Source organism: Mesorhizobium mediterraneum, from assembly GCF_002284565.1.
In the GTDB taxonomy this organism is placed as follows: Bacteria; Pseudomonadota; Alphaproteobacteria; order Rhizobiales; family Rhizobiaceae; genus Mesorhizobium; species Mesorhizobium mediterraneum.
On record NZ_NPKI01000041.1, the window covers coordinates 1 to 54,288 of the forward strand.

Sequence of the window (54,288 nt, forward strand, 5' to 3'; positions counted from 1 at the left end):
TGGAAGAGAAGCTGCGCTTCGCCATCCGTGAAGGCGGCCGCACCGTCGGTGCCGGCATCGTCGTCACCATCAAAGAGTAATTTGGACTTAAACCGATCTGTCGCGGGCGCTGCCCGCGCCGCGCCAGAACAAGGAAGTGACGCATGAACGGACAGAATATCCGCATCCGCCTGAAGGCGTTTGATCACCGGGTGCTTGACGCCTCGACGCGGGAAATCGTGTCGACGGCCAAGCGCACCGGCGCCAACGTCCGCGGCCCCATTCCGCTGCCGACGCGGATCGAAAAGTTCACGGTCAACCGGTCGCCTCACGTCGACAAGAAGAGCCGCGAGCAGTTCGAGATGCGCACGCACAAGCGTCTGCTCGATATCGTTGACCCGACCCCGCAGACGGTCGACGCTTTGATGAAGCTCGATCTTGCCGCCGGTGTCGACGTCGAGATCAAGCTCTAAGGAACCAGAGGGGCGGGGCGACCCGGAACTCTGAAGGAACAAGAGGCGTGGAGGGGCGACAGCCCCGACAGGGAACTCTAAAGGAATTGAACCGATGCGTTCAGGTGTGATTGCAAAGAAGGTGGGAATGACCCGCATCTACAACGATGCCGGGGAACATGTTCCCGTCACTGTTCTCCAGATGGAGAACTGCCAGGTCGTGGCGCAGCGCACGCAGGAGAAGAACGGCTATACCGCCGTCCAGCTCGGCGTTGGCCTTGCCAAGGTGAAGAACACGTCGAAGGCGATGCGCGGCCATTTCGCGACCGCTTCCGTCGAGCCGAAGGCCAAGGTTGCCGAATTCCGTGTCTCCGCCGACAACATGATCGATGTCGGCGCCGAGATCACCGTCGATCATTTCGTCGCCGGCCAGAAGGTCGATGTGACGGGAACCACGATCGGCAAGGGTTTCCAGGGCGTTATCAAGCGGCACCACATGGGCGGTGGCCGCGCGACCCACGGCAACTCGGTCTCGCACCGTACGCACGGCTCGACCGGCCAGCGCCAGGATCCGGGCAAGGTGTTCAAGGGCAAGCATATGGCCGGCCACATGGGTGACACCCGCGTCACAACGCAGAATGTCGAGGTCGTCTCGACCGATGCCGATCGCGGTCTGATCCTGATCCGCGGCGCGGTTCCCGGTTCGAAGGGTGCCTGGATCCTGGTCCGCGACGCGGCCAAGGTTGCGCTGCCGGCCAATGCGCCGAAGCCCGCCGCAATCCGCGCCATTGCGACCAATGATGGCGCCAAGAACGATGCCCCGGCCACAGTAGATGCCCCGGCCACAGAGGGAGCGGAATAATGGACCTCAAGATCACAACGCTTGGCGGCAAGGACGCCGGCAAGGTGAAACTCTCCGAGGAGATTTTCGGCCTTGATCCGCGCGAGGACATCCTGCAGCGCGTCGTGCGCTGGCAGCTTGCCAAGAAGCAGCAGGGCACGCACAAGACCAAGGGTCGCGCCGAGATCGCTCGGACCGGCGCCAAGATGTACAAGCAGAAGGGTACGGGCCGCGCCCGCCACCATTCGGCACGCGCTCCGCAGTTCCGCGGCGGCGGCAAGGCCCACGGTCCGGTCGTCCGCAGCCACGAGCACGATTTGCCGAAGAAGGTGCGTGCGCTGGGCCTCAAGCATGCTCTGTCGGCCAAGGCCAAGAGCGCATCGCTCATCATCATCGACGAGCTGATGTTGACCGAGGCCAAGACCAAGGCGCTGATCGCGAATTTCGCGACGCTGGGCCTGTCCAACGCCCTGCTGATCGGCGGCGCCGAGCTCGATAAGAACTTCAAGCTGGCGGCGACGAACATCCCGAACATCGACGTGCTGCCTATCCAGGGCATCAACGTCTACGACATTCTGCGCCGCGGCACGCTGGTCCTTTCGAAGGCCGCCGTCGAGGCTCTCGAGGAGCGCTTCAAATGACCGACCTTCGTCATTACGACGTGATCGTCTCGCCGGCGATCACCGAAAAGTCGACCATGGCTTCCGAGCAGAATCAGGTCGTCTTCAACGTCGCCAAGAAGGCGTCGAAGCCGGAAATCAAGGCCGCCGTCGAAGCGCTGTTCGGCGTCAAGGTGATGGCCGTGAACACGCTTGTCCGCAAGGGCAAGATCAAGCGCTTCCGCGGCACGATCGGCCGCCAGAGCGACGTCAAGAAGGCGATTGTGACGCTGGCCGACGGCCAGTCGATCGACGTCGCGACGGGTCTCTGAGCAAGACCGCGAGGACAGAAACATGGCACTGAAAAAATTCAACCCGATAACGCCGAGCACCCGCCAGCTGGTCATCGTCGATCGCTCGGGCCTCTATAAGGGTAAGCCCGTCAAGGGCCTGACCGAAGGCCTGACCAAGTCGGGCGGCCGCAACAATTACGGCCGCATCACGGCTCGCTTCATCGGCGGCGGTCACAAGCGTACGTACCGCATCATCGACTTCAAGCGCCGCAAGTTCGACGTTGTCGGCACGGTCGAGCGTATCGAATACGATCCGAACCGCAGCGCCTTCATCGCGCTGATCAAGTATGACGATGGCGAGCTGTCCTACATCATCGCTCCGCAGCGCCTTGCTGCCGGCGACAAGATCGTGGCCGGCGAAGCGGTCGACGTGAAGCCGGGCAATGCGATGCCGCTGGCCTCGATGCCGGTCGGCACGATCGTCCACAACATCGAGCTGAAGCCGGGCAAGGGCGCCCAGGTTGCCCGTTCGGCTGGCGGTTATGCTCAGCTCGTCGGCCGTGACCAGGGCATGGCGATCCTGCGCCTGAACTCAGGCGAGCAGCGTGTCGTCCACGGCTCGTGCATGGCCACTGTCGGCGCCGTGTCCAACCCGGACCACGGCAACATCAATGACGGCAAGGCAGGCCGCACGGTGTGGCGGGGAAAACGTCCGCACAATCGCGGCGTGACCATGAACCCGGTCGACCATCCGCATGGCGGCGGCGAAGGCCGCACCTCGGGTGGCCGCCATCCGGTTTCGCCTTGGGGCAAGCCGACCAAGGGCAAGAAGACGCGGTCCAATAAGGCGACCGACAAGTTCATCCTGCGCTCGCGCCATCAGCGCAAGAGCTAAGAAGAGGTAACGCCAAGTGACTCGTTCGATTTGGAAAGGCCCCTTCATCGACGGCTACCTTCTCAAGAAGGTGGACAAGGTTCGTGAAGGTGGTCGCAATGAGGTGATCAAGATGTGGAGCCGTCGCTCCACCATCCTGCCGCAGTTCGTCGGCTTCACCTTCGGTGTCTACAACGGCCAGAAGCACGTTCCCGTTTCGGTGAACGAGGACATGGTCGGCCACAAGTTCGGTGAATTCGCTCCGACCCGGACCTATTACGGTCACGGCGCGGATAAGAAGGCGAAGAGGAAATAATCATGGGCAAGGCCAAAGCTCCGCGCAGGCTTGCTGATAACGAAGCGCGCGCCGTGTTGCGCACGATCCGTATCAGCCCGCAGAAGCTGAACCTGGTTGCCGCGCTGATCCGCGGCAAGAAGGTCGCGACAGCGCTTTCCGATCTCGAATTCTCGGCCAAGCGGATTTCCGGCACGGTCAAGAAGACGCTGGAATCGGCGATCGCCAACGCGGAAAACAACCACGACCTCGACGTCGATGCGCTGATCGTGGCGGAAGCCTATGTCGGCAAGTCGATCGTCATGAAGCGGTTCCATGCCCGTGGCCGTGGTCGCGCCAGCCGTATCGAGAAGCCGTTCTCGCACCTCACGATCGTCGTTCGTGAAGTCGAAGAAAAAGGGGAGGCCGCATAATGGGCCAGAAAGTCAATCCGATCGGTCTGCGTCTCGGCATCAACCGCACCTGGGATTCGCGCTGGTTCGCGAACACCGGCGAGTATGGCAAGCTGCTGCATGAGGACATCAAGATCCGCAAATATCTTGAGAAGGAACTCAAGCAGGCTGCGATTTCGAAGGTCGTGATCGAGCGTCCGCACAAGAAGTGCCGCGTCACCATCCATGCGGCGCGCCCGGGCCTGATCATCGGCAAGAAGGGCGCCGACATCGAGAAGCTTCGCAAGAAGCTGATGGAGATGACGAAGTCCGAGACGCATTTGAACATCGTCGAAGTGCGCAAGCCCGAGATTGACGCGACGCTGGTCGCCCAGTCGATCGCCCAGCAACTCGAGCGCCGCATCGCGTTCCGCCGCGCCATGAAGCGCGCCGTGCAGTCTGCGATGCGCCTCGGTGCCGAAGGCATCCGCATCAACTGCGCCGGCCGTCTCGGCGGCGCCGAGATCGCGCGCATGGAATGGTACCGCGAAGGTCGCGTGCCGCTGCATACGCTGCGCGCCGATGTCGACTACGGCACGGCCGAAGCGCACACCGCTTACGGCATCTGCGGCGTTAAGGTCTGGGTGTTCAAGGGCGAAATCCTCGAGCACGACCCGATGGCTTCGGAGCGCCGTGCGACCGAGGGCGATCATGCGCATGGCGGTGGTGGTGAGCGCGAACGCGGTCGCCGTCGCGAAAACGCCTGAGACAGTTGAGAATTTGGAGTTAGAACGATGCTGCAGCCAAAGCGCACAAAGTTCCGCAAGCAGTTCAAGGGTCGTATCCACGGTGCCGCCAAGGGTGGCACCAATCTGGATTTCGGCGGTTTCGGGCTGAAGGCGCTTGAGCCGAACCGCGTCACCGCGCGTGAGATCGAGGCGGCCCGCCGCGCGATCACCCGCGAAATGAAGCGCGCCGGCCGCGTCTGGATCCGTATCTTCCCGGACGTGCCGGTGACGTCGAAGCCGACCGAAGTCCGCATGGGCAAGGGCAAGGGCGCGGTCGATTACTGGGCGGCGCGCGTCAAGCCAGGCCGCATCATGTTCGAGATCGACGGCGTCAATGAGGAAACCGCCCGTGAGGCGCTGCGTCTCGGCGCGGCCAAGCTCTCGGTCAGGACGCGCTTCGTACAGCGCATCGCAGAATAAGGACGGGCTGATCATGAAAGCCGAAGACATCCGGACCAAGACCCAGGACCAGCTGACCGACGATCTGGCCAGCCTGAAGAAGGAGCAGTTCAACCTGCGCTTCCAGAAGGCCACCGGCCAGCTCGAGAAGACCGCGCGCGTGAGGCAGGTCCGTAAGGACATTGCGCGTATCAAGACCATCGCTGCGGAAAAGTCCGCGGCTAAGAAGGCTTAAGGACGAAAACCATGCCAAAGCGCATTCTGCAGGGCACCGTCGTCAGCGACAAAAACGAGAAGACGGTTGTCGTCAAGGTCGAACGGCGCTTCACGCATCCCGTGATGAAGAAGACCGTGCGCATGACCAAGAAGTACAAGGCGCACGACGAGAACAACGCCCACAAAGTCGGCGATCAGGTGTTCATCCAGGAATCGAAGCCGATTTCCAAGGACAAGCGCTGGACCGTAGTGTCTTCGGACCAGGCGTAAACAACGAATTTTGGACAGACCGGGGAGGGGCTTTGAGCCCGTCCCGTTAGAAGAGAAGAAGGCGGCCAGTCATGATTCAGATGCAAACAAACCTCGACGTCGCGGATAATTCCGGCGCCCGTCGTGTCATGTGCATCAAGGTGCTGGGCGGCTCGAAGCGGAAATACGCTTCTGTGGGCGACATCATCGTGGTGTCGATCAAGGAAGCCATCCCGCGCGGCCGCGTCAAGAAGGGCGATGTGATGAAGGCGGTCGTGGTTCGCACGGCCAAGGACATCCGCCGCCCGGACGGCAGCGTGATCCGTTTCGACAAGAACGCGGCCGTTCTCGTCGACAACAAGAAAGAGCCGATCGGCACGCGTATCTTCGGACCGGTTCCGCGCGAACTCCGCGCCAAGAACCACATGAAGATCATCTCGCTCGCGCCTGAAGTGCTGTAAGGAGCCGGACCAATGCAGAAGATTAGAAAAGGCGACAAGGTCGTCGTGCTGGCCGGCAAGGACAAGGGCCGTTCGGGCGAAGTCCTCTCGGTACAGCCGAAGGAAGACACCGCGCTGGTGCGCGGCGTCAACATGATCCGTCGTCACCAGAAGCAGTCCCAGTCCCAAGAGGGCGGGATCATCACCAAGGAAGCGCCGATCCAGCTGTCGAACATCGCGCTGGCCGACCCCAAGGATGGCAAGCCGACCCGCGTCGGTTTCATCTTCCAGAAGGACGGCAAGAAGGTGCGCGTCGCCAAGCGCTCGGGAGAAGTCATCAATGGCTAAGTCTCAAACCAAGCAGGCGACTGCTCAGAACACGCCGCGCCTCAAGCAGGTCTACAACGAGACCATTCGCAAGGCGCTGCAGGAGCAGTTCGGCTACGAGAACGAGATGCAGGTTCCGCGCATCGACAAGATCGTGCTGAACATGGGCGTCGGCGAAGCCACCGGCGATTCGAAGAAGCCTTCGATCGCTGCGGAAGACCTTGCGATGATCGCCGGCCAGAAGGCCGTCGTCACCCACGCCCGCAATTCGATCGCCGGCTTCAAGGTCCGCGAAAAGATGCCGATCGGCGCCAAGGTCACGCTGCGCAAGGAACGCATGTACGAGTTCCTCGACCGCCTCGTGAACATCGCGCTGCCGCGCGTCCGCGACTTCCGCGGGCTCAATCCGAAGAGCTTCGATGGCCGTGGCAACTATGCCATGGGCATCAAGGAACACATCGTGTTCCCGGAGATCAACTACGACAAGGTTGATCAGATCTGGGGCATGGACGTCATCGTTTGTACGACTGCGAAGACGGACGACGAAGCCAGGGCATTGCTCAAGGCCTTCAACTTCCCCTTCCGCCAGTAACGGCAGCGAGAAAAGGAAAAATCTGAAATGGCAAAGACCAGCTCAGTCGAGAAGAACAACAGGCGCCGCAAGCTTGTGGACCAGTACGCTGCCAAGCGTAAGGCCCTCAAGGCGATCATCATGGATCAGTCCAAGCCGATGGAAGAGCGCTTCCGCGCTCAGCTGAAGCTTGCGGCACTGCCGCGCAACTCGGCCAAGATCCGCATCCGCAACCGCTGCGAAGTCACCGGACGTCCGCGTGCCTACTATCGCAAGCTCAAAGTATCGCGCATCGCGCTTCGGGATCTCGGCAATAACGGCCAGATCCCGGGCCTGGTCAAGTCGAGCTGGTAAGGAGGACATAACATGTCATTGAGCGATCCTCTCGGCGATATGCTGACCCGCATCCGCAACGCCTATGGCCGCAAGAAGTCGAGCGTTTCGACGCCGGCTTCGCGCCTGCGTACCCGCGTCCTCGACGTGCTGAAGGCGGAAGGCTATATCCGCGACTACAGCCAGACCGACTTCGACAACGGCAAGTCCGAAATCGAGATCGAGCTGAAGTATTTCGACGGTGCGCCGGTCGTGCGCGAAATCGCCCGCGTCTCGAAGCCGGGCCGTCGCGTCTACGTTTCGGCGAAGTCGATCCCGCACGTCGCCAACGGCCTCGGCATCGCCATCCTTTCGACGCCGAAGGGCGTGATGGCCGACCACGAAGCGCGTGAACAGAATGTCGGCGGGGAAATCCTCTGCCAGATCTTCTGATCTGGCAGCGAGATCCCGAAAAGTGGTTACCGGTTTTCGGGCAAGATCTCGCTCGAAAACAGAGACCTGAAACAAGAGAAGTGACGAGGACAACAAAATGTCTCGTATTGGAAAGAAACCCGTTTCGCTGCCGCAGGGCGTGACCGCGACCGTTGACGGCCAGACCGTCACGGCGAAGGGCCCCAAGGGTGAGCTGAAGTTCGTGGTGAACGACGAAGTGCTGGTCAAGATGGAAGGCAGCGAGATCGCTGTTCAGCCGCGCGACCAGACCAAGACCGCCCGCTCCAAATGGGGCATGTCGCGCACGCAGATCGTCAACATCCTGCAGGGCGTCAAGGACGGTTTTGAAAAGAAGCTCGAGATCACCGGCGTCGGCTATCGCGCCGCCATGCAGGGCAAGAACCTGCAGCTGGCGCTCGGCTTCAGCCATGACGTCGTCTACGAAACGCCGCAGGACATCACGATCACCGTGCCGAAGCCGACGGAAATCACCGTGACCGGCATCGACAAGCAGAAGGTCGGCCAGGTTGCTGCCGAGATCCGCGAATATCGCGGTCCCGAGCCGTACAAGGGCAAGGGCGTTCGTTACGCTGGCGAGAAGATCGTCCGCAAGGAAGGCAAGAAGAAGTAATTTCAACGCCGCGGGGAGCGGTCGCGGGAGGCTTGTCCTACCGCACAGGGTTGCCCCCGTTTTTTGAAGGCAAGGAACTGATATCATGGGCTCGAAAGAATCCACCCAACGCCGCGCTCAGCGCGTCCGCCGCCAGATCAAGAAGGTCGCAGGCGAGCGTCCGCGCCTGTCGGTCCACCGCACGTCGAAGAACATCTACGTGCAGGTCATCGACGACGCCAAGGGCCACACCATCGCTGCCGCCTCGACGCTGGAGAAGGACCTCAAGGGTTCGCTCAAGACCGGTGCCGACACTGCCGCCGCTGTCGCAATCGGCAAGTTGATTGCCGAGCGCGCTTCGAAGGCCGGCGTCAAGGAAGTTGTCTTCGACCGCGGACCGTACATCTATCACGGCCGCGTCAAGGCACTGGCCGAGGCTGCCCGTGAAGGCGGCTTGAGCTTCTAAAAAGTTTCGCCCCCGGCAACCCCACAGAGGGAACCGGATATCATCATCAACCGTGCTTCCGGAAAAAAACAAGGAACAGGATATGGCACAGGAACGTAGGGATGGCGGCCGCGGCCGTGATCGCGAAGAGCGCGACGACGGCATGGTGGACAAGCTCGTCCACATCAACCGCGTCGCCAAGGTCGTCAAGGGCGGCCGGCGCTTCGGCTTTGCAGCACTCGTCGTCGTCGGCGACCAGAAGGGCCGCGTCGGCTTCGGTCATGGCAAGGCGCGCGAAGTGCCTGAGGCGATCCGCAAGGCGACCGAATCGGCCAAGCGCGACATGATCTTCGTGCCGCTGCGCTCGGGCCGTACGCTGCACCACGACGTCGAGGGACGTTGGGGAGCCGGACGCGTTCTGCTGCGCGCTGCCAAGCAGGGTACCGGCATCATCGCCGGCGGCCCGATGCGCGCCGTCTTCGAGACGCTCGGCATGCATGACGTGGTTGCCAAGTCGATGGGTTCGTCGAACCCGTACAACATGGTTCGGGCCACCTTCGACGCGCTGAAGAGCCAGATGCATCCCAAGGATGTGGCTGCTGCGCGCGGCATCAAGTATTCGACCCTTCAGGCCCGCCGCGGCACCGCCGTTGCGGCCGAAGAATAGTCGATCTGACCAGGGATTTTGACCATGGCCAAGAAAGCAACCAAGACCATCACCGTCGAGCAGATCGGTTCGCCGATCCGCCGGCCGAAGGAGCAGCGCGCGACGCTGGTCGGCCTCGGCCTCAACAAGATGCACAAGCAGCGCACGTTGGAGGACACCCCCTCCGTGCGCGGCATGATCGCTGCCGTCCAGCATCTCGTCCGCGTCGTGGACGAGGGCTGAGCCAGAGCGCAGGAGAACTCAGATGAAACTCAACGATCTGCGTGACAAGGACGGCGCGACGCATTCCAAGAAGCGTCTCGGCCGCGGCATCGGTTCCGGCTCGGGCAAGACCGCCGGTCGCGGCGTCAAGGGCCAGAAGGCGCGCTCCGGCGTCGCCATCAACGGCTTCGAGGGCGGCCAGATGCCGCTCTACCGGCGTCTGCCGAAGCGTGGCTTCAACAACATCTTCGCCAAGAGCTTTACTGTCGTGTCGCTGGCCCGCATCCAGGCCGCGCTCGACGCCAAGAAGCTCGACGCCAAGACGACTGTGACGGCCGAAGCGCTGGTCGCTGCCGGCGTCATTCGCCGCGTCAAGGACGGCGTGCGCATCCTCTCCGACGGCGACATCAAGTCGAAGCTCGCCTTCGACGTGGCCGGCGCCTCCAAGGCTGCCATCGAGAAGATCGAAAAGGCCGGCGGTTCGGTGAAGCTGCCGGAAAAGGCAGCGGCCGAGTAACGTCGATTTGAAGCGCGATCGGCAAGAGTGGGAATACGTTTCGCTTTTGATTGCGCTTTGATCCGACCAATATGGCGGCCGCGTCAACGCGGCCGCTTGCATGTTTGCAGTCCGGAGCTTATCTCGTGAGCTTCGGTGACACGCGCCGCCTGAGTTGCGGGCCATCGAGCGTGACCAAGCGGAGAATCAGGCATGGCTTCGGCTGCTGAACAACTAGCCTCGAATCTGAATTTCTCGGCCTTCGCCAAGGCGGAGGATCTGAAGAAGCGCATCTGGTTCACCATCGGTGCGCTGCTCGTCTACCGCCTCGGCACCTATATCCCGCTGCCCGGCATCAATCCCGACGCTTTTGCCCAGGCCTTCTCGTCGCAGAGCAAGGGCGTGCTCGGCATGTTCAACATGTTCGCCGGCGGCGCCGTGGAGCGCATGGCGATCTTTGCCCTCGGCATCATGCCCTACATCTCCGCTTCCATCATCATGCAGCTGATGACCTCTGTCATCCCGTCTCTGGAAGCGCTGAAGAAGGAAGGCGAGCAGGGCCGCAAGGTCATCAACCAGTACACGCGCTACGGCACCGTGCTTTTGGCGCTGGTCCAGGCCTATGGCATTTCAGTCGGACTGGAAGGCGGCAACGGCATCGTCAGCGATCCGGGTATGTTCTTCCGCGTCTCGACGGTCATCACGCTGGTTGGCGGCACCATGTTCCTGATGTGGCTCGGCGAGCAGATCACTGCCCGCGGCATCGGCAACGGCATTTCGCTGATCATCTTTTCCGGCATCGTCGCCGGCCTGCCGCAAGCCATCTCCGGCACGCTGGAACTTGGCCGCACCGGCGCGCTGTCGACTGGCCTGATCCTGGCGATCATCGTTCTCGCCGTCGTCGTCATCGCGCTGATCGTGTTCTTCGAGCGCGCCCAGCGGCGCTTGCTGATCCAGTATCCGAAGCGCCAGGTCGGCAACCGCATGTTCCAGGGCGACACCTCGCACCTGCCGCTCAAGCTCAACACGGCCGGCGTCATTCCGCCGATCTTCGCCTCTTCGCTGCTGTTGCTGCCGGCGACGGTCGCAGGCTTCTCGCAGACCACCAACATGCCAGCCTGGGCCAGCACCGTCCTGGCGGCGCTTGGCCATGGCCAGCCGCTCTACATGGCGTTCTATGCCGCGATGATCGTGTTTTTCGCCTTCTTCTACACGGCTATCGTCTTCAACCCGAAGGACACCGCCGACCAGCTCAAGAAGCATTCGGGTTTCATTCCGGGCTACCGTCCGGGCGAGCGCACGGCCGATTACATCGACTATGTTCTCACCCGCATCACCGTCGTCGGCGCCATCTATCTGGTGCTGGTGTGTCTGTTGCCCGAGTTCCTGATTTCAGCGACTGGCGTACCATTCTACCTCGGTGGCACATCGCTTCTGATCGTGGTCAGTGTAACGCTCGATACGGTGGCGCAGATTCAGGGTCACCTGATCGCGCACCAGTATGAAGGCCTGATCAAGAAGTCGAAGCTGCGCGGGGGGAAGAAGGCCAGATGAGGTTGATATTGCTTGGGCCGCCAGGGGCGGGCAAGGGGACACAAGCACAAAGACTGGTAGAAAAATACGGCATACCCCAACTTTCCACGGGCGATATGCTGCGCGCTGCTGTCCAGGCCGGCACCGATGTCGGCAAACGCGCCAAGGCGGTGATGGACGCGGGCGAACTGGTCTCCGACGCCATCGTCAACGCCATCGTGGCCGAGCGCATCGATCAGGCCGATTGCGCCGGGGGATTCATCCTTGACGGATACCCGCGGACCTTGGTGCAAGCGGACGCGGTTGAATCGATGCTCTCGGATCGCGGCCTCACGCTCGACGCTGTCATCGAACTCGTCGTCGACGACAAGGCACTGGTTGGTCGAATCGGCAAGCGCGCCGAAGAGGCCAAGGCCGCGGGTCTGCCGGTACGCAAAGACGACAATCCGGCGGTGTTCGAAGAGCGCCTGAGGGAGTACTACAAGAAAACGTCGCCGCTGATCGGCTACTACTATGCCAAGGGCAAGCTGAGAGGTGTCGACGGAATGGCCGACATCGATGCGGTGACGCAACAGATCGAAGTAGTGCTCGCGGCTGCGATCCAAGGGACGGCAAACGGAAAATAAACGATTACGCTTGACTGAAGCGGCTCGCTGGGGTATGGCGGCCCGTCTTCCTATCAGGCATGAGGCTTGCTTGCCCGCAAGGGCAAGGCAGCCGCTTTGAACTGGAAACTCCCGCATGGGCCGGCCTCCACCGGACGCGGGGCAACTTTGATAGCGCCGGCTTGTCCGGCCCACATGGAGAAGAGAAGAACATGGCTCGTATAGCCGGCGTTAACATTCCGACCAACAAGCGCGTCGTCATCGCGCTTCAGTACATTCACGGCATTGGCAAGAACTTCGCCCAGGAGATCGTCGACAAGGTCGGCATCCCGGCCGAGCGCCGCGTCAACCAGCTGACCGACGCGGAAGTGCTGCAGATCCGCGAGACGATCGACCGCGACTATCAGGTCGAGGGCGACCTGCGCCGCGAAGTGTCGATGAACATCAAGCGGCTCATGGACCTCGGCTGCTACCGCGGCCTGCGTCATCGCCGCTCGCTCCCGGTTCGCGGCCAGCGCACGCACACCAATGCGCGCACCCGCAAGGGCCCGGCCAAGTCGATCGCCGGCAAGAAGAAGTAATTTAGGGGAATAAGGGAGTAGGGCAGTAGGGCGGTATGTAAAGCGGCGCGGTTCGTTCGCGGCCAGACATACTCCCCTATGGCCCTATTCCCCTACTCCCTTAGCAAGGTGGAGCCGCTGGCATTACGGCGGTGTAGAGATCAACTGAAAGGACCATCATGGCCAAGGAAGCCACACGTGTTCGCCGTCGCGAACGCAAGAATATCTCGTCGGGCGTTGCCCACGTCAACTCGACCTTCAACAACACGATGATCACCATCACCGACGCGCAGGGCAATTCGATTGCCTGGTCGTCGGCGGGAGCCCAGGGCTTCAAGGGGTCTCGCAAGTCGACGCCGTTCGCTGCCCAGATGGCTGCCGAAGACGTCGCCAAGAAGGCCCAGGAACACGGCATGCGCATGCTCGAGGTCGAGGTCTGCGGACCCGGCTCCGGTCGTGAATCGGCGCTGCGCGCGCTGCAGGCAGCCGGCTTCACCATCACCTCGATCCGTGATGTGACGCCGATCCCGCACAATGGCTGCCGCCCGCGCAAGAAGCGCCGCGTCTAAAGCATGTCGCCCAAAAGTGCGCAGCGGTTTTGGGGCAACGACATGCATAAAGACAGAGACCTAAAGCGCGACGCGCTTTAGGAAATTACCGAACGCCGCGCGAACGCCCAGTTGCGTTCCTCCACGGCATTCCAGGTCGCCCGCCACGATTGGATGGTGGCGGGTCAACGGAAGGAAAGTGTTATGATCCAGAAAAATTGGCAGGAACTGATCAAGCCGAACAAGATCGAGTTTTCGTCGAAGAAGAAGACGCTGACCACGCTGGTCGCCGAGCCGCTCGAGCGCGGCTTTGGTCTTACCCTCGGCAATGCGCTGCGTCGCGTGCTTCTGTCTTCGTTGCGTGGCGCGGCTGTGACCGCCGTGCAGATCGACGGCGTTCTGCATGAATTCTCGTCCATCGCCGGCGTGCGCGAGGACGTGACCGACATCGTCTTGAACATCAAGGAAATCGCCATCCGCATGGAAGGCGACGGCCCCAAGCGCATGGTCGTGCGCAAGCAGGGACCGGGCGCCGTTCTCGCCGGCGACATCCAGACGGTCGGCGACGTCGAGATCCTCAACCCCGACCACGTCATCTGCACGCTGGACGAAGGCGCTGAAATCCGCATGGAGTTCACCGTCGATACCGGCAAGGGCTACGTTCCGGCCGACCGCAATCGCGCCGAAGACGCGCCGATCGGCCTCATCCCGGTCGACAGCCTCTACTCGCCGGTCAAGAAGGTTTCCTACAAGGTCGAGAACACCCGCGAGGGCCAGGTTCTCGACTATGACAAGCTGACCATGACGATCGACACCGACGGTTCGATCTCGGGCGAGGACGCGGTGGCTTTCGCCGCTCGCATCCTGCAGGACCAGCTTGGCCTGTTCGTCAATTTCGACGAGCCGCAGAAGGAAGTCGCCGCCGAGCAGGTGACCGAGCTTGCCTTCAACCCGGCGCTGCTCAAGAAGGTCGACGAGCTCGAGCTTTCGGTGCGCTCGGCCAACTGCCTGAAGAACGACAACATCGTCTATATCGGCGACCTGATCCAGAAGACCGAAGCCGAGATGCTGCGCACCCCGAACTTCGGCCGCAAGTCGCTGAACGAGATCAAGGAAGTACTGGCGGCAATGGGCCTGCACCTCGGCATGGAAGTGCCGGATTGGCCGCCGGAAAACATCGAAGACCTCGCCAAGCGTTACGAAGATCAATATTGAGCATGATCCCGAAAAGTTGCAGACTTTTCGGGCAAGATCATGCGGCTAACCAACTGAGGCTGTGGCCTCTTGAACCCGGAATGAAGGAGAAGAGCCATGCGCCACGGATTTAAAGGCCGCCGGTTCGCCCGCAGCATAAGCCATCGCAAATCGATGTTTGCCAACCTTGCCGTATCGCTCATCGAGCATGAGCAGATCCTCACCACATTGCCGAAGGCGAAGGATCTGCGTCCGATCGTCGAGAAGCTGGTGACGCTCGGCAAGCGCGGTGATCTGCATGCCCGCCGCCAGGTGATTGCCCAGATCGGCAATGAAGGCGTCGTCAAGCGCCTGTTCGACACGATCGCGCCGCGCTACGCTACCCGCAACGGCGGCTATCTGCGCATCATGAAGGCGGGCTTCCGCCACGGTGACAATGCCGCCATGGCGGTCATCGAGTTCGTCGATCGCGACACCTCGGCCAAGGGCGCCGGCGACCGTGCCCGCATCGAGGCCGAAGGCACCGACGAGGAAGCCGCAGCTGCATAAGCTTCGGTTTCTCCTGAGTGAGTTTAAGGGGCCTGCGGGCCCCTTTTCGCATTCCGGAAGCGGCAAGGAGCATTTGCTGCGACTTCTTGGCTCAGCTCATGCCTTTCCGCCCAAAATAATCGGATTTCAGCGCCTTAGCCTTTCATTTTGCACAATCGTCGGGACAATGGCGCCCGACCCGGAGGATTCGGAATGCGCGTAAAACGGCTGTCCCTTGTTCTACTCTGCGCCTTGATGGCGCTGGCAGTCGTGCCGGCGGCCAGGCAGGCGCTGGCGCAGGACACCAAAGCCGATCCCGGCCTGTCCGATGTGCTGACCGACCTGCTGCGCGGCGCCGAAGGCGAAAATGCCACCTCCGGTCCAGACAAGCGCGTGCCATTCGGCCGCGAGGAGGTGCAACTGTCCTTCGCGCCGCTGGTCAAGCAGACGGCGCCGGCCGTGGTCAATGTCTATGCCTCGCAAACGGCCAAGATGAGATCGCCCTTCGACGGCGATCCGTTCTTCGAAGAGTTCTTCGGCCGTTCGCAGCCGCGTGCGCAGTCCTCGCTCGGCTCCGGCGTGCTGGTCGATCCGACGGGCATAGTGGTCACCAATTTCCACGTCATCAAGGATGCCGATCAGGTCAAGGTCGCTACCGCGGACGGGCGTGAATTCGACAGCAAGGTGCTGCTCAAGGACGAGACGCTTGACCTCGCTGTGCTCAAGATCTCCGCCGACAAGCCATATCCGGTCGTCGCCATCGGTGATTCCGACGCGCTCGAGGTTGGCGACCTGTTGTTGGCCATCGGCAATCCCTTCGGTGTCGGCCAGACCACCACCAGCGGCATCGTTTCGGCGCTTGCCCGCAGCCACATCGGCGTTTCCGATTCGAGTTTCTTCATCCAGACCGACGCCGCGATCAATCCCGGCAACTCCGGCGGCGCGCTGATCAACATGGGGGGCCAACTGGTCGGCATCAACACGGCGATCTACAGCCGCAGCGGCGGCTCGATCGGCATCGGCTTCGCTATTCCCTCCAACATGGTTCGCGCTTTTGCCGATGCGGCCAAGGCCGGGCGCGACTTCTTCGAGCGGCCCTATATCGGCGCCGAATTCGAGCGCGTGACGCCGCAGATCGCCGAATCGCTCGGCATGGAGACCTCGACCGGCGCGCTGGTCTCATCTGTCGAAGCAGCAGGGCCGGCGGCCACAGCGGGGCTCAAGGCCGGCGACGTCGTGCTGTCGCTCAACGGCACGCCGGTCGAGAGTATCGAGGCGTTGGATTACCGGATGGCGACGCTGTCGATCGGCACCAGTGCCAGCTTCGCCGTCCTGAGCAAAGGCCAGCAAGCAACGATGGACATCGCGCTGGAGCGCGCGCCGGAAGGTGCAAAGCTCGCGGAAGTGACGCTGCGCGGCCGCAGCCCATTTTCGGGTGCCAAGGTTGCTGAACTGTCGCCTCGGCTCGCTCAGCGGCTCGGCATGCGCACGGATGCCAAGGGCGTTACCGTGATCGATATCAATCGCGGTTCGCCCGCAGCCGGTTTCGGCTTCCAGCCGGGCGACATCGTTCGCGAGGTCAATGGCTTGACCATCGATACCGCAGCGACCCTGGAACAGGCATCCATGCAGGAGACTCGCTGGTGGCGCTTTACCGTCGAGCGCGGCGGGCAGATACTGCGCCAGGTGTTGCGTTACTAAGCCCGAACTCGATCCTTCGGACGAGATCGCGCTCCAACGAAAAGAAGTGCATGGCCGATCTGTTCAGTGTCGATGAACCGGAAAAGGCGCCGCCCGGCAGGCCGCTGGCCGACCGACTGCGCCCGAAGAACCTTGCCGAGGTCGTTGGCCAGGAGCATCTGACCGGGCCCGACGGCGCACTGACGCGGCTCATCGGATCAGGCTCGCTCGGCTCGATGATCTTCTGGGGGCCGCCGGGAACGGGCAAGACTACCGTCGCGCGGTTGCTTGCCGGCGAAACCAGCCTTGCCTTCGAACAGATATCGGCGGTGTTTTCCGGCGTCGCCGATTTGAAAAAAGTGTTCGAGACGGCAAAGCTGCGTCGCACCAATGGCCGTCAGACGCTGCTTTTCGTCGACGAGATCCATCGCTTCAACCGCACCCAGCAGGACAGTTTTCTGCCTGTGATGGAAGACGGCACCGTCGTGCTGGTCGGCGCCACCACCGAGAACCCGTCCTTCGAGCTGAATGCCGCGCTGTTGTCCCGCGCCCGCGTGCTGGTCTTCCATTCGCTCGGTGAGGACAGCATCGCCAAGCTGCTGGCGCGGGCGGAGGAGACCGAGGGCAGGGGGCTGCCGCTCGACGACGAGGCGAGGGCGATGCTCATCCGCATGAGCGATGGCGATGGCCGCGCGGCGCTGACGCTGGCCGAAGAGGTTTGGCGCGCCGCCAAATCAGGCGAGGTGTTCGGCGCCGAGGGCCTGCAGCGCATCGTCCAGCGCCGCGCGCCGATCTATGACAAGGGCCAGGACGGCCACTACAATCTGATTTCGGCGCTGCACAAATCGGTGCGCGGCTCCGACCCGGACGCCGCCCTCTATTATCTCGCCCGCATGTTCGACGCCGGTGAGGATCCGCTCTATCTCGGCCGCCGGCTGGTGCGCATGGCGATGGAGGATATCGGGCTGGCCGACCCGCAGGCGCTGGTCATCGCCAATGCCGCCAAGGATGCCTACGACTATCTGGGCTCGCCAGAAGGCGAGCTCGCTTTTGCCGAGGCCACCGTCTATCTCGCCAGCGCGCCCAAATCCAACGCCGTCTACACCGCCTTCAAGGCCGCCACACAGGCGGCGAAGGAGTTCGGCTCGCTGCTGCCGCCCAAACACATCCTCAACGCGCCGACCAAGCTGATGAAGGAAGAAGATTACGGCGCAGGCTACCGTTATGACCACGACGAGCCGGACGCTTTTTCCGGACAGGATTATTTTCCGGAAAAGATGGGCCGCCACACATTCTATGATCCGCCCGAGCGCGGCTTTGAACGCGATATCAGGAAACGGCTCGACTATTGGGCGAAGCTGCGCGGCGAGCGGAAAAAGTAGCCTCGTACGGTTTTTCCGCTCGGGACGGCGCCGCACGCTGAGCAGCAGGGATTGACCGAGGCCGTCCTGTAGGGGCAGTAGACGGCGATGATTAATCTCCTGCTTGTTGCCGCGGGCGGCGCTATTGGTGCGGGGCTGCGCCACGTCGCCAATTTCGTTGCGCTGCGTCTTGTCGGCCCGAGTTTTCCCTGGGGCACGATGGCGATCAACATCGTCGGCTCCTTTGCCATGGGCCTGTTCATCACGACCCTGGCGCGGCGCTACGGCGGATCGAACGAGCTTCGGCTGTTCGTTGCCACCGGCATCCTCGGCGGCTTCACCACTTTCTCCGCCTTTTCGCTCGATTTTGCGACGCTGTGGGAGCGTGGCGCGACGCTGCCGGCGTTCGGATATGCCCTTGCCAGCCTCATTGGCGCGATCATTGCCCTGTTTCTGGGTCTTTGGCTCGCAAGAAGCCTGCCTTAATGCTATTGCCCCCGCTTGCAGCACCTCGCGTCCCTTAGGACGCGCAAAGACGCTGTAGCATTTTGATTTGCGCACGACCTTTCCGAAAATCGATTTCAGGTCATGCGCTAGAAACGGGTAAAACGAGACAATGGCAGGCGTTGAACAGATCACGGTGGAGGCCGGCGAGGCGGGCATGCGGCTCGACCGCTGGTTCAAGACCCATTTTCCGGGTCTTGGCTTCGGCCATCTGCAAAAACTGCTGCGTTCCGGCCAGATCCGTGTCGATGGTGGCAGGGTGAAGGCCGATACCCGCGTCGAGCCCGGCCAGATGGTCCGCATCCCGCCGCTCGAAGTGGACAAGAAGGGTGAAAGCGCGCTCACTGGTCACTCGATCCGCAACCAGGGCGACGCCGACGTCCTGGCCAAGATGCTGATCCATGAAGATCCGAAAGTCTTCGTCTTCAACAAGCCGGCCGGCCTTGCCGTTCAGGGTGGCTCGGGCGTCACTCGCAATGTCGACGACATGCTGGAAGCCTGGCGCAGCCAGAAGGGCGAGAAACCACGCCTGGTGCATCGGCTCGACCGCGACACGTCAGGCGTGCTGGTCGTCGCCCGCACCAGGCTCGCCGCCATGAAGCTCGCCGAGGCGTTCCGGGCGCGTGAGACCAAGAAGACCTATTGGGCGCTGGTCAAGGGTGTGCCGCCGAAGCGCGAGGACAAGATCTCGACCTGGCTGATCAAGGAGCCGACACCCGACGGCGACCGCGTGCGCGTCGCCAAGCATGGCGAAAAGGGCGCCGATCATGCCGTGTCCTACTACCGTATCATCGAGCAGGCTGCGCAGACGATGACCTGGCTGGAGATGGAACCCTACACCGGCCGTACCCACCAGCTTCGCGTCCATGCCGCTCACATTGGCTGCCCGATCATCGGTGACCCCAAATATTTCGAGGCCGACACCAATTGGGATTTTCCCGGCGGCATGCAGAACCGCTTGCATCTGCACGCGCGCCGCATCGTTATCCCGCATCCCGACAAGGGTTTTATCGACGTCACCGCACCGATGCCGCCGCATATGCGCCAGAGCTGGAACCTGATCGGGTTCGACGACGCAAGCGCGGAGGACTAAATGAGCGAGGGAGTAAACCATGGATGAGGCGTGGCTCGTTCGTCAGTTGGTGAACTGGTTGCCGTTCATCCTGATTCTCGTCGTCTGGTTCGCTTATATGCGCCGCGTTGCAACCCGGCAGGGGGTGATGGCCGAAATCGGCCGTGAGAACACCGAAGCGGTAAGGCAGAATACCGAGGTGCTGAAGGCGCTGCTCGCCAAGCTGGAAAGCCAGTCCAAGCAATGACCGCAGCAACCGCAATGGACCGCCGCAGTTCCGTTGACGCTGCCGCCGCCGCCATCATGGTCGGGCTGACCTTTTCCTGGGGGCTGAACTATGTCGCCGCCAAGATCTCCTATGCTGGCTACGATCCCGTTTTCCTGTCGATCGCACGGTCGGTCATTGGCGGGCTGTGCGTTCTCGTCTGGTGCCGCTGGCGCGGCATTGTGCTTTTCACCCGCGACGGAACCCTTGTCGCCGGCATTCTGGCAGGCGCGCTTTTTGGTCTCGAGTTCCTGTTTCTCTATGTCGGGCTCGAACAGACGACCGTCGCGCGCAACACCTTGCTGGTCAACACCATGCCGTTCTGGGTGCTGGTCGGCGGGCATTTCCTGCTGAACGAACGCATCACCGTGCGCCGGCTCGTCGGCCTTCTGCTCGCTTTCGCCGGATTGGTCGCAGTGTTCTCCGACCAGCTGAGCGCCGACAATGGTTCGACACTGACCGGTGATCTGCTCAGTCTCGGCGCCGGCATTCTCTGGGCCTTGACCTACATCGTCATCAAGCGGACGAAATTGGCGGAAACGAGCGCCGAGAAATTGCTGCTCTACCAACTGGCCGGCGCTGCCGTGGTAGGCGCCTTGGTGCTGCCTTTCGCCGGGCCGCCCGTCCGCGACTTCGCCGCCTTGCCGACCTTGGCCCTGCTTTTCCAGGCGGTCTACATCGTTGCGTTCACCTATGTGCTGTGGTTCTGGCTGATCAGGCGCTATCCGGCATCGGGCCTCTCGAGCTTCACCTTCCTGTCGCCGGTGTTCGGCGTTCTGTGCGGCGCCATCTTCTTGAACGAGCCGCTGAGCGTTCGTATTTTCCTGGCACTCGGCCTCATCGCAGCCGGCCTGATCATCGTGAACCGGCCAGCCCGAAAACAGATCCCCGGATGAAAGGCTCCGGCATGCGCGATATCCTCAACGACCTCGAAGCGGGAAAGCAGCTTTCCGATCCGGATCCGGTGCGCCGTGCCCAAATCCAGATGAAGACGCACTTGCCGAAACGCTTCTACAAAGCCGTTTCGGTCGCACCGGCCGAAGATGGTTTTGCCATTCATCTCGATGGCAAGCCGGTCCGCACGCCGGGCAAGGCGCTGCTGGTCCTGCCGACCGAAAAAGCGGCCGCTCTGGTCGCCGACGAGTTCGCCGCGCAAGGTGAGACTATCGACCCGGTGACGATGCCGGTCATGCGTCTGGTCAATACGGCCATCGACGGCGTCGCCAGCGACCCGCAAGCGGTGCTGGAGGACATCCTGCGTTTCGCCTCGTCCGATCTGCTCTGCTATCGCGCCGACGCTCCACAAGGGCTGGTCGACCGGCAGAACGAACATTGGGATCCCATCATCGACTGGGCGCGGAGCGCGCTTGGCGCCCGGTTTCACCTCGCCGAAGGGGTGATCCATGTCGAGCAGCCGCGTGAGAGCATTGCGGTGCTCGGTGTCCATCTTGCCCAGCGCGCCGACCCGCTACGGCTGGCGGCCATCCACGTCATGACGTCGCTGACGGGATCGGCTCTGCTGGCTCTGGCCGTCGATTTCGGCGAGATCGACGGCGACACCGCCTGGACTGCCGGCCATGTCGACGAGGACTGGCAGGCCGAGCACTGGGGCCATGACGCGGAAGCTGTCGCGCGCCGCTCGGCCCGCAAGCGCGACATGATGGCCGCCGTCGGCCTGCTCGAGGCGCTCAAAGCCTGACCGCAATCGCCGCCCGCGTTGCATATTGGACCAAAGTCATAATCCCAAAGACGGCCTGCCTCTGGGCGGCGCTTTCTGTCATTTCTTGCGGCGATAGCTGCCCGAGTTCGTGTCCAGAGGCACGACACCGCGCAGCATCAAGCACAGCGAGATATCACGGGAGGACGAATTCATGGTAATGGCAGCGACCGCCGGCAGAGCAAGCCGCGGCATGACGCGGGAAGAGAAGAAAGTCATCTTCGCTTCCTCACTCGGCACCGTTTTCGAATGGTATGATTTTTATCTCTACGGCACTTTGGCGGCCGCGATCGGCGCCGCGTTCTTCACGCAATATCCCGAAACAACGCGCAACATCTTCACGCTGCTGGCTTTCGCCGCGGGCTTCCTCGTGCGCCCATTCGGGGCGCTGGTGTTTGGCCGCATCGGCGATCTCGTCGGCCGTAAATACACCTTTCTCGTCACCATCCTGATCATGGGTCTGTCGACCTTCCTGGTCGGCATACTTCCTGGCGCTGCCAGTTGGGGCATCGCGGCGCCGATCATCCTGGTTGCACTGCGCATGCTGCAAGGCCTGGCGCTGGGTGGCGAGTATGGCGGTGCTGCGACCTACGTCGCCGAGCACGCTCCCGACGATCGTCGTGGCTTCTACACATCGTGGATCCAGACGACAGCCACGCTCGGCCTGTTCCTGTCGCTGATCGTCATCCTGATCGTGCAGAATTCGCTGAGCAAGGAAGACTTCGCGGCCTGGGGCTGGCGCATACCGTTCCTGGTCTCTGCGGTCCTGCTGGGCATTTCGGTCTGGATACGCCTGTCGCTTGCCGAATCGCCGACATTCCAGCGGATGAAGGATGAAGGTAAGGGCTCCAAGGCGCCACTGACGGAAGCGTTCGGCCAATGGAAAAATGCCAAAATCGCCATTTTGGCGCTTCTCGGCCTTACTGCTGGCCAGGCCGTGGTTTGGTACAACGGGCAGTTCTACGCACTGTTCTTCCTGCAGAACGTGCTCAAGGTCGACGGCCAGTCGGTCAACATCATGATCGCCATCGCGTTGGCGCTCGGCACGATCTTCTTCGTCGTGTTCGGCTGGCTCTCCGACAAGATTGGCCGCAAGCCGATCATCATGGCGGGCCTGGCGCTGGCGATCGTCACCACATTTCCGCTGTTCAAGGCGCTGACCTGGGCAGCCAATCCGGCGCTCGCCACTGCGCAGCAAAACACCCGTGCCACGATTACCGCTGCGCCTGGCGACTGCAAGTTCCAGTTCAATCCAACCGGAACGCGCAAGCCTCTCACGTCGTGCGATATTGCGACGGACTTCCTCGCCAAGAGCTCCGTGCCCTATGACATTGTCACGACAGCGGCTCCGGGGACCGCGGCCAGTGTCAAGATCGGCGCCGAAACGGTGGCGTCCTATGATGCCGTGGCAGCCGCAGACAAGGCAACTTCAAGCGACGCCGCCTTCAAGAAGGCAATCAACATTGCGTTGCAGGACGGCGGCTATCCGCTCAAGCGTGCTGCAGCCAAGGTCGCCGACCAGAAGCTTGACGCCTTCGTCGCGGCCAATCCGGAACTGAAGCTCGACGCCGCCGCAATCCGCGCCGGCGACAAGACGACGGTTGCGGTCGACCAGGCGATCAAGGACAAGCTGCTGACGGCCGATGAGGCTGCGGCGGGAGCGCCCGAGATCACCGTCTACAACGTCCCGGAAGCAGGCGCCTTTGCGATGTTTGCCGACCCTGCACAGGTCAACTGGGCAAAGGTCATCGGCATCCTGTTCATCCTGGTCCTTTACGTGACCATGGTCTACGGACCGATCGCCGCGATCCTGGTCGAGATGTTCCCGACACGCATCCGCTACACCGGCATGTCATTGCCCTATCACATCGGCAATGGCTGGTTCGGAGGCCTGCTGCCAGCAACGGTGTTCGCGCTCAGCGCCTACAAGGGCGACATCTATTACGGCCTCTGGTATCCGGTGGTGATCGCGGCGATGTCGCTGATCATCGGTATGATTTTCGTCAAGGATACGCTGGGAACGAACTTGCACGCCAAGACCTGATCCTGGCCTGACGGCGAAAATGAAAAGCCCGGCGCGAGTGATCGCGCCGGGCTTTTCAATTCGTCGGAAGCGGGGCGGAAGGAAGGGCCTTTAGCTCTTCCGGTCCTGCTTCTCTTCTTCGATGGCCGCTTCGTGATACCAGCCGCTTCCGAAATCCATACGGTTGCGCAATGAAGCAAGTTCTGCCGCGAACTTAGCCTTTCCGCTTAAATTTGAGGCAGAAGCGCGCGCTGCCACCGGGAACATCAGGATTTTGGCCGACTGACGGGTAGGAGTGATTTCCATTGTCGGTCTCCTTTCTTCTGCAGAGCCTTGCCGATTGAATCTTTCCCGAAGATAGGTTCTGCAATCCAGTTAGGCAATATGATTATAAAAAGATCAGCAACTGCCTATTATTTATACAAAACATGCTTGTGATTGATCCGGACGCATTGCGATGACGACGCAACGAATTTGTCGGGATGCGGCGTCAGTTTTGTCGCATCCTTTGCCGGTGAAAATGGCACACGAATTGCTTTTTAATAATCCGGCAGGTCGGCTGCAGGGTGGCTGGCACGCCAGCGCCGTCCAAGGTTCGGTGATCAAGCAACGAGAGGCTAGAATGACGAAATACAAGCTCGAGTACATTTGGCTCGATGGATACACCCCGGTTCCCAACCTTCGCGGAAAGACGCAGATCAAGGAATATGCCGAGTTCCCGACGCTCGACCAGCTTCCGCTGTGGGGCTTCGACGGTTCCTCGACCATGCAGGCCGAGGGCCACTCGTCCGACTGCGTGCTGAAGCCGGTCGCCATCTATCCGGATCCCGCGCGCACCAATGGCGTGCTCGTCATGTGCGAAGTCATGATGCCGGACGGCGTGACGCCGCATGCATCCAACAAGCGCGCCACCATCCTCGATGACGAGGGCGCCTGGTTCGGCTTCGAGCAGGAGTATTTCTTCTACAAGGATGGCCGCCCGCTCGGCTTCCCCGAAAGCGGTTACCCGGCGCCGCAAGGCCCGTATTACACCGGCGTCGGCTACAGCAACGTCGGCAGCGTCGCCCGGCAGATCGTCGAGGAGCATCTCGATCTCTGCCTTGCCGCCGGCATCAACCATGAAGGCATCAACGCCGAGGTCGCCAAAGGCCAGTGGGAATTCCAGATTTTCGGCAAGGGCTCCAAGAAGGCCGCCGACCAGATGTGGATGGCCCGCTACCTGATGCAGCGCCTCACCGAGAAATACGGCATCGACATCGAATATCACTGCAAGCCGCTCGGCGACACCGACTGGAATGGTTCCGGCATGCACGCCAATTTCTCGACCGCCCATATGCGCGAAGTCGGTGGCAAGGCCTATTTCGAGGCGCTGATGGCCGCCTTCGACAAAAACCTGATGGATCACATCGCAGTCTATGGCCCGGACAACGACAAGCGTTTGACCGGCAAGCATGAGACCGCGCCGTGGAACAGGTTCAGCTATGGCATCGCCGACCGCGGCGCCTCGATCCGAGTGCCGCATTCCTTCATCAACAACGGCTATAAGGGTTATCTCGAGGATCGCCGCCCGAACTCGCAGGGCGACCCCTACCAGATCGCTTCCCAGATCCTGAAGACGATCGCCTCCGTGAGCACGGCAGAGAAGAAGGCCGCAGCCTGAGCATTCCGCACGGCGTAGACGCCAGCGTCTGCGCCGTGATGTGGCGGATGATGTCTTTGACTCGCCGCAACTAAAGACAGTCGAGCATCGAGATTGTTCGCAACGATAGCGGGCTGAAGCTAAAGATAGTGGGTCTGAAGCTTCAGCCCTGCGTGCCGACTACCTTGTTACCGCGCACAATTACAGTCTTCCGGCCGGGGGCGAAATCGTGCTCGCCCTGACGTTCCATAACCACCAACGCCGCATCATCGGATTCATTGGGGTCTCGGACGCGGCCCGCCCCGGCATCCGACCCGCGCGGTTTTCCCTGGCCGAAGTATTTTACTTTCAGATGGTCAAGGTCCGCTCCAACCCCGTCGACCTTGGGAAGCGACGTAGAGTCGATCGGAATCTCATCGATCGCCGTCCAACCCTTCATATTTTCTTCTGCAATTGTCTTGGGACTCTTCGCCATGACAGCCACCTTTCTAATCCCACACTACCACCGCTTGGACTACCATCCCAGTCCCAAGCAAGTGAATTGCCTCAGGATTTTATACTCGATCGCCCATTCCGGGGCAGTTACACGGCCGTGAGGCATATCCCTTATATAGGCCTGCTTGGCTTGGAACAAAGCCTGCGCCGGCGCAGCCCCAGCTGCGAAGGCCGTCCAGAAGCTGCGGTGGATGGGCTCCCCGAAAAAATTCAGCTGACCGTCCAACGGCGAATAGTGGGCACCGGTGCAACCGACATAGGCGAGCGCTCCGAGCTCCAAAAAACGCAATGCCAACGACGAAGCGACGGTCCTCGGCGTGACCGCCCAGTGATCGCTTGCCCGTGTCGCGATCTCCTGCACCGTCAGGGCGCCCCAGCAACAGCCGGTGAGCACGGTGGCTCCATGGGCCTTGATGGCGCCGGCAAGATTGGTGAGGTTCACCGCCTCGACCGCTCCTCCATCGTCTTCGCCCCAAAACCGGGTTCCGTCGGTGTCGGAACCGTGTAGCATGAAATAGAGCTGCCGCGCATCGAAGTGCCCGGTCCGAACGTTTCCGAAGTCGTCCGGGCCGCTGACCAACATTTGACCCCGTCCGCCAAGCCTACGAAACACGTTATCCGCAAACGGTCGCTCGGCATTCCGCGACGCGAACTTGATCGGTGTGGTGCGGTTGTCTTCGGCCGTGAGGCAACCCAGCAGGAACGCCGCGCTCGAACAGTCGGGAATTCGCGACACTGGCAATTCCCCGAGACCGTCTCCGTCGACATCGCCATATCGTTGGTCGCTCCAGACGACAAAGCGGTCAGGATCCGAATTCGCCGAGACTCTGTCCCTCAGGTCTGGAGGCAGAACGTCGTATATCAGCGCGGGCACGACATTGTAGTCGCCGAGGATTACAACACCCTTCACTCCCGTCGCGCTATTCCTGATCTTGGTGAAGGTAGCTTCCTCGCCCGTGGCTTCGACAAGCGTACTGCCGCCTTCCTCGATCATGGTCCTCGCCGTGTCATAACCTGCATCGCCGATCTTGCGCCGCAGCCGTTGAGGATCAGTCAAGAACAACAGCCTGGGCAGGACACGGCGATTTCCCAGATAGCGCTTCGTCATATCGTCGGAGGCAGAAACCGCACCAACTGTGTTTTGCTCGATGTCTACCGTGATGGTTACCCGCTTCAGCAGTGCCGGGATCTTCGCGGTGATCTCCAAAATTGCATCGGCCGGAAGCTGAGACGCGGCCATCCCGGAAATTGGATTTCCGCCAAGCGAGGCCGGTGGCGGCCCAGCCGGCATTGTCACCGTTGAGATGGCCGTTGCGGGCTCGAGGACCAATTCGTCACGCGGCTTGGGCTGTGGATCGCTCAATTCGCCCTCTGTTATGCTGATCCTTACCTGTCCCCGGGAAACGTCGACCGTGAACTGGCCGTTCTTGTCCGTTCTGGCCCAGATGAGCGGATTGCTTGAATTGCGAAGCAGCCGCAGCACCTTTGGATTTGGATGCGCCGCTCCGTTGCGGCCGGTCGACATACCAAAGAATCGGGTGTCGGGGAATCGCGACAGCACATGCTCCTCGAAAGCGTTGTAGGAGGCATGGTGCGGCAGCTTGATGAACGCATACGGTCCCGCTTCGACCACATGGTCCAAAAGAGCCGCCATTTCATTTTCAAGGCCTTCGACCTCGGCCTCGGCGAACTGCATGTCGCCGGTGAGCAAGCAACGATTGGCTCCTTTTCCCACGGAGATGACAATGCTCTGGTTATTCTTGGCGGCGCCTGCGCCAGGTCTGTCGAGAAAGTCGAGGACGGCATCGGGAAGAATGACGTCCGGTGTCGGATTGCCGTCGGTAAGTGTCCGGTAGATGGCCACGTCGTCGAGATCGCCGGCCTGCAGGCTGGCAATCGCGTCGACAGCGTCACGATCGAATTGCGCGATGGTTTCCGCGCACAGGACAATTTGTTCCGCTGACGGTCCGAGAACCTTCAGACCGATATTGCGGAACTGCTCTTCAAGATCAGAAATCTCCGGATCGTCGAGACCGCGGTAGCGAACGACTCTCGTGCCGCGCTGCTCCAATGTTTCAATCATCTCGATGTACAGATCACGCTGGGAAGCGGCGTCGGATATGAACGCCTGTACGGTTGCATCGCTCAATCCGGGAGCCAGAGGCTCTTCCTGAAGGCTGGCCAGGACACGAAACCGCAGGCGATCGGATGCATCGCTGCCGAGCGCGAGTCCATATCCAGCAAACTCATCGGCAACCAGAGCGACCTTGGGCGCGATGACCTCCCGCTCAACCATTTCCGGCAGGCACCCGATGTGATCGGAATGACAGTGCGTCAGGATGAGCAGAGAAAGTTCGAGCGGTCCTTCCGGCTGGTCCATCAATTCACGGAGCTGCGCGGGGATGGAAAGGTGCCCAGAGGATCCTGTGAAGTCGCCCTTGTGAGCACCGTCGATAAGGATGGTTCTGCTGTTCGCCTGAATCAATATGCAGTCGCCATACTGGCTTTGACCTACATCGAGAAAATGGATTTGCATCGCCCCCTCCGCTTGATAAGCCACCGCCTTAGTATGATGCATTAGCGATCGACAATAAATAGGTCGCGTTAAAGAGCACTAATATAACGTTCCTGTTGCCGTACTATGAAAACCTCGCATTGTTTTCTGCCTATCCGACTTACCGACTTCTATCCGCACGGCCATATCTCGATTGGCTCCTACGACAGATGACAAGAAAAACCCCGGCGTCTCCGCCGGGGTTTTTTCTTGTCTCTTAACGGTCGGTCAGACCGAATAATACATGTCATACTCGACCGGATGCGGGGTCATTTCGAAGCGCATCACTTCGGCCATCTTGAGCTCGATATAGCTGTCGATCTGGTCGTCGTCGAACACGCCGCCGGCCTTCAGGAAGCCGCGGTCCTTATCGAGGTTCTGCAGCGCTTCGCGCAGAGAGCCGCAGACGGTCGGGATCTTCTTCAGTTCCTTCGGCGGCAGGTCATAGAGATCCTTGTCCATCGGCTGGCCGGGATGGATCTTGTTCTTGATGCCGTCGAGGCCGGCCATCAGCATGGCGGCAAAGGCGAGGTAGGGGTTCGCGCCCGGATCGGGGAAGCGGACCTCGACGCGCTTGGCCTTCGGCGATGAGCCGAATGGAATGCGGCAGGAGGCAGAGCGGTTGCGAGCCGAATAGGCGAGCAGCACCGGCGCTTCATAGCCGGGCACCAGGCGCTTGTAGGAGTTGGTAAGCGGGTTGGTGAAGGCATTGATGGCCTTGGCGTGCTTGATGATGCCGCCGATGTAAAACAGGCAGCTCTCCGAGAGGCCGGCATATTCATTGCCCGCGAAGGTCGGCTTGCCGCCCTTCCAGATCGACTGGTGGACGTGCATGCCCGAGCCGTTGTCGCCGAAGACCGGCTTCGGCATGAAGGTGGCCGTCTTGCCGTAGGCGTTGGCGACCTGGTGCACGACATATTTGTAAATCAGCATCTTGTCGGCGTTGCGGACCAGCGTGTCGAACTTGATGCCGAGCTCGTGCTGGGCAGCTGCGACTTCGTGGTGATGCTTTTCGACGCGCACGCCCATTTCGGCGAGCACGGTCAGCATCTCCGAGCGCATGTCCTGTGCCGAATCGATCGGCGGCACCGGGAAATAGCCGCCCTTGATACGCGGACGGTGACCGAGGTTGCCGGTCTCATAGTCGGTGTCGTCGTTGGACGGCAATTCGGTCGAGTCGAGCTTGAAGCCGGTGTTGTACGGGTCGGCCTTGTACTTGACGTCGTCGAAGACGAAGAACTCGGCTTCCGGGCCGACGAAGATCTGATCGCCGATGCCTTCCGCCTTCATGTAGGCTTCGGCCTTCTTGGCGGTGCCGCGCGGGTCGCGGTTGTAGGACTCTCCGGAAATCGGATCGAGGATGTCGCACAGGATGACCATGGTCGACTGTGCGAAGAACGGGTCCATATGCACCGTCTCGGTGTCGGGCATCAGCACCATGTCGGACTCGTTGATCGCCTTCCAGCCGGCGATGGAGGATCCGTCGAACATGACGCCGTCGGCAAACATGTCTTCCTCGACCTCGACGACATCCATAGTCACGTGCTGCAGCTTGCCCTTCGGATCTGTGAAGCGCAGGTCAACGAATTTCACGTCGTTGTCCTTGATCTGCTTCATGATGTCTTTGGCTGTCGTCATGTCATGTTTCCCTGTCTGATGACGTTTCGAGGAGATGATCTGAAATCAGAAACCTCAGACCGCGTCCATCCCTGTTTCGCCGGTGCGGATGCGCACGACTTCCTCGATGTTGGAGACGAAGATCTTGCCATCGCCGATGCGGCCGGTCTGGGCGGCCTTTCGGATGGCTTCGATCGCGCCTTCGACTGCGTCGTCACCGAGCACGACCTCGATTTTCACCTTGGGCAGAAAATCGACAACATATTCGGCGCCGCGATAGAGCTCGGTATGGCCCTTCTGGCGGCCAAAACCCTTGGCCTCCGTAACGGTGATGCCTTGCAGCCCGGCCTCCTGAAGCGCTTCCTTCACTTCGTCTAGCTTGAACGGCTTGATGATCGCTTCGATCTTTTTCATGTAAAAAGTGGCCTCCACTGCCAAAAAGACGGGTTGTGAGCCCCGCTTGCGCCTCCTTCAAGCACGAACTGTGCCAATTTGAGGGGATTCGAAGCGGTATCACGCGATTTCGATGCCATGCCGCGTCAGGATGTGATTTCGCGTCATTCGCTGCGTTGGATGCGTCATGGATACTGGGAGCCTACACATTGTCAGCGCTCCCGTCCGCACAATAATTGAGCATATAGCGCACTTTGCAGGCATTTGTGTTTCGGCGACGCCATTGTCCCCAACGATGTGCTTACAGATTGCGCCATCTCGGCACCCGTTTGCTTCGAACCGAAAACTGGACGATCTTTGAACACAGGACCGGGGTTTTGAACACAAGGTGATCGGGCTTGAGCCAATGCGTATCGGCACTCCATGAGTAGCGAACTTTTGTCTCCGGCCGAGATGACCGAGGCCGACCGGCTGGCGATCGCCACCGGCCCATTGGCCGGCATCGACCTTATGCGCAACGCAGGTGCCGCGGTCTCTGCCGTGGTGCTCGCCCATTTTCCAGTTGCCAGTCGGGTCCACGTCCTGTGCGGTCCCGGCAACAACGGCGGCGACGGATATGTCGTCGCCCGCATTCTGAGGGACAGCGCCGTCGACGTAGCCGTGTGGGCGTCCGGCTCGCCCAAAGCCGGCAGCGATGCGGCGCTCGCTGCTTCGGAGTGTCCGGTCAGGCCTCGGCCGCTATCGGAGTTTGTTGCCGAGACAGGCTCGATCGTGGTCGATGCGCTTTATGGGGCAGGGCTGTCCAAGCCGCTGTCCGGAGATGCCGCCAGGGCGGTCGAGGTTGCGACAGAACTGAGCCTGCCTGTCGTCGCGGTCGATCTGCCCTCAGGCGTGTCAGGCGAGAGCGGCCAGAGTCTCGGCCAGGCATTCCGTGCCCGGATCACGGTGACGTTTGCGCGAAAAAAGCCCGGCCATCTGCTGTTGCCTGGGCGCGAGATGTGCGGCGAGCTGGTGCTTGCCGACATCGGTATCGGCGACGGGATCGTTGCGCAGCTTGAACCGCGAACCTTCGAGAACACCCCGCCGCTTTGGATCGGGAATTTCCCTGTTCCAGCCGTCGACGCCCATAAATACAGGCGCGGCCATGTCGGCGTCTTTTCCGGCGGGCCGTCGGCAACGGGCGCCGCACGGCTGTCGGCGCTTGCCGCGGCCAGAAGCGGGGCAGGGGCTGTGACCGTGCTGTCGCCGGCGAACGCCATGCAGGTTAACGCCGCGCATCTGACCTCGATCATGCTGCACAAGAGTGACAGCGTTGCAGACGTACAGGAATTCATCGGCCGCCGCCGGCCGTCGGCTTTCGTCCTCGGACCCGGATTTGGCGTCGGCGAAAAAACACGTGATTTTGCCCTCGGCGTGCTGGCTACCGGGCAGCGGCCAGACGGCAGGGTCGACGGGCTGGTGCTCGATGCCGATGGCATCACTTCGTTTCGCGATGCGCCGAACGTTTTGTTCGAAGCCGCCCGTCGTCCGAACGCGCCGGCGCTGGTGCTGACGCCGCATGAGGGCGAATTCGCCAGGCTGTTTCCGGACATCGCCGGAGACACGAACCTGTCCAAGCTGGCCAAGGCGCGCACTGCCGCCGAGCGCGCCGGCGCCATCGTCGTCTACAAGGGCGCGGACACGGTGATCGCGGCGCCCGATGGCAGAGCAGCGATCAACGGCAATGGCGCGCCATGGCTGGCCACCGCCGGTTCGGGCGACGTGCTGTCGGGCATCATCGCCGGCTTTCTGGCGCAAGGCATGCCGGCTTTCGAAGCCGCCTGCGCAGCGGTCTGGATCCATGCCGAGGCCGGCAGCCGTTTCGGACCGGGGCTGATCGCCGAAGACTTGCCGCTGGCGCTGCTGCCGGTGCTGCGCCAGCTTGCCGAACGTCGCAACGAGGTGACTGCTGGATGAACCGCTGGGTCGCGCTGCTTGCCACAGTCTTCATCGCCGTTTTCATGGCACACACCGCGCGCGCCGAAGGTCTCGTGACCATCGTCGACGATCCGGCCGTGCTCGCCGCCCTCGATGCCAAGGGTTTTGGTTTCGCCGGCATTTTCGGCGTCGATGGCAAGGGCGACCTGAAGACGCTCTATGACAAGGCACCGGGCTATCACGCAATCGTCGAAACGATTGCCGGCGATGTCGCCGCGCTGCGGGCCGAGATGAAGGCTGGCGGGCGGCCGCTCTACGAAGTCACCGACGGCAATGTCGGCCGCATCATGGACATGCGCTGGCTGAAGACCGGCGCCGCGCGCTTCAGGCTGGTCGGTGTCGTCAATAGGATCGACCGGCGCGATTTCACCGAAGCGCGCGACGACGGGAGTTGCGGCGAGGTGCGTTTCATTTATCGCCTCGCCTACAGCTTCAAGAAGAACGGCAAGGTTCTGGCCTCGCGCCTGCCGTTCAACTTCAATGCCATTTACAGCGCCGCGCCAGACGCAGATGGCGGCTGCGTCGGCGTTGCCGGACGCTGGACGCCACAGCTCGACGAGACCGTCGATACCGGCTGGCTCATCGGTGGGCCGCTGGATAAGGCGGGACTGAGCTTCAAGCAGCTCGAGCTCAACGCACAAGTGGTGCGCTTTCCCTCCGGCCAGGAGACCGAATTCGGCGGCCAGGCCGCCTATCTCATGCGGATTTTTGGCATCGATGGAGAGACGGTCAGCGAGAGGCCGCTGGAAAACACGCCGGATGTGGCGCTGCTCTCGGAAGACGCCGCGCTGAAAGCGAAACTCGCCGACTATATCAGCGCCAATCTCGCGGCGGTCGATCTCGGCGTCTACGAAATCCCCGATGAGTTCCTGGCGAAAAAAGTCATCTCATGGTCGACCTTCGGCAGCGCAAGGCAGGCCAACCACCCGTTTACGCCATTATTCCAGCCCGCGGATTTTGTCGGGTTCGATTATTCCGCGCTGAGACTGGTGCGCACGCCGGAAGCGCTGGTCGAGCGGCTGGACAATGGCGCCTGCCAAGGTTGCCATCAGGCGGGTTCGACCGCCGGTTTCCATTTCATCGGTCTCGACGACAAGACGACCTCGCCGCTGAACCGCATCGAAGTCGGCATCTCGCCGCATCTTCATGCCGAGATGCCGCGGCGCGAGGCTTGGCTGCGCGCGACCGCCGAGGGCAACGAGCCGAACCGCTTCCGCCCGCTGTCCTTCGCGCCGCCGGCGGCATGGAAGGACGCCGGCGAGGTCGCCTATGCGCCGGCCGCAATGGCGATGCCGTGCCTGATGCCGGAGGATGCGGCCCGTTTCGGGACGACTTGGCAATGCGGCGGCGGCACTGTCTGCACGCCGCTGGCGACTGCGTCGGGCGTGCGGACCAAACTGGCGCAATGCCTGTTGCCTAAGGACAGCGACAAGATGTTTGCCGGCCACCCGTGCCTGACCGGCTCGATCGCCAGCAACCCGGCGCAGCCGTTCAACGACCGCTACAGCATATCAGGCCAGTTTGCGGCCTTCGCGACCGACATTTCGCGCACCGCCTACACGTGCCGGCCGCCGAAGATCGGCGTGCCGGCCGGCATCGCCTATCGCGGCTGCGACGACAAGGATCGTGCCTTTGCCGGCTTCAAAACGGGCAAGCCGATGCCGAACGAGATCTGCGGGCTGGTCGGCGGCAAGAAATTCGACACCTGCGTGGCAACCAACAATTTCGACCAGTGCCTCGGCGGCGCGGTCAATCGCGGCAACCGGCCGGCTTGCTCGGCCGATCATTTCTGCCGCGAGGATTATATGTGCCAGTCGCTGCCGCCAGACACGCCTGGTATCGGCAAGGTGAAAGGTATCGGCTTCTGCTCGCCGACCTACTTCATTTTCCAGATGCGCATAGACAACCATGCGACACCTTGGGCGGGCGCTGTCCGTGCGACGTTGGGGGCGGGGTTTGGAGCGGCGGAAGCGGAGTGAGCTTTTGCTGTGGTCGCTTTCGCGCTGTCAGCGCCTCACAATGGAATGTTGTCGTGCTTCTTCCAGGGGTTCTGCATATCCTTGTTGCGCAGCATGCGGAGCGCGCGCGCGATGCGGCGACGGGTCGAATGTGGCATGATCACCTCATCGACGTAGCCGCGCTCGGCGGCGACGAAGGGCGACAGGAAGCGATCCTCGTAAGCCTTTGTATGCGCTGCGATCTTCTCCGCATCGCCGATGTCCTTGCGATAGATGATCTCAACGGCGCCTCTGGCGCCCATCACTGCGATCTGCGCCGTCGGCCAGGCATAGTTCATGTCGCCGCGCAGATGCTTTGACGCCATCACGTCATACGCACCGCCATAGGCCTTTCGGGTGATGACGGTGATCTTCGGAACGGTCGCCTCGGCATAGGCGAACAAAAGCTTGGCGCCATGCTTGATCAGCCCGCCATATTCCTGCGCGGTGCCGGGCAGAAAGCCCGGAACGTCGACGAAGGTGACGATCGGAATCGAGAAACAGTCGCAGAAGCGAACGAATCGCGCCGCCTTGCGGCTGGCGTCCGAATCGAGCACGCCTGCCAGCACCATCGGCTGGTTGGCGACGAAGCCGACCGTGCGGCCTTCAACGCGCCCAAAACCGGTGACGATGTTTTTCGCAAAATTCTGCTGGATCTCGAAGAAGTCACCCTCGTCGGCAACTTTAAGGATCAATTCCTTGATGTCGTAGGGTTTGTTGGCGTTGTCGGGGATCAGCCGGTCGAGCGACAGATCGTGATCGGTGACCGACTGGTGGCATTCGATCTCGGGAATATCCGCCGTATTCGAGGCCGGCAGCAGATCGACCAGCCGGCGCATCTGCAGCAACGCCTCGACGTCATTGTCATAGGCGCCGTCGGCGATCGAGGACTTCGTCGTGTGGACGAAGGCGCCGCCGAGGCTCTCGGCGGTCACTGTCTCGTTGGTGACGGTCTTCACCACGTCCGGCCCGGTGACGAACATGTAGGAGCTGTCGCGAACCATGAAGATGAAATCGGTCATGGCCGGCGAATAAACGTCGCCGCCGGCGCAAGGGCCCATGATCAGTGAAATCTGCGGGATGACGCCGGAGGCGAGCACATTGCGCTGGAAGATCTCGGCATAGCCGCCAAGTGCTGCCACGCCTTCCTGGATGCGGGCGCCGCCGGCGTCGTAGAGGCCGATGATCGGTGCGCGGTTGCGCAGCGCCATCTCCTGCACCTTGACCACCTTTTCGGCGTGGGCCTCGGACAGCGAGCCGCCGAACACGGTAAAATCCTTGGCGAAGACATAGACCGGGCGGCCGTTGACGGTGCCCCAGCCGGTGACGACACCGTCGCCGGCGATCTTGGTCTTCTCCATGCCGAAATCGGTCGAGCGATGCTCGACATACATGTCGAACTCCTCGAACGAGCCCTCGTCGAGAAAGACGTCGATGCGTTCGCGCGCGGTGAGCTTGCCCTTCTTGTGCTGGGCATCGATACGGGCCCGCCCGCCGCCCATGCGCGCCATGTCACGGCGTCGCTCGAGTTCCTTCAGCACGTCCTTCATCGGTCGATCCTCGAAACGGAAGCTGATTTGTGGTAATCATGGCGGCAGGGGAGCGCAAGCGCCGCGTTTGCCGTCGATTTGCTGCGCCGCAACATGGCACCCCTTGCATTCCGCGGCGAACTGGGCCATATGCGGCGACATAGGCGCTTGGGCCGGGAGTATCCGGCCTTCTCGACGAATGAGACTGGTTGCGTCTGTTTTCCCTCTTTCCGACATATCGGCAAGGCGGCGAAAAAGCCCCGTGGCATGATGCCTGCGGGCACGACAGCGCAGCCGTGCGGACGATAGTGTCCGCCGCCTTGTCGTTTCATGACAGTTTTTTCGACGGCAGGTTGCGCCCTGCCGCCATCGATGTTTGCGGCCACGAGCCGCGTGAAAGAAGAATATTTTGACCAACGAAAACACTTTGACCGGTGAAAACAATTTGACCGGTACGAACACTGGGGAACTTTCAGGTTTCGCAGCACTCGGAATCACCGGCGCGCTGCTCAAGGCCACCCATGGCGCCGGCTTCACTGAGCCGAAGCCGATCCAGGCCCAGGCGATCCCGCCGCAGCTCGAAGGCCGTGACATTTTCGGCATCGCCCAGACCGGTTCGGGCAAGACCGCGGCGTTCGCGCTGCCGATCCTGTCGAAGATCATCGCGCTCGGCACCAAGCGCCGGCCGAAGACCGCTCGCGCGCTGATCCTGGCGCCGACGCGTGAGCTTGCCGTGCAGATCGAAGAGATGATCAAGCTGCTCGCCAAGGGCGCGCATGTCTCGACAGCACTCGTGCTTGGCGGCGTCTCGCGCTTCAGCCAGGTGAAAAAGATTGCTCCCGGCGTCGACATCCTTATCGCCACGCCCGGCCGGCTGACCGATCTGGTGCGTGAGGGCGATCTCGTGCTCGCCGACACCAAATGGCTGGTGCTGGACGAAGGCGACCGCATGCTCGACATGGGCTTCATCAACGACGTCAAGCGCATCGCCAGGGCGACCGCGCCGGACCGTCAGACGGTGCTGTTCTCGGCGACCATGCCGGCCGAAATCGCCGAACTGGCGAAAGGCCTGCTGAAGAACCCGATCCGCGTCGAGGTGGCGCCTCACAGCACCGCCGCAGCCGAGATCGTGCAGGGCGTTGTCTTCGCCCGCACCAAGCAGAAGCGCCAGGTGCTGTCGACGATGCTCGCCGACGAGGCAATGAAGTCTGTCATCATCTTTTCGCGCACCAAGCATGGCGCCGACAGGGTGACCAAGGACCTTGAGCGCGACGGCTTCAAGGCCGCCGTCATCCACGGCAACAAGTCGCAGAACGCCCGCCAGAAGGCGCTGAACGATTTCCGCGAGGGTTCGGTGCGCATTCTTGTGGCGACCGATATCGCGGCGCGCGGCATCGACGTGCCTGGTATCAGCCACGTGGTGAATTTCGACCTGCCGGACGAGGCGGAGAGCTATGTCCACCGCATCGGCCGTACCGGCCGTAACGGCATGGACGGCATCGCCATCACGCTTTGCGATCCCTCCGAGAACAGCAAGCTGCGTCAGGTCGAGCGCATCATCCGCACCAAGCTGCCGATCGTTGCCGACCATCTCGGCAGCCCCGATCCGCAGCGCAATCCCGCCGAAAAGAACGAGCGCACCTTCGAGCCGGCCAACGACCGCAATGGTCGTCGCGACGGCAGGCGGCCAGGCGGCCAGAACAACGGCAAGAAGCGCTTCGGCGACAAGCCGGCCTTTGCCGGCGAGCGCAAGCCGGAAGGCGCCAAGCCCTTCAAGGGCAACAACAAGCGCCGCTTCGGCGGCAAGCGGCCAGCGGCGCGGGCTGCGTAATCAGATAGTTGCATCCGGCCGAGCCTATCGGGGCTCGGCTGCTCACAATTGAAAAAGGCGATCGGAGCGATGCTTCGGTCGCCTTTTTCGCCTGAGACCTACTTCGCCACCGCCTCTACCCACACGACAATGCGCTGCGCGAGGAAAGCCGTCGTTGCTGGCGACAGCGCGTCACCTGCAATGACGTGGTTGTCCCGATCGCCGGTATCGTCGACCGGCACCAATTCGTGCGCGGCGCCCCAGCGCCCGGCAATTTCGCGGGTGCGGTCGGGCCGCACGATCCTGTCCGAATCCGAAAAGATGAACAGGGCAGGGATCGTCGCCTTCTCCACCGGCGCGCCATAGGCAAGCTCGGTCAGCGCCACCATCGGCAGGGTCGCGGCGATCGGATAGCGGTAGGTCCAGAATTTTTCGTGCAGCGCATTGCGTGGCACGAAGCTGCGTTCCTTGCCGGCGACCAGCTCGGCGATCGCTCGGCCCCACGGCATGGTCAGGAGTTCGGCGCCGGAAGCCTTGACGCCGAAATTCGGCGAGATGAACGCGATGGCCGCCACCCCGCCCGATGCGCCTGGCTGGGTCGCAGCCCAGGCCGCCAGCGAGCCGCCGGTCGAGGTAGCGATGACGATCACCTTGTCGCCGATCGCCCGGCCGATGGCGAGCGCTTCCTCATAGTCGTTGATCCAGGCGTTGACGCTGCCTTCGGCCATCGCAGCACCGCCCTGTCCGTGGCCGGTGAGGCGGGTGTAGTAAAGATTGGCGTCCAACTCGTCGGCCACCTCGTCGGGCAGTGGACGAACCTCGCCCTTCGATGCCGAAAAGCCGTGGATGTACACGATCGCGAGCGGCGTCCTGGCATGAACCATCGGGTTGGCCCAGATGATTTCCTTCTCCAGCCCGTCGTAGATGCCCGGTACGGCAGCCTCGTTGCGTGCCAGATAGGCTTGCGGGTCATCGCCGATCACGGAAGGATCGAAGCGGATCGTGGTATCGGCTTGCACGCGTGGGCCAAGCACGAAGGCCAGGACAAGAATGACGGCGAGACCCAGTACCGCAAGCACGATCCGTCGCCCCATTGCAGACTCCACGTAACAATTTTCAACCTATGGCCGCAAAATGCAAACACGCAACGGGCATCCTGCCGGCGGCTGGACCGCCAACTTTGATGGCCGGCTTACTCGCTCGGCGGCTTGCGGTCGAAATTCAGCGGACGTGCCTTCCAGCGGGTCGCGGTGCTGATGACCCACCGGCAGAATGGTCTCGGCAGGATGCTGAGCAGCTTCAGGCCCCAGCTCAAGCGGCGCGGGAAGGTGACTTCGAAGCCGCCGGATTTGATGCCGCGCGCCATGCGGCGCGAGGCGCGGTTGACGGGCATCAGCCCGGGCATCGGCAGCAAATTCTTCTCGGTCAGCGGCGTGTCGACAAAGCCCGGATTCATCACCTGGATGCGCACGTTCATCTTATCAAAGTCGTATTTCAGCGACTCCGCTAGGATATTGATGGCCGCCTTGGTGCCGCCATAGGCGGCCGTGGTCGGCCAGCCGAAATAGGCGGTGACCGAACCAACCAGGACGATATGGCCGCGCGCACGGACGCGCATGCGTTCGATGACCGGCACCAGGCCATTGATGATGCCGAAGTAATTGACATCGAAGGATTGGCGAAACCCGCGGACGGTGAGATCTTCGCCGGCGGTCGCAATATAGTTCCCGGCATTGAAGACGGCCAAGACGATCGGGCCGAGATCCTTCTCGATCGCCGCGACTGTCTTTGCCATGCGCTTCTCGTCGGTGACGTCGCAGGGATAGGCCGTGACACGGCCCGGCATCTGCGCCGTCTCGACGACAAGCGTGTCGATCGGTTCGTCGTCGAGCGCCGTCACCGCGACGGTATAGCCCTGAGCCGCAAGGTCCTTGGCCAGTGAACGGCCGATGCCGCTGCTGCCGCCCGTGATCCAGGCGACGCCGTGCTTCGGGTTGGCCCGATAGAGAGTCATGCTATGCCCTGCGACTTTTTCTTAGCCTGTGCTCTAGCGATGAAGAAATCGAATGAAAAGAGCGCTTTTCAGCGAAAGCTTCGAACGAATGCTGGAACGCGACATCTGTTTTAGGAATTGCAGCCCAGAAATGCCGCTGGACCAGGCAAATTCTTGCCTTGAAACCGAAGCTTCGGGTTTCTAGGGTTCCGCCGCAAGCATAAAGGAATCTCCATGCCCCGTTCTGTGATCGAAGCGATCGGTAACACGCCTCTGATCCGCCTCAACAAAGCTTCGGAAGAAACCGGCTGCGAGATCCTGGGCAAGGCCGAATTCATGAATCCGGGCCAGTCGGTCAAGGACCGCGCCGCGCTGTTCATCATCCGCGACGCCGAGCAGCGCGGGCTCTTGAGGCCGGGCGGGGTCATCGTCGAGGGGACGGCCGGCAACACCGGCATCGGATTGACGCTGGTCGCCAAGGCGCTTGGCTACCGCACCGTGATCGTCATCCCCGAGACGCAAAGCCAGGAGAAGAAGGACACGATCAAATTGCTCGGCGCCGAGCTGATCGAGGTGCCTGCCGTTCCCTACAAGAATCCCAACAATTACGTGAAACTGTCGGGCCGTCTGGCCGAGCAGATGGCCAGGTCCGAGCCGAACGGCGCGATCTGGGCCAATCAGTTCGACAACGTTGCCAACCGTGACGGCCATACCCGCACCACGGCGGAAGAAATCTGGGCCCAGACCGGCGGCAAGGTCGACGGTTTCGTCTCGGCGGTCGGCTCCGGCGGAACGCTGGCCGGCGTCGCCTTTGGGTTGAAGGCCAGGAGCAAGGACGTCAAGATCGCGCTCGCCGATCCGCTGGGTGCGGCGCTCTACAGTTTCTACACCAGCGGTGAGTTGAAATCCGAAGGCAGCTCGATCACCGAAGGCATCGGGCAGGGGCGGATCACCGCCAATCTGGAGGGGTTCACGCCGGATTTCTCCTTCCAGATTCCAGATGAGGACGCGCTGCCGATCGTCTTCGACCTGATCCAGGAGGAAGGCCTGTGCGTCGGCGGCTCGACAGGCATCAACATTGCCGGCGCGATCCGGCTGGCGCGCGAAATGGGTCCCGGCCACACCATCGTGACCGTGCTTTGCGACTACGGCACGCGCTATCAGTCGAAATTGTTCAACCCGGAATTCCTGCGCCAAAAGAAACTGCCGGTGCCGGGCTGGATGGAACAGCGAAGCACAATTTCGGTGCCGTTCGAAAAGGTTGCGTGATGGCTTACAGGACGGATGCCCTGTTTCGTGGCGACGCCTATCTCAGGACGGCTGATGCCGTGGTTGTCGCCGTCAACGACCGTGGCGGCATCATTCTGGACCGGACGATCTTCTATGCCACGTCGGGCGGGCAGCCGGGCGATACGGGCACTCTCGAACGCGCCGACGGCAGCCTGATAACTGTTGCCGCCACCATCACCGGCGAGACCAAGGACGAGATCATCCACGTGCCGCCGCCTGAGCGGGCGGCGCTTGAGATCGGCGAGCCGATAAAGCTCGCCCTCGATTGGGAGAGGCGGCATCTGCTGATGCGCATGCACACAGCCTGCCATTTGCTCACCGTCGTCTGCCCGTTCCCGATCACCGGTGCCTCGGTTTCCGAGGACGACAGCCGTGTCGACTTCGATATTCCCGATGCCGGCTTCACCAAGGAGGACGTGACGGCCAGGCTGATGGAACTGGTGCGGGCCGACCACCCGGTCTTTGTCAGGCTGATCACCGACGAGGAACTGGCGGCTAATCCCGGACTGGTGAAATCCAAGAATGTTCGGCCACCCGTCGGCACCGGCAAGATCCGCCTGGTCTGCATCGGCGACAACGCCTCGATCGACAGCCAGCCTTGCGGCGGCACCCATGTGAGGAGCACTGGAGAAGTCGGCGAGGTCCATATCGGTAAAATCGAGAAGAAGGGTCGCGAAAACCGGCGCTTCCGCATACGCTTTGGCCCGATGCCCGCGGCTTGATATATAGTTTGCCAGAGGCGGGACAGGAGAAGAAGAATGGCCGAAGACAGCCCTTTCACCGTCGACGCGGATTGGTTGCAGAAGCGCCTCGGCGAGCCCGGCCTGACCATCGTCGACGCGTCCTGGTATCTGCCGGCGCAAAAGCGCGACGCGCGCGCCGAATATGATGCAGCGCACATTCCGGGCGCCCGTTTCCTCGATCAGGATGCGATCTCGGATCCCGATTCCCCACTGCCGCACACGCTGCCGTCGCCGCAGCATTTCGCCCAATATGTCGGTGCGATGGGTATCTCGGCCGACGACACCATCGTCGTCTATGATGGTCCGGGCTTCTTCTCGGCGCCGCGCGCGTGGTGGATGTTCCGCGTCATGGGTGTGTTCCAGGTCTATATATTGGACGGCGGCTTCGACCGCTGGAAAGCGGCGGGACGGCCGGTCACGGCGGAGCCGACGAAGATCGCGCCTTGCGTTTTTCACGCCGATTTCGATGCCGCTCGCGTCGCCAGCCTTGCCGACATGCGCCGGATCGTTGGGACGGGGGAAAACCAGATCGCCGACGCCCGATCTGCCGGCCGGTTTGCCGGTACCGAGCCTGAACCTCGCGCCGGCATCCGCTCAGGCCATATGCCCGGCGCGCACAATGTGCCGTTTTCGGCGCTTGCTGAAAACGGCGAACTGCTGCCGAAAGACCGCTTGCGCAAGGTGATCGAGGACGCCGGCATCGACCTGTCGAAGCCGGTCGTCACCTCTTGCGGTTCTGGCATTACGGCGGCGGCGATCACGCTGGCGCTCGAGACGCTTGGCCATACCGACAACAGGCTCTACGACGGTTCATGGACGGAATGGGGTGGGCTTTCCGATACGCCCGTGGTGACGGGCAAGGACTGACGGTGATGAAGAACGGAGCGCTGGAAGACATCGAGGTCACGGTGACGTTTCTCGAAATGCATGTGCCGCCGGCCTATTCGCCGCCAGTGCCGTACAACCGTCAGATCGCATTGTTGAAGACCAAGGACATTCCACTGCATTTCTACCGCTATCTGATGGACCGGGTGGGTCGCAAATGGCACTGGGTCAACGTGCTGAGGCTGAGCGACGAGGAGCTGTCTGCCGGCATCCACCGCGAGGACCGCGACATCAGGGTGCTCTATCTCGACGGCGCACCGGCCGGCTTTTTCGACCTCAAGCCGCATTTGCCGGAGGAAGTGGAACTCGCCTATTTCGGCATGATGGAGCATGCGACAGGCCAAGGCATAGGCCGCTGGTTCCTGGGTGCGGCGATCGCCGCCGCCTGGTCGCATGGCCCGAAGCGGGTGACGGTGCAGACCTGCACGCTCGATCATCCTGCGGCATTGCCGCTCTACCAGAAACTCGGCTTTGCGCCGGTGGCGCAAAAGAAGGAGATCGTGCATCCAATGTCCTTAGCCGAGCGCTCGGCCAGCGTCATGCGGCCATGATTTTCTCCGCAACCTGAACTTATTGTTCATCAAAGCTTCAGCTTGTCTTTGCCATCTTGCCGGCACCATCAATGCGGCTGAGGCCGAAGGAGAAAAGACATGCTGACCCGACGCACATTTGCCGCCGCGCTGATTGCCGCGCTCGCCGTGCCGACCGTAGCCGCCGCCCAGGCGACCACGCCTTCGGCGGCGACAATCGAGCGCCAGCTCGAGGCGGCGCCCCGAGTTAAGTTGCGCCCGAACCAGCGCGTCACCATCCGCGAATTCAAGAGACGGCCGGACCTGCGGCGCATGGCCCGCTCGATCGATATCCAGTCGATCAATTTCGCCTTTGGCTCAGCGGCCATTTCCAGCTCGCAATACGACAAGATCGAAAACATCGCCGATGCGCTTCAGCGCATCCTGCGGCGCGACCCTGGTGCCCGTGTTTTGATCGAGGGCCATACCGACGCGGTCGGCTCCTTCCAGTCGAACCAAATCCTGTCCGAACAGCGCGCCGCCTCGCTGAAGCGCACCCTGGTGCGCGAATTCGACGTGCCGGGTTATGCGCTCGAAACCGTCGGTTACGGCGAGGAATTCCTGCTCGTGCAGACGCAGAACGAGAATTGGCGCAATCGCCGGGTGACGCTCCGCCGCTTCGACGACTTCATAAGGTAGTAAGTCAGATACTCGACGCCTGCCGAATCCTATTCTCCGTCTGGATCAACAGTCAAAACAGTCAAAAGAGAGCCCGGCTTGAATGAGCCGGGTTCTTTCCATATCGCTGGTCGTTCAAGCCCAATGTGATGGCGCGAAAGGACCAAAACGATGACGATACGGGTGGTGATGGCCGGTGCGACCGGCTGGGTCGGCAAGGCGCTGGTTCCGGCGATCGGGGCGCAAGGCGACATGGTGCTGGCCGGGGCCGTGTCACGCAGCGGCGCGGGGCAGGATTCCGGCCTGCTGGTTGGCACGCTGGCTAATGGCATCATCATTTCCGCGTTGCTGGCCGAAGCGCTGGAGGTGCCGTCGGACGTGCTGGTCGACTACACCAAGCCACATGTCGTGAAAGACCATGCGCTGCTGGCCATCGAAAAGGGACGGCACGTCGTGATCGGCACGTCGGGGCTGGGCGCGGCCGATTTTGCCGAGATCGACGCTGCAGCACGCGCCAATCGTGTCGGCGTCATTGCGGCCGGCAATTTTTCGATCACCGCCACGCTGATGAAGCGGTTTGCCCTGATGGCGGCGAAATATGTGCCGGATGTCGAGGTCATCGACTATGCCAGCGCCAAGAAGCCCGACGCGCCGTCCGGCACCGCGCGGGAGCTTGCGGAGGCGCTGGCCGATGTCCGCAAGGCTTCGACCGCGCAGCCGGTCTCGGAGGTCTCCGGTGTGCCTGGAACGCGCGGCGCGGCGGTCGGTGCGGGCGAGGGGGTGCAGGTGCATGCGCTTCGCCTGCCTTCCTACATCCTGTCCTGCGAGGCGTTGTTCGGCCTGCCCGACGAGCGGCTGACTATTCGTCACGACGCCGGCTCGTCCGCCGCTCCTTACGTGGCCGGCACGCTGCTCGCTATCAGGCGTGTACAGGAGATCACCGGGCTGGTGCGTGGTCTCGACGCCCTGATGGACTGATAGACTCGGCAGGAATCGGGTGGGAAGCGCTGGCGAAGCGGCGTAATTTCTGGTCGACGACACCGGAGATTTCGCCATGACCATCCAGTTCAAAGCCTTGCCCACGGAAGATGTCAGAGCCTTGCAGCGCGGCGGGCCGGACGCCTACGGCCTCACACCAGAGCGGAAAATGTCCGACGGTGATGGCGTGCCTTGCCGCCACTGCCTGAACAACGTGGCCGCCGGCGACGCCTATCTCATCCTGGCCTACCGGCCATTCCCGGAATTGCAGCCCTATGCCGAGACAGGGCCGATCTTTCTACACGCCGAGGAATGCGAGCGCGCTGCCGAAGCCGAGGCGCTTCCCGAAATGCTCGAAAGCACCGACTACATCGTCCGCGGCTACGGCAAGGACGACCGCATCGTCTATGGCAGTGGCGGCGTCATCCCGACGGGCGCTATCGCGGCGCGGGCAGAGACTTTGTTCGAGCGCGACGACATCGCCTATGTGCATGTCCGCTCGGCGCGCAACAATTGCTACCAGTGCCGGATCGAGCGCGCGTGACGATCATCTGTCGCAGCTGTCGTATGCCTGTCGCAATGTCGCGTTAGAAAAGCATTGTCGATCGATTTGCCGACCGCGGATGAACCGGCGGGAAGTCTCGACATCCGAGGAAGCGGGGCTTTGGCTCCGCTTTTTTGTTGCCCGCATTCTCTCGCCCAAAGAAAAAGCCCGCCGGAACGACCGACGGGCTTTGACTGTTGTCTGTACGGTTTTAGTTGAACTTGTACTTCGCACCGATACGGACGGTGTGGAACGACGGCGTGGAGGTGAGGCTGTCATCCGGCGCCCCAATATCCGACGAAAAATCCTTCTTGGAGAACTGCGAATAGCGGTATTCGAGGCCGACGGTCACGTTGCTGGACATAGCCGTTTCCAGACCGCCACCAACTGAGAAGCCGCTGGAGTCCCAATCGAGGATATCACCGATGGGTGAGGACGCATTCAGATCGAAGTGCTGCCAGCTGTAGCCGCCGAGCACATAGGCCAGGGTTGATTCGTTGACTTTCATACCAACGCGGCCAAGCACATCGAAACCGTAATCAGTATCCAGATTAATGGATCCGCCCGGGAGCTTCAGCTCTGAAGTCATGCCGGAGTAGCGGGCATCAACCATGACGCCTGCGACCCAGCTGCCGAAGTCATGGTCGTAGCCGACGTTCAATTCGCCGAACACACCTTCGCCACCGAGCCCGTTGAACTCCAGGCCACCAAGCGGCGGAACTTCGATCTGATGCACCGACGCACCCGCGCCGGCGGCACCGCCGACGTAGAAGCCAGTCCAGTTGTAGGCAGGGGCCTCAAAAGAGGCGACACCGCCATTCTGGGCGCCAAAGCGATAGTTGGCCGCAACCTGGAACGTATGCCGCGACGTGTCCGTGTCGAGAACGCCGTCCGGTATATCGAACTCGGAAAGAATGTTCTGAGTACCGAAGCGGGTATAGCGATATTCTGACTTGATGGTCCAGTTGCTGTTGATGGCCGTTTCAACGCCAGCTCCGACGAAGTAGCCGCTCTGGTCCCAATCGAAGTCAAAACCTGCGTTCGTGTCGAGCTTGTACTTCTGCCAGGAATAGCCGCCGAGCACATAGCCCAAAGTGTTTGGCGTGAAGAGGTAGCCAACCCGCAAACCAGCGTCGAAACCATAGGTCTCGCGGATCGAAGCGTCCAATCCAGCAACATCGAGCGTGGTTTCAATGTTGCCGACATGGGCGTCCAAAAGCCCGCCGATCAGGAAGCGCGGCGACACCATGTAGTCGTAGCCGACGGTCAGTTCACCGTACACGCCTTCACCGCCAATGCCGTTCAACGAGAAGCCAGGAAGGAAATCGCTGCTGAGCTCGTGGACATTGGCGCCGGCGCCAACCCCAAAGCCGACATAGATGCCACTCCAGTTGAAGCCGGACGTCTCGACGACCGGCACAACCGCGTCGGCGGCATGAGAAACCGATCCGAGCGCCAGCACCGAAACCGCGCCAAGAAGAACAGATTTTGCGAATCTTTTGCTGATCATTGCCCCTAACCCCTTTGAAACCCAGCACGTCTCTAGCAGCAGCCCATGCTGGCCGCTGTAGCAAAAAAGTCACAGGAGGAGCAGATTGCAAGCAAGCCGAGCAAAACCGGTCAGCTAATCGCAAACCGTGAAATCTGCTTGTGGAAAAACAGAGCCGCCGACGGGCGTCGGCGGCTCTGTGGGGAAGGAATCAGGGGCGGGTTCAGGCGGCGAGAACGGCCTTCGGCTCGACCAACTCGTAGCCGAGTGCTTCGGCCACCGCGCGGTTGGTGATCTTGCCCTTGTGGACATTCAGGCCGTTGCGCAAATGATGATCGTCGACCAGCGCCTTCAGGCCCTTGTCGGCGAGCTGCAGGCCGTAATGCAGAGTCGCGTTGTTGAGCGCATGGGCCGAGGTGACCGGCACCGCGCCCGGCATGTTGGCGACGCAATAGTGAATGACGCCGTCGACCTCATAGGTCGGCTCGGCATGGGTGGTGGCGTGCGAGGTCTCGAAGCAGCCGCCCTGGTCGATGGCGACGTCGACAAGCACCGAGCCTTTCTTCATGCCCGACAGCATTTCGCGCGAAACGAGTTTCGGCGCGGCGGCACCCGGGATCAGCACGGCGCCGACGACGATGTCGGCCGAAAAACATTCCTCTTCCAGCGCCTCGACGGTCGAGTAGCGGGTGTGGACGCGGCCGCCGAAGATATCGTCGAGCTGGCGCAGGCGCGGGATCGAGCGGTCGATGATGGTGACGTCGGCGCCAAGCCCTGCCGCCATCCGGGCGGCATGCAGGCCGACGACGCCGCCGCCGAGCACAGTGACCTTGCCGGGCAGCACCCCGGGCACGCCGCCGAGCAGCACGCCGCGGCCGCCATTGGCCTTCTGCAGCGCGGTAGCGCCGGCCTGGATCGACAGGCGGCCGGCGACTTCCGACATCGGCGCCAGCAGCGGCAGGCCGCCGCGGTCGTCGGTGACGGTCTCGTAGGCGATAGCTGTCACGCCAGAGGCCAGCAGGCCCTTGGTCTGCTCCGGATCTGGAGCGAGATGGAGATAGGTGTAGAGTATCTGGCCGTCACGGAGCTGAGCCCATTCATTGGGCTGAGGTTCTTTGACCTTGACGATCATGTCGGACTTGGCGAACACGTCGGCGGCCGTCTTGGCGATGGTGGCGCCGGCGGCGCGATAGGCGTTGTCGTCGGCGCCGATGCCGGCGCCGGCACCGGTCTCGACCAGCACTTCGTGGCCATGCGCGACATATTCGCGGACCGAGCCCGGCGTCAGGCCGACGCGGTATTCGTGGTTCTTGATTTCCCGGGGGCAGCCGACGCGCATCTTCTTCTCCTCCTGATCCAGCCCTTTGGGGCATGTTCCCTGTCCAGAGATAGTGAACCACGAATCGTCCCGTAGGTGTTTGCGAATGCGCTTGCGCAAGAGGGTGTGGTTCGATAATCGTTGCGCAAAATAGATGGATTGTCGCAGGAATCCCGAAAAATGCCGCTCGACAGGATCGATATCGCCATACTCGAGACATTGCAGAAGGATGGGCGGATACCCAACGCGGCGCTCGCCGAGAAGGTCGGCCTGTCGCAGTCGGCCTGCTCGCGGCGGCTGGACAATCTGGAGAAATCCGGAACCATCCGCGGCTACCACGCACGGCTTTCCAATGCCGCTCTTGGCCACCAGATGACGGCGATCGTGCATATATCGCTGTCGGGCCAATTCGAGAAGACACTGTCGGATTTCGAGGCGGCGATAAAGCGCTGCCCGAATGTTCTGTCCTGCCACCTCATGTCGGGCGAATACGATTATATCCTGCGCATCGCGGCGAAGGACCTCGTCGACTATGAGCGCATCCACAAGGAGTGGCTGTCGGCGATGCCGCATGTGACGAAGATCAATTCGTCCTTCGCCTTGCGCGAGATCGTCGACCGAACGGCCGTGGGGATGAAGCCGGAGATGGCTTAGGCCTCGAAGGCCTCTGTCACCACCCGGTCCATCGGTACGTCATGCGGTTGCGGGTAGATGGTGGCGATGCGCTGCAACTCATAACCGACACCGATGACCAGCGGCTTGAACGGCATCGTCGCCAGCGTCCGGTCGAAGAAACCGCCACCATAGCCCAGCCGATACTGTCCTGGATCGATGCCGACGATCGGCGAAATGACGATGTCGGGCAGCACCGGATCGCCTTCAGCCGGGATCGGGATATTCCAGACGCCTTTTTCGAGCCGGTCGCCCGGTGCGTAGGCGCGAAAGATAAGCGGCCGGCCTTTCTCGATGACAACAGGCAGTGCGGTACGGCCACCGCGCTCATTGATGGACGCCATCCATGGCCGCAGATCCGGCTCGCCGCGGAACGGCCAATAGAGGCTGACCATGCGGCCGTCGATGGCACCGATCACCGCGTCGAGGCTTTCGCCGATGCGCTGCGACATTGCCGTCCGCACGTCAGCCGAGACAGCGAGGCGGGCTGCAATCAGCCGCTCGCGCTCGGCCTTGCGCCATCGTTTCACGTCGGTCCAGTCGGATAGGGGCGCCCGGAATTCCGGGTCGAGCTCGTGCATGAAGCAAGGCGGCGAGGAATAGTGCGCCGGACCGTCGTCATGATCGCTATCCAAGTTCCACTCCCGTCGTCTGTTTCGATGAAATTATACCCGCCGGCAGGATGGGGGCAGGTACGTTCGCGACATCTTAGGGCGGGCAGTCGGCAAAGTTGGATGTTGTTGCAGTGCACAAAACTATCTACATCAGCCTTGGCGAAATTGCTCTCCGGAGTGAATGAGATGAATGAATCCAGCCATCACGTCGTTGTCGTCGGGGCAGGCTTTGGCGGGCTCGAATTCACCCGCGCGCTTGACGGTGCGCCGGTGCGCATCACCATGATCGACAAGCGCAACCACCATCTCTTCCAGCCGCTGCTCTACCAGGTGGCGACCACGGCGCTGGCGACCTCGGAAGTCGCCTGGCCGATCCGCCATCTCCTGCGCAAGCGCAAGGACGTGACGACGCTGCTCGCCACCGTCAGCGGTGTCGACCGCGCCGGCAAACGCGTGCTGCTCGATGATGGCAATGCGGTCGCCTACGACACGTTGCTGCTGGCCACCGGCGCCCGCCACGCCTATTTCGGCCATGACGAATGGGAGCCTTTCGCACCGGGGTTGAAGACGCTGGAGGACGCCACCACCATTCGACGGCGCATTCTGCTCGCTTTCGAGCAGGCCGAGCGGGAAACCGATCCCACCAAGCGCCAGGCGCTGCTTACGCTGGCGATCGTCGGTGGCGGGCCGACCGGCGTGGAACTGGCCGGCACTATTGTCGAACTGGCGCACGACACGCTGCGCGGCGAGTTCCGCAACATCGACACGCGGCAGACGCGCGTGGTGCTGATCGAGGCCGGCGACCGCGTCCTTCCCAATTTCGCCCCGGAACTCTCCGATTACGCCAGCAAGGCGCTCGAGCGGCTCGGCGTGACGGTCGAACTCGGCCGGCCCGTCACGCGCTGCGATGCCGAGGGCGTGGTTTTCGGTGATACGCACCTGCCGGCCAGGACGATCCTGTGGGCAGCCGGGGTCGCCGCTTCGCCGGCCGCCGAATGGCTGGGGGCGGCGGCGGACCGGGCTGGCAGGGTGCTCGTTGAGCCCGACCTGACCGTGCCGGGCAGCCCGGAGATTTTCATCGTCGGTGACGCTGCACATGTCCTGCGGCCGGATGGCCGCATGGTGCCCGGCGTCGCACCTGCCGCCAAACAGCAAGGCCGGCATGTCGCCGCGACGATCAAGGCCCGGCTTGCCGGCGACGCAACCCCGCGGCCGTTCCACTACAAGCATGACGGCGATCTGGCCACGATCGGCAAGCGCGCCGCCGCGATCGATTTCGGCTGGATCAAGCTCACCGGCCGGCCGGCCTGGTGGCTGTGGGGCCTCGCGCACATCTACTTCCTGATCGGCTTCCGTAACCGGCTTGCGGTTTCACTGAGCTGGCTATGGATCTACGTGACAGGTCAGCGCAGCGCGCGGCTAATCACCCAAGGCGACGACGACAGGAACTGACGTCTCCGCCCGCGCGCATTCATCGGCACGTCATCTGTTCCTGATGGACTCGACCGGATTTCGGCGCGAAGCTTTGCTTCGGGCAGGGCTTGGCACGCCGTTGAAGGCAGGCATGTTGCCGAAGCCTGACATGCCGTCGAACAGGAGAAAACAAAGCAATGCTCGAACTGCTTCAACCCGTCTCCCGTCGCGGGTTCCTTGCCAGCGCCGCCGCCACCGGAGCGCTGATCATGCTTCACCCGTTCTCCGCTCGCGCTCAGGGGAATCAGGCGCATCTCAGGATCATGGAGACGACCGACATCCATGTGAATGTCCTGCCTTACGATTACTACGCCGACAAAGAGAACGACACGATGGGACTATCACGCACCGCTTCGCTGATCGATGCGGTGCGCAAGGAAGCCACCAATGCGATGCTGATCGACAATGGCGACCTTCTGCAGGGCAACCCGATGGGCGACTATATTGCCTACGAGCGGGGGATGAAGGATGGCGACCTGCATCCGGTCATGAAGGGCATGAACCTGCTCGGCTATGAATGCTCGACGCTCGGCAACCACGAATTCAATTACGGCCTGCCGTTCATGGACAAGGTGCTGGCGGGCGCCAATTTTCCGTTCGTCTGCGCCAACCTGATCCGCGGCACCGAACTCGCTGCGAACCCGCGGGACGACAAGCTCTATCTCAAGCCTTACGTCATCCTCGACAAGAAGATCAGGGACGGGTCCGGCGCCGAGCAGCCTCTCAGGATCGGCGTCATCGGCTTCGTGCCGCCGCAGATCATGGTCTGGGACCTGAAGAATCTCGAGGGCAACGTCAAGACGCGCGACATTGTCGAGGCGGCCAAGGCGTGGGTGCCGCAGATGAAGGAGGAGGGCGCCGACATCATTATTGCGCTCTCACATTCCGGCATCGACGTGAAGCAGGGCGACATGATGGAAAACGCCTCGTTCTTCGTCGCTGGCGTCGAGGGCATCGACGCAGTGTTCACCGGCCACCAGCATCTCGTCTTTCCCGGCAAGAAGGACTTTCAGGCGCTCGAGGCCGTCGATACTGAAAAGGGCACGCTGCAGGGCAAGCCTGCCGTCATGGGCGGCTTCTGGGGCTCGCATATGGGTCTGATCGACTTGTTGCTGGAGCGCGACGGGTCGAAATGGCGGGTCGTCTCGGCGACCTCCGAGGCACGGCCGATCTACGAGCGGGTCGAGAAGGCGAACAAGCCGACGGTCGCTGACGACCAGCGCATCGTCGATGCGCTGAAAGAAGATCACGAGGCGACGCTTGCCTATGTGCGCCGGCCGGTCGGGAAAACCTCGGCGCCGCTCTATTCCTATTTCGCGCTGGTCGCCGACGATCCGTCGGTGCAGATCGTCAGCCAGGCGCAGGCCTGGTATCTCAGGGATATCCTCAAAAATACGCAGTGGAAGGACGTGCCGCTGCTGTCGGCGGCGGCGCCCTTCAAGGCCGGCGGGCGCAACGGCGCCGACTACTATACCGACGTTCCCGTGGGCGACATCGCCATCAAGAACGTCGCTGATCTCTATCTCTATCCGAACACTGTCCGCGCCGTCGAAATCACCGGGGCTGAAGTGAAGGATTGGCTGGAAATGTCGGCCGGTATCTTCAACCAGATCGAGCCCGGTAAGCCCGACCAGCCGCTCATCAACACCGATTTCCCATCCTACAATTTCGACGTGATCGACGGCGTCACCTACCGGATCGATCTGTCGCGGCCGCCGAAATATGATTCCAAGGGCGGGCTGGTGAACGCCGGATCGAGCCGCATCGTCAACTTGATGTTCGACGGAAAACCAATTGATCCCCAACGAAAATTCGTCGTCGCCACCAACAACTACCGCGCCGGCGGTGGCGGCAATTTCCCGGAGATCGACGCCTCGAAGATCATCTACGAGGCGCCGGATACCAACCGCGACGTGATCGTGCGCTACCTCATCAGCCAAGGCACGATCAACCCGTCGGCGGACGCCAACTGGTCGTTTGCGCCAATGCCTGGAACCAGCGTGGTGTTCGAGACCGGCGCCAAGGCGAAGGATTTTATTGCGCAGGTGAAGTCGCTGAAGATCGAACCGGCAGGCGAAGGCGAAGCAGGGTTTGCCAAGTACCGCATCACTCTCTGAAGACAAAGCTTTTGCGCGCTAACTCAAACCCACGCCTACAGCGGCGTAGGGTTTGGCGCTTCAAGCTGGCGGTGCGAAACGCCGCTTGATCACGGGCATGACCAGATCCAGCGCGTCCGTGGAAATGCCGCCGGAATAGCCGTCCGGCAACTGGTCGATCAGTTCGGGCTCGTCGAGCCCTTGCGAAAAGCCGCCGCCGGCATAGGGGCCGAGCAGGTAGACGCGGGTGTCGACGGCATCCATGCGATCCAGAAAACGGTCGGGCCAGCCCCACAGCCATTGGGCGACATTGATCGGGATGAGCAGGGTCCCCTGCCGGCACGCCTCCGGAACGTAGCCGCTCCAGCCGAGCGCCGCATAGCGCAGGATGCATCGGGTCAGCGATGCACGGCTCAGCGTATGCATGTCTGGCAGCGCCGTCTTGACCGCCGCGATCGGCCTGTCGCCGCCATACACAGTCAAGCCGGCGCGCTCGGTTGGCTTCAGCGTGGCGAGCCAGGAGGCCAACGTCTCGCCTTCCTTGGGGTCGTTGCTTTTGATGTTGATGTTGAAACGGCGGTTCGGGAAGTGCTGCAGCACCTCGTCCAGCGACGGCATCATGCCGATCCCCTTGCCGCGAAACGGAAAGGTCTTGCCGCCATCAGCCGTATAGCCATAGCCGACATCGAGCGCCTTCAACTCGGACATGGCATGGGCGCGCGTTTCTCCCTTGCCTTCAGTGCGGCAATCCAGCGTCCAGTCGTGGAAGACGGCGAACTTGCCGTCCGTGGTCGGGTGAACGTCGAGTTCGAGCGCGTCCGCGCCAAACGCGAAGGCGGCTTCCATCGAGGGGATCGTGTTTTCAAGGAAAGGATGGCGTGGCGGCAGCATGCGTTCGGCCGTGCAGGTGTCGGGACCAAGATCCTTGCGATCGAAATCCTGGGCCATGCCGCGATGGGCGAGCACCGCCGGCGTGCCGGCCGGACGGTTCGACAGCAGCGAGCTGTTGTTGAGCCAGATGCCGCCCGCAGCGACAAGAAGAGCGACGAGTAAGATCGTCCGTTTGCGCATGATGTGATTCCGATTCTTGCAGCCGCATCATGCGTCGGGATCGGACTTTTTCACGGCAGCCAGATTATTGCATGGCTGCAAAATCAGCGATGATGATGTCCCGAACTGACCTAAGCCTTGTAAACCACCTGGCGGACATCGATGTAGCTGGCGCGGAAGCCGGCTTCGCAATAGTGCAGGTAAAACTCCCAGAGCTTCTTGAAGCGGTCGTCGAAACCAAGCGGGACGATCTTTTCCCAGGACGCCCAGAAGCGGTGGCGCCATTCGGCGAGTGTGCGGGCATAATCGTCCGGGAAAATGCGCTCGCGAAGATGAGCGAGGCCATGATCGTTGCCGAGCGTTTTCAGGATCGACGGCGTTGGCAGCATGCCGCCTGGGAACACGTAACGCTGGATAAAATCCGGCCGCGCGCGATAGGTGTCGTAGGCCTTCTCGTTGATTGTGATGATCTGCAGG

At 61.9% G+C, this 54,288-nt stretch carries 63 protein-coding genes (1 of these 63 only partly in view); 50 read left to right on the forward strand and 13 right to left on the reverse strand.

Features of this window, described 5'->3' with window-relative positions; genetic code table 11:
• From CIT25_RS28690 to CIT25_RS28865, 36 genes are all read left to right on the forward strand, one after another.
• Positions 1-80: EF-Tu C-terminal domain-related protein (locus CIT25_RS28690; protein WP_023796029.1), on the forward strand; the 80-nt coding region annotated here is incomplete at its 5' end.
• 63 nt (positions 81-143) lie between these two features.
• Entirely contained in the window at positions 144-452 is a 309-nt protein-coding gene (rpsJ, locus tag CIT25_RS28695; protein WP_006205468.1) for a 30S ribosomal protein S10, read from the forward strand.
• A gap of 94 nt (positions 453-546) precedes the next feature.
• The gene (gene rplC / locus CIT25_RS28700) at positions 547-1,293 is read left to right on the forward strand and encodes a 50S ribosomal protein L3 (RefSeq protein ID WP_095488565.1); all 747 of its coding nucleotides are present in this window, start codon (positions 547-549) and stop codon (positions 1,291-1,293) included.
• The gene (rplD, locus tag CIT25_RS28705; RefSeq protein ID WP_027154042.1) at positions 1,293-1,913 is read left to right on the forward strand and encodes a 50S ribosomal protein L4; all 621 of its coding nucleotides are present in this window, start codon (positions 1,293-1,295) and stop codon (positions 1,911-1,913) included. Before rplC ends, rplD begins: the two co-directional genes overlap by 1 nt.
• Positions 1,910-2,203 (forward strand): 50S ribosomal protein L23, encoded by a 294-nt coding sequence (locus CIT25_RS28710; protein ID WP_010909275.1) that lies wholly within the window; start codon positions 1,910-1,912, stop codon positions 2,201-2,203. The genes rplD and CIT25_RS28710 overlap by 4 nt, the downstream gene beginning before the upstream one ends.
• Positions 2,204-2,225: 22 nt before the next feature.
• Positions 2,226-3,059: a 50S ribosomal protein L2 gene (gene rplB / locus CIT25_RS28715; RefSeq protein WP_095488566.1), complete on the forward strand. Its 834-nt coding sequence runs from the start codon at positions 2,226-2,228 to the stop codon at positions 3,057-3,059.
• Between the two features lie 16 nt (positions 3,060-3,075).
• On the forward strand, positions 3,076-3,354 hold the full coding sequence (rpsS, locus tag CIT25_RS28720; RefSeq protein WP_006205463.1) for a 30S ribosomal protein S19: 279 nt from the start codon (positions 3,076-3,078) through the stop codon (positions 3,352-3,354).
• A 2-nt stretch (positions 3,355-3,356) separates the two neighbouring features.
• Positions 3,357-3,746: a 50S ribosomal protein L22 gene (rplV, locus tag CIT25_RS28725; RefSeq protein ID WP_006205462.1), complete on the forward strand. Its 390-nt coding sequence runs from the start codon at positions 3,357-3,359 to the stop codon at positions 3,744-3,746.
• Positions 3,746-4,471, forward strand: coding sequence for a 30S ribosomal protein S3 (gene rpsC, locus CIT25_RS28730; protein WP_095488567.1), 726 nt, complete (start codon positions 3,746-3,748; stop codon positions 4,469-4,471). The genes rplV and rpsC overlap by 1 nt, the downstream gene beginning before the upstream one ends.
• A 27-nt stretch (positions 4,472-4,498) precedes the next feature.
• Positions 4,499-4,912 carry a 50S ribosomal protein L16 gene (rplP, locus tag CIT25_RS28735; protein ID WP_023799290.1) on the forward strand — a complete coding sequence of 138 codons (414 nt, stop codon included), beginning with the start codon at positions 4,499-4,501 and terminating at the stop codon, positions 4,910-4,912.
• A gap of 13 nt (positions 4,913-4,925) precedes the next feature.
• The gene (gene rpmC / locus CIT25_RS28740) at positions 4,926-5,126 is read left to right on the forward strand and encodes a 50S ribosomal protein L29 (RefSeq protein ID WP_006205459.1); all 201 of its coding nucleotides are present in this window, start codon (positions 4,926-4,928) and stop codon (positions 5,124-5,126) included.
• Between the two features lie 11 nt (positions 5,127-5,137).
• On the forward strand, positions 5,138-5,377 hold the full coding sequence (gene rpsQ, locus CIT25_RS28745) for a 30S ribosomal protein S17 (RefSeq protein WP_023799288.1): 240 nt from the start codon (positions 5,138-5,140) through the stop codon (positions 5,375-5,377).
• A gap of 71 nt (positions 5,378-5,448) precedes the next feature.
• A complete protein-coding gene (gene rplN, locus CIT25_RS28750) occupies positions 5,449-5,817 on the forward strand; it encodes a 50S ribosomal protein L14 (RefSeq protein WP_006205457.1) in 369 nt (122 codons plus the stop codon).
• Positions 5,818-5,829: 12 nt separating this feature from the next.
• Entirely contained in the window at positions 5,830-6,144 is a 315-nt protein-coding gene (gene rplX, locus CIT25_RS28755) for a 50S ribosomal protein L24 (protein ID WP_013531428.1), read from the forward strand.
• Positions 6,137-6,715, forward strand: coding sequence for a 50S ribosomal protein L5 (gene rplE, locus CIT25_RS28760; RefSeq protein WP_095488568.1), 579 nt, complete (start codon positions 6,137-6,139; stop codon positions 6,713-6,715). Before rplX ends, rplE begins: the two co-directional genes overlap by 8 nt.
• 27 nt (positions 6,716-6,742) lie before the next feature.
• Positions 6,743-7,048, forward strand: coding sequence for a 30S ribosomal protein S14 (rpsN, locus tag CIT25_RS28765; RefSeq protein ID WP_029352223.1), 306 nt, complete (start codon positions 6,743-6,745; stop codon positions 7,046-7,048).
• A gap of 12 nt (positions 7,049-7,060) precedes the next feature.
• Positions 7,061-7,459 (forward strand): 30S ribosomal protein S8, encoded by a 399-nt coding sequence (gene rpsH, locus CIT25_RS28770; RefSeq protein WP_006205453.1) that lies wholly within the window; start codon positions 7,061-7,063, stop codon positions 7,457-7,459.
• Positions 7,460-7,556: 97 nt separating this feature from the next.
• Positions 7,557-8,090: a 50S ribosomal protein L6 gene (gene rplF, locus CIT25_RS28775; protein WP_023799285.1), complete on the forward strand. Its 534-nt coding sequence runs from the start codon at positions 7,557-7,559 to the stop codon at positions 8,088-8,090.
• A gap of 85 nt (positions 8,091-8,175) precedes the next feature.
• Complete coding sequence (gene rplR, locus CIT25_RS28780; RefSeq protein ID WP_029352225.1) at positions 8,176-8,535, forward strand: 50S ribosomal protein L18; 360 nt, start codon at positions 8,176-8,178, stop codon at positions 8,533-8,535.
• Positions 8,536-8,617: 82 nt separating this feature from the next.
• Complete coding sequence (gene rpsE / locus CIT25_RS28785; protein ID WP_006333394.1) at positions 8,618-9,181, forward strand: 30S ribosomal protein S5; 564 nt, start codon at positions 8,618-8,620, stop codon at positions 9,179-9,181.
• A gap of 24 nt (positions 9,182-9,205) precedes the next feature.
• Complete coding sequence (gene rpmD, locus CIT25_RS28790; protein ID WP_006205449.1) at positions 9,206-9,403, forward strand: 50S ribosomal protein L30; 198 nt, start codon at positions 9,206-9,208, stop codon at positions 9,401-9,403.
• A 22-nt stretch (positions 9,404-9,425) separates the two neighbouring features.
• Entirely contained in the window at positions 9,426-9,899 is a 474-nt protein-coding gene (gene rplO, locus CIT25_RS28795; protein WP_095488569.1) for a 50S ribosomal protein L15, read from the forward strand.
• Positions 9,900-10,091: 192 nt separating this feature from the next.
• Positions 10,092-11,432: a preprotein translocase subunit SecY gene (gene secY, locus CIT25_RS28800; protein ID WP_095488570.1), complete on the forward strand. Its 1,341-nt coding sequence runs from the start codon at positions 10,092-10,094 to the stop codon at positions 11,430-11,432.
• Entirely contained in the window at positions 11,429-12,037 is a 609-nt protein-coding gene (locus tag CIT25_RS28805) for an adenylate kinase (RefSeq protein WP_095488571.1), read from the forward strand. The genes secY and CIT25_RS28805 overlap by 4 nt, the downstream gene beginning before the upstream one ends.
• A 191-nt stretch (positions 12,038-12,228) precedes the next feature.
• Positions 12,229-12,597, forward strand: a complete 369-nt coding sequence (rpsM, locus tag CIT25_RS28810) for a 30S ribosomal protein S13 (RefSeq protein WP_029352234.1) — start codon at positions 12,229-12,231, stop codon at positions 12,595-12,597.
• Positions 12,598-12,755: 158 nt separating this feature from the next.
• Complete coding sequence (gene rpsK / locus CIT25_RS28815) at positions 12,756-13,145, forward strand: 30S ribosomal protein S11 (protein ID WP_023799279.1); 390 nt, start codon at positions 12,756-12,758, stop codon at positions 13,143-13,145.
• Positions 13,146-13,328: 183 nt separating this feature from the next.
• Positions 13,329-14,339, forward strand: a complete 1,011-nt coding sequence (locus CIT25_RS28820) for a DNA-directed RNA polymerase subunit alpha (RefSeq protein WP_023799278.1) — start codon at positions 13,329-13,331, stop codon at positions 14,337-14,339.
• A gap of 96 nt (positions 14,340-14,435) precedes the next feature.
• Entirely contained in the window at positions 14,436-14,867 is a 432-nt protein-coding gene (rplQ, locus tag CIT25_RS28825) for a 50S ribosomal protein L17 (RefSeq protein ID WP_023799277.1), read from the forward strand.
• Between the two features lie 192 nt (positions 14,868-15,059).
• Positions 15,060-16,547 carry a DegQ family serine endoprotease gene (locus tag CIT25_RS28830; protein ID WP_095488572.1) on the forward strand — a complete coding sequence of 496 codons (1,488 nt, stop codon included), beginning with the start codon at positions 15,060-15,062 and terminating at the stop codon, positions 16,545-16,547.
• A gap of 50 nt (positions 16,548-16,597) precedes the next feature.
• A complete protein-coding gene (locus CIT25_RS28835) occupies positions 16,598-17,908 on the forward strand; it encodes a replication-associated recombination protein A (RefSeq protein ID WP_095488573.1) in 1,311 nt (436 codons plus the stop codon).
• Positions 17,909-17,995: 87 nt separating this feature from the next.
• The gene (crcB, locus tag CIT25_RS28840) at positions 17,996-18,373 is read left to right on the forward strand and encodes a fluoride efflux transporter CrcB (RefSeq protein WP_029352249.1); all 378 of its coding nucleotides are present in this window, start codon (positions 17,996-17,998) and stop codon (positions 18,371-18,373) included.
• A gap of 130 nt (positions 18,374-18,503) precedes the next feature.
• Positions 18,504-19,484 carry an RluA family pseudouridine synthase gene (locus tag CIT25_RS28845; RefSeq protein WP_095488574.1) on the forward strand — a complete coding sequence of 327 codons (981 nt, stop codon included), beginning with the start codon at positions 18,504-18,506 and terminating at the stop codon, positions 19,482-19,484.
• 19 nt (positions 19,485-19,503) lie between these two features.
• Positions 19,504-19,710: a hypothetical protein gene (locus CIT25_RS28850; RefSeq protein WP_095488575.1), complete on the forward strand. Its 207-nt coding sequence runs from the start codon at positions 19,504-19,506 to the stop codon at positions 19,708-19,710.
• On the forward strand, positions 19,707-20,624 hold the full coding sequence (locus CIT25_RS28855; protein WP_095488576.1) for a DMT family transporter: 918 nt from the start codon (positions 19,707-19,709) through the stop codon (positions 20,622-20,624). The genes CIT25_RS28850 and CIT25_RS28855 overlap by 4 nt, the downstream gene beginning before the upstream one ends.
• A gap of 11 nt (positions 20,625-20,635) precedes the next feature.
• Entirely contained in the window at positions 20,636-21,427 is a 792-nt protein-coding gene (locus tag CIT25_RS28860; protein ID WP_095488663.1) for an ATP12 family chaperone protein, read from the forward strand.
• Positions 21,428-21,599: 172 nt separating this feature from the next.
• Entirely contained in the window at positions 21,600-23,489 is a 1,890-nt protein-coding gene (locus CIT25_RS28865) for an MFS transporter (protein WP_095488577.1), read from the forward strand.
• Positions 23,490-23,579: 90 nt separating this feature from the next.
• On the opposite strand, the gene CIT25_RS28870 is transcribed toward CIT25_RS28865, so the two are convergent.
• The gene (locus CIT25_RS28870; RefSeq protein ID WP_095488578.1) at positions 23,580-23,774 is read right to left on the reverse strand and encodes a DUF2735 domain-containing protein; all 195 of its coding nucleotides are present in this window, start codon (positions 23,772-23,774) and stop codon (positions 23,580-23,582) included.
• A gap of 316 nt (positions 23,775-24,090) precedes the next feature.
• On the opposite strand from CIT25_RS28870, the gene CIT25_RS28875 reads away from it, so the two are divergent.
• A complete protein-coding gene (locus CIT25_RS28875; protein WP_095488579.1) occupies positions 24,091-25,128 on the forward strand; it encodes a glutamine synthetase beta-grasp domain-containing protein in 1,038 nt (345 codons plus the stop codon).
• 142 nt (positions 25,129-25,270) lie between these two features.
• Here the strand turns inward: CIT25_RS28875 and CIT25_RS28880 are convergent, their stop codons facing one another.
• The 4 genes from CIT25_RS28880 to CIT25_RS28895 all read right to left on the reverse strand — a co-directional run bounded on the left by CIT25_RS28880 (position 25,271) and on the right by CIT25_RS28895 (position 30,187).
• Positions 25,271-25,582: a hypothetical protein gene (locus CIT25_RS28880; RefSeq protein ID WP_095488580.1), complete on the reverse strand. Its 312-nt coding sequence runs from the start codon at positions 25,580-25,582 to the stop codon at positions 25,271-25,273.
• Positions 25,583-25,621: 39 nt separating this feature from the next.
• A complete protein-coding gene (locus CIT25_RS28885; protein ID WP_158302664.1) occupies positions 25,622-28,138 on the reverse strand; it encodes an MBL fold metallo-hydrolase in 2,517 nt (838 codons plus the stop codon).
• A 246-nt stretch (positions 28,139-28,384) separates the two neighbouring features.
• Positions 28,385-29,794: a type I glutamate--ammonia ligase gene (glnA, locus tag CIT25_RS28890; RefSeq protein WP_095488582.1), complete on the reverse strand. Its 1,410-nt coding sequence runs from the start codon at positions 29,792-29,794 to the stop codon at positions 28,385-28,387.
• A gap of 54 nt (positions 29,795-29,848) precedes the next feature.
• Positions 29,849-30,187, reverse strand: a complete 339-nt coding sequence (locus tag CIT25_RS28895) for a P-II family nitrogen regulator (protein ID WP_006205430.1) — start codon at positions 30,185-30,187, stop codon at positions 29,849-29,851.
• Positions 30,188-30,589: 402 nt separating this feature from the next.
• Between CIT25_RS28895 and CIT25_RS28900 the strand changes: the two genes are divergently transcribed.
• Both CIT25_RS28900 and CIT25_RS28905 read left to right on the forward strand, forming a co-directional pair.
• Positions 30,590-32,122, forward strand: a complete 1,533-nt coding sequence (locus CIT25_RS28900) for an NAD(P)H-hydrate dehydratase (protein WP_095488583.1) — start codon at positions 30,590-30,592, stop codon at positions 32,120-32,122.
• Positions 32,119-34,122 carry a hypothetical protein gene (locus CIT25_RS28905; RefSeq protein ID WP_095488584.1) on the forward strand — a complete coding sequence of 668 codons (2,004 nt, stop codon included), beginning with the start codon at positions 32,119-32,121 and terminating at the stop codon, positions 34,120-34,122. Before CIT25_RS28900 ends, CIT25_RS28905 begins: the two co-directional genes overlap by 4 nt.
• A gap of 35 nt (positions 34,123-34,157) precedes the next feature.
• Here CIT25_RS28905 and CIT25_RS28910 read toward each other — a convergent pair whose 3' ends face one another.
• Positions 34,158-35,690, reverse strand: coding sequence for an acyl-CoA carboxylase subunit beta (locus CIT25_RS28910; protein ID WP_095488585.1), 1,533 nt, complete (start codon positions 35,688-35,690; stop codon positions 34,158-34,160).
• Between the two features lie 406 nt (positions 35,691-36,096).
• Between CIT25_RS28910 and CIT25_RS28915 the strand changes: the two genes are divergently transcribed.
• On the forward strand, positions 36,097-37,500 hold the full coding sequence (locus CIT25_RS28915) for a DEAD/DEAH box helicase (RefSeq protein WP_095488664.1): 1,404 nt from the start codon (positions 36,097-36,099) through the stop codon (positions 37,498-37,500).
• A 98-nt stretch (positions 37,501-37,598) separates the two neighbouring features.
• On the opposite strand, the gene CIT25_RS28920 is transcribed toward CIT25_RS28915, so the two are convergent.
• Both CIT25_RS28920 and CIT25_RS28925 read right to left on the reverse strand, forming a co-directional pair.
• Positions 37,599-38,573 carry an alpha/beta hydrolase gene (locus CIT25_RS28920; protein ID WP_095488586.1) on the reverse strand — a complete coding sequence of 325 codons (975 nt, stop codon included), beginning with the start codon at positions 38,571-38,573 and terminating at the stop codon, positions 37,599-37,601.
• Between the two features lie 98 nt (positions 38,574-38,671).
• Positions 38,672-39,493, reverse strand: a complete 822-nt coding sequence (locus CIT25_RS28925; protein WP_095488587.1) for an SDR family oxidoreductase — start codon at positions 39,491-39,493, stop codon at positions 38,672-38,674.
• 213 nt (positions 39,494-39,706) lie between these two features.
• Here CIT25_RS28925 and CIT25_RS28930 point away from each other — a divergent pair, with 213 nt between their 5' ends.
• The 7 genes from CIT25_RS28930 to CIT25_RS28960 all read left to right on the forward strand — a co-directional run bounded on the left by CIT25_RS28930 (position 39,707) and on the right by CIT25_RS28960 (position 45,099).
• The gene (locus CIT25_RS28930; RefSeq protein WP_095488588.1) at positions 39,707-40,741 is read left to right on the forward strand and encodes a cysteine synthase A; all 1,035 of its coding nucleotides are present in this window, start codon (positions 39,707-39,709) and stop codon (positions 40,739-40,741) included.
• Positions 40,741-41,484 carry an alanyl-tRNA editing protein gene (locus CIT25_RS28935; protein WP_095488589.1) on the forward strand — a complete coding sequence of 248 codons (744 nt, stop codon included), beginning with the start codon at positions 40,741-40,743 and terminating at the stop codon, positions 41,482-41,484. Before CIT25_RS28930 ends, CIT25_RS28935 begins: the two co-directional genes overlap by 1 nt.
• 36 nt (positions 41,485-41,520) lie before the next feature.
• Positions 41,521-42,372 carry a 3-mercaptopyruvate sulfurtransferase gene (gene sseA / locus CIT25_RS28940; RefSeq protein ID WP_095488590.1) on the forward strand — a complete coding sequence of 284 codons (852 nt, stop codon included), beginning with the start codon at positions 41,521-41,523 and terminating at the stop codon, positions 42,370-42,372.
• A 5-nt stretch (positions 42,373-42,377) separates the two neighbouring features.
• Positions 42,378-42,941 (forward strand): GNAT family N-acetyltransferase, encoded by a 564-nt coding sequence (locus CIT25_RS28945; RefSeq protein WP_095488665.1) that lies wholly within the window; start codon positions 42,378-42,380, stop codon positions 42,939-42,941.
• Between the two features lie 99 nt (positions 42,942-43,040).
• Positions 43,041-43,598 (forward strand): OmpA family protein, encoded by a 558-nt coding sequence (locus tag CIT25_RS28950; protein WP_095488591.1) that lies wholly within the window; start codon positions 43,041-43,043, stop codon positions 43,596-43,598.
• Between the two features lie 150 nt (positions 43,599-43,748).
• Positions 43,749-44,555 carry a 4-hydroxy-tetrahydrodipicolinate reductase gene (gene dapB / locus CIT25_RS28955; protein ID WP_095488592.1) on the forward strand — a complete coding sequence of 269 codons (807 nt, stop codon included), beginning with the start codon at positions 43,749-43,751 and terminating at the stop codon, positions 44,553-44,555.
• A gap of 76 nt (positions 44,556-44,631) precedes the next feature.
• Positions 44,632-45,099: a DUF1203 domain-containing protein gene (locus tag CIT25_RS28960; RefSeq protein ID WP_095488593.1), complete on the forward strand. Its 468-nt coding sequence runs from the start codon at positions 44,632-44,634 to the stop codon at positions 45,097-45,099.
• 211 nt (positions 45,100-45,310) lie between these two features.
• Here CIT25_RS28960 and CIT25_RS28965 read toward each other — a convergent pair whose 3' ends face one another.
• On the reverse strand, positions 45,311-46,609 hold the full coding sequence (locus tag CIT25_RS28965) for an outer membrane protein (protein ID WP_095488594.1): 1,299 nt from the start codon (positions 46,607-46,609) through the stop codon (positions 45,311-45,313).
• 202 nt (positions 46,610-46,811) lie between these two features.
• Positions 46,812-47,927: an alanine dehydrogenase gene (ald, locus tag CIT25_RS28970; RefSeq protein ID WP_095488595.1), complete on the reverse strand. Its 1,116-nt coding sequence runs from the start codon at positions 47,925-47,927 to the stop codon at positions 46,812-46,814.
• A 159-nt stretch (positions 47,928-48,086) separates the two neighbouring features.
• On the opposite strand from ald, the gene CIT25_RS28975 reads away from it, so the two are divergent.
• Complete coding sequence (locus CIT25_RS28975) at positions 48,087-48,560, forward strand: Lrp/AsnC family transcriptional regulator (protein ID WP_095488596.1); 474 nt, start codon at positions 48,087-48,089, stop codon at positions 48,558-48,560.
• Here CIT25_RS28975 and CIT25_RS28980 read toward each other — a convergent pair.
• On the reverse strand, positions 48,557-49,159 hold the full coding sequence (locus tag CIT25_RS28980; protein WP_167391099.1) for a 5-formyltetrahydrofolate cyclo-ligase: 603 nt from the start codon (positions 49,157-49,159) through the stop codon (positions 48,557-48,559). The genes CIT25_RS28975 and CIT25_RS28980 overlap by 4 nt on opposite strands.
• A 219-nt stretch (positions 49,160-49,378) precedes the next feature.
• On the opposite strand from CIT25_RS28980, the gene CIT25_RS28985 reads away from it, so the two are divergent.
• Both CIT25_RS28985 and CIT25_RS28990 read left to right on the forward strand, forming a co-directional pair.
• Positions 49,379-50,644: an NAD(P)/FAD-dependent oxidoreductase gene (locus CIT25_RS28985; protein ID WP_095488598.1), complete on the forward strand. Its 1,266-nt coding sequence runs from the start codon at positions 49,379-49,381 to the stop codon at positions 50,642-50,644.
• Between the two features lie 158 nt (positions 50,645-50,802).
• The gene (locus CIT25_RS28990) at positions 50,803-52,782 is read left to right on the forward strand and encodes a bifunctional 2',3'-cyclic-nucleotide 2'-phosphodiesterase/3'-nucleotidase (protein WP_095488599.1); all 1,980 of its coding nucleotides are present in this window, start codon (positions 50,803-50,805) and stop codon (positions 52,780-52,782) included.
• 60 nt (positions 52,783-52,842) lie between these two features.
• Here CIT25_RS28990 and CIT25_RS28995 read toward each other — a convergent pair whose 3' ends face one another.
• Both CIT25_RS28995 and CIT25_RS29000 read right to left on the reverse strand, forming a co-directional pair.
• On the reverse strand, positions 52,843-53,832 hold the full coding sequence (locus CIT25_RS28995) for a glycerophosphodiester phosphodiesterase family protein (RefSeq protein WP_095488600.1): 990 nt from the start codon (positions 53,830-53,832) through the stop codon (positions 52,843-52,845).
• Between the two features lie 110 nt (positions 53,833-53,942).
• On the reverse strand, positions 53,943-54,288 hold the final stretch of the coding sequence (locus tag CIT25_RS29000; protein WP_095488601.1) for an SAM-dependent methyltransferase. The gene runs 911 nt beyond the window's last position; 346 of the gene's 1,257 nt are visible here — the last part of the coding sequence; its start codon lies off the right edge, out of view; its stop codon occupies positions 53,943-53,945.

Excerpts from the sequence above, each read along its gene's own strand:
- rpsJ (WP_006205468.1), top strand. The coding sequence starts at position 144 with ATGAACGGACAGAATATCCGCATCCGCCTGAAGGCGTTTGATCACCGG.
- rplC (WP_095488565.1), top strand. The coding sequence starts at position 547 with ATGCGTTCAGGTGTGATTGCAAAGAAGGTGGGAATGACCCGCATCTAC.
- rplD (WP_027154042.1), top strand. The coding sequence starts at position 1,293 with ATGGACCTCAAGATCACAACGCTTGGCGGCAAGGACGCCGGCAAGGTG.
- CIT25_RS28710 (WP_010909275.1), top strand. The coding sequence starts at position 1,910 with ATGACCGACCTTCGTCATTACGACGTGATCGTCTCGCCGGCGATCACC.
- rplB (WP_095488566.1), top strand. The coding sequence starts at position 2,226 with ATGGCACTGAAAAAATTCAACCCGATAACGCCGAGCACCCGCCAGCTG.
- rplV (WP_006205462.1), top strand. The coding sequence starts at position 3,357 with ATGGGCAAGGCCAAAGCTCCGCGCAGGCTTGCTGATAACGAAGCGCGC.
- rpsC (WP_095488567.1), top strand. The coding sequence starts at position 3,746 with ATGGGCCAGAAAGTCAATCCGATCGGTCTGCGTCTCGGCATCAACCGC.
- rplP (WP_023799290.1), top strand. The coding sequence starts at position 4,499 with ATGCTGCAGCCAAAGCGCACAAAGTTCCGCAAGCAGTTCAAGGGTCGT.
- rpmC (WP_006205459.1), top strand. The coding sequence starts at position 4,926 with ATGAAAGCCGAAGACATCCGGACCAAGACCCAGGACCAGCTGACCGAC.
- rpsQ (WP_023799288.1), top strand. The coding sequence starts at position 5,138 with ATGCCAAAGCGCATTCTGCAGGGCACCGTCGTCAGCGACAAAAACGAG.
- rplN (WP_006205457.1), top strand. The coding sequence starts at position 5,449 with ATGATTCAGATGCAAACAAACCTCGACGTCGCGGATAATTCCGGCGCC.
- rplX (WP_013531428.1), top strand. The coding sequence starts at position 5,830 with ATGCAGAAGATTAGAAAAGGCGACAAGGTCGTCGTGCTGGCCGGCAAG.
- rplE (WP_095488568.1), top strand. The coding sequence starts at position 6,137 with ATGGCTAAGTCTCAAACCAAGCAGGCGACTGCTCAGAACACGCCGCGC.
- rpsN (WP_029352223.1), top strand. The coding sequence starts at position 6,743 with ATGGCAAAGACCAGCTCAGTCGAGAAGAACAACAGGCGCCGCAAGCTT.
- rpsH (WP_006205453.1), top strand. The coding sequence starts at position 7,061 with ATGTCATTGAGCGATCCTCTCGGCGATATGCTGACCCGCATCCGCAAC.
- rplF (WP_023799285.1), top strand. The coding sequence starts at position 7,557 with ATGTCTCGTATTGGAAAGAAACCCGTTTCGCTGCCGCAGGGCGTGACC.
- rplR (WP_029352225.1), top strand. The coding sequence starts at position 8,176 with ATGGGCTCGAAAGAATCCACCCAACGCCGCGCTCAGCGCGTCCGCCGC.
- rpsE (WP_006333394.1), top strand. The coding sequence starts at position 8,618 with ATGGCACAGGAACGTAGGGATGGCGGCCGCGGCCGTGATCGCGAAGAG.
- rpmD (WP_006205449.1), top strand. The coding sequence starts at position 9,206 with ATGGCCAAGAAAGCAACCAAGACCATCACCGTCGAGCAGATCGGTTCG.
- rplO (WP_095488569.1), top strand. The coding sequence starts at position 9,426 with ATGAAACTCAACGATCTGCGTGACAAGGACGGCGCGACGCATTCCAAG.
- secY (WP_095488570.1), top strand. The coding sequence starts at position 10,092 with ATGGCTTCGGCTGCTGAACAACTAGCCTCGAATCTGAATTTCTCGGCC.
- CIT25_RS28805 (WP_095488571.1), top strand. The coding sequence starts at position 11,429 with ATGAGGTTGATATTGCTTGGGCCGCCAGGGGCGGGCAAGGGGACACAA.
- rpsM (WP_029352234.1), top strand. The coding sequence starts at position 12,229 with ATGGCTCGTATAGCCGGCGTTAACATTCCGACCAACAAGCGCGTCGTC.
- rpsK (WP_023799279.1), top strand. The coding sequence starts at position 12,756 with ATGGCCAAGGAAGCCACACGTGTTCGCCGTCGCGAACGCAAGAATATC.
- CIT25_RS28820 (WP_023799278.1), top strand. The coding sequence starts at position 13,329 with ATGATCCAGAAAAATTGGCAGGAACTGATCAAGCCGAACAAGATCGAG.
- rplQ (WP_023799277.1), top strand. The coding sequence starts at position 14,436 with ATGCGCCACGGATTTAAAGGCCGCCGGTTCGCCCGCAGCATAAGCCAT.
- CIT25_RS28830 (WP_095488572.1), top strand. The coding sequence starts at position 15,060 with ATGCGCGTAAAACGGCTGTCCCTTGTTCTACTCTGCGCCTTGATGGCG.
- CIT25_RS28835 (WP_095488573.1), top strand. The coding sequence starts at position 16,598 with ATGGCCGATCTGTTCAGTGTCGATGAACCGGAAAAGGCGCCGCCCGGC.
- crcB (WP_029352249.1), top strand. The coding sequence starts at position 17,996 with ATGATTAATCTCCTGCTTGTTGCCGCGGGCGGCGCTATTGGTGCGGGG.
- CIT25_RS28845 (WP_095488574.1), top strand. The coding sequence starts at position 18,504 with ATGGCAGGCGTTGAACAGATCACGGTGGAGGCCGGCGAGGCGGGCATG.
- CIT25_RS28850 (WP_095488575.1), top strand. The coding sequence starts at position 19,504 with ATGGATGAGGCGTGGCTCGTTCGTCAGTTGGTGAACTGGTTGCCGTTC.
- CIT25_RS28855 (WP_095488576.1), top strand. The coding sequence starts at position 19,707 with ATGACCGCAGCAACCGCAATGGACCGCCGCAGTTCCGTTGACGCTGCC.
- CIT25_RS28860 (WP_095488663.1), top strand. The coding sequence starts at position 20,636 with ATGCGCGATATCCTCAACGACCTCGAAGCGGGAAAGCAGCTTTCCGAT.
- CIT25_RS28865 (WP_095488577.1), top strand. The coding sequence starts at position 21,600 with ATGGTAATGGCAGCGACCGCCGGCAGAGCAAGCCGCGGCATGACGCGG.
- CIT25_RS28870 (WP_095488578.1), bottom strand. The coding sequence starts at position 23,774 with ATGGAAATCACTCCTACCCGTCAGTCGGCCAAAATCCTGATGTTCCCG.
- CIT25_RS28875 (WP_095488579.1), top strand. The coding sequence starts at position 24,091 with ATGACGAAATACAAGCTCGAGTACATTTGGCTCGATGGATACACCCCG.
- CIT25_RS28880 (WP_095488580.1), bottom strand. The coding sequence starts at position 25,582 with ATGGCGAAGAGTCCCAAGACAATTGCAGAAGAAAATATGAAGGGTTGG.
- CIT25_RS28885 (WP_158302664.1), bottom strand. The coding sequence starts at position 28,138 with ATGCAAATCCATTTTCTCGATGTAGGTCAAAGCCAGTATGGCGACTGC.
- glnA (WP_095488582.1), bottom strand. The coding sequence starts at position 29,794 with ATGACGACAGCCAAAGACATCATGAAGCAGATCAAGGACAACGACGTG.
- CIT25_RS28895 (WP_006205430.1), bottom strand. The coding sequence starts at position 30,187 with ATGAAAAAGATCGAAGCGATCATCAAGCCGTTCAAGCTAGACGAAGTG.
- CIT25_RS28900 (WP_095488583.1), top strand. The coding sequence starts at position 30,590 with ATGAGTAGCGAACTTTTGTCTCCGGCCGAGATGACCGAGGCCGACCGG.
- CIT25_RS28905 (WP_095488584.1), top strand. The coding sequence starts at position 32,119 with ATGAACCGCTGGGTCGCGCTGCTTGCCACAGTCTTCATCGCCGTTTTC.
- CIT25_RS28910 (WP_095488585.1), bottom strand. The coding sequence starts at position 35,690 with ATGAAGGACGTGCTGAAGGAACTCGAGCGACGCCGTGACATGGCGCGC.
- CIT25_RS28920 (WP_095488586.1), bottom strand. The coding sequence starts at position 38,573 with ATGGGGCGACGGATCGTGCTTGCGGTACTGGGTCTCGCCGTCATTCTT.
- CIT25_RS28925 (WP_095488587.1), bottom strand. The coding sequence starts at position 39,493 with ATGACTCTCTATCGGGCCAACCCGAAGCACGGCGTCGCCTGGATCACG.
- CIT25_RS28930 (WP_095488588.1), top strand. The coding sequence starts at position 39,707 with ATGCCCCGTTCTGTGATCGAAGCGATCGGTAACACGCCTCTGATCCGC.
- CIT25_RS28935 (WP_095488589.1), top strand. The coding sequence starts at position 40,741 with ATGGCTTACAGGACGGATGCCCTGTTTCGTGGCGACGCCTATCTCAGG.
- sseA (WP_095488590.1), top strand. The coding sequence starts at position 41,521 with ATGGCCGAAGACAGCCCTTTCACCGTCGACGCGGATTGGTTGCAGAAG.
- CIT25_RS28945 (WP_095488665.1), top strand. The coding sequence starts at position 42,378 with ATGAAGAACGGAGCGCTGGAAGACATCGAGGTCACGGTGACGTTTCTC.
- CIT25_RS28950 (WP_095488591.1), top strand. The coding sequence starts at position 43,041 with ATGCTGACCCGACGCACATTTGCCGCCGCGCTGATTGCCGCGCTCGCC.
- dapB (WP_095488592.1), top strand. The coding sequence starts at position 43,749 with ATGACGATACGGGTGGTGATGGCCGGTGCGACCGGCTGGGTCGGCAAG.
- CIT25_RS28960 (WP_095488593.1), top strand. The coding sequence starts at position 44,632 with ATGACCATCCAGTTCAAAGCCTTGCCCACGGAAGATGTCAGAGCCTTG.
- CIT25_RS28965 (WP_095488594.1), bottom strand. The coding sequence starts at position 46,609 with ATGATCAGCAAAAGATTCGCAAAATCTGTTCTTCTTGGCGCGGTTTCG.
- ald (WP_095488595.1), bottom strand. The coding sequence starts at position 47,927 with ATGCGCGTCGGCTGCCCCCGGGAAATCAAGAACCACGAATACCGCGTC.
- CIT25_RS28975 (WP_095488596.1), top strand. The coding sequence starts at position 48,087 with ATGCCGCTCGACAGGATCGATATCGCCATACTCGAGACATTGCAGAAG.
- CIT25_RS28980 (WP_167391099.1), bottom strand. The coding sequence starts at position 49,159 with ATGCACGAGCTCGACCCGGAATTCCGGGCGCCCCTATCCGACTGGACC.
- CIT25_RS28985 (WP_095488598.1), top strand. The coding sequence starts at position 49,379 with ATGAATGAATCCAGCCATCACGTCGTTGTCGTCGGGGCAGGCTTTGGC.
- CIT25_RS28990 (WP_095488599.1), top strand. The coding sequence starts at position 50,803 with ATGCTCGAACTGCTTCAACCCGTCTCCCGTCGCGGGTTCCTTGCCAGC.
- CIT25_RS28995 (WP_095488600.1), bottom strand. The coding sequence starts at position 53,832 with ATGCGCAAACGGACGATCTTACTCGTCGCTCTTCTTGTCGCTGCGGGC.